At 61.4% G+C, this 57671-nt stretch carries 45 protein-coding genes (1 of these 45 running past the window's edge); 33 read left to right on the top strand and 12 right to left on the bottom strand.

Annotation, left to right across the window (positions count from 1 at the left end; genetic code table 11):
• On the top strand, nucleotides 1–428 hold the end of the coding sequence (locus tag ABAC402_RS37205) for a pitrilysin family protein (RefSeq protein WP_023451007.1). It extends 2473 nt beyond the left edge of the window; 428 of the gene's 2901 nt are visible here — the last part of the coding sequence; its start codon lies off the left edge, out of view; its stop codon occupies nucleotides 426–428.
• On the opposite strand, the gene ABAC402_RS37200 is transcribed toward ABAC402_RS37205, so the two are convergent.
• From ABAC402_RS37200 to ABAC402_RS37190, 3 genes are all read right to left on the bottom strand, one after another.
• Nucleotides 429–815, bottom strand: coding sequence for a type II toxin-antitoxin system VapC family toxin (locus ABAC402_RS37200; protein ID WP_023451006.1), 387 nt, complete (start codon nucleotides 813–815; stop codon nucleotides 429–431).
• On the bottom strand, nucleotides 812–1057 hold the full coding sequence (locus tag ABAC402_RS37195) for a type II toxin-antitoxin system Phd/YefM family antitoxin (protein WP_023451005.1): 246 nt from the start codon (nucleotides 1055–1057) through the stop codon (nucleotides 812–814). The genes ABAC402_RS37200 and ABAC402_RS37195 overlap by 4 nt, the downstream gene beginning before the upstream one ends.
• A gap of 272 nt (nucleotides 1058–1329) precedes the next feature.
• Entirely contained in the window at nucleotides 1330–2178 is an 849-nt protein-coding gene (locus tag ABAC402_RS37190) for a hypothetical protein (protein ID WP_023451004.1), read from the bottom strand.
• Nucleotides 2179–2337: 159 nt separating this feature from the next.
• On the opposite strand from ABAC402_RS37190, the gene ABAC402_RS37185 reads away from it, so the two are divergent.
• The 7 genes from ABAC402_RS37185 to ABAC402_RS37155 all read left to right on the top strand — a co-directional run bounded on the left by ABAC402_RS37185 (nucleotide 2338) and on the right by ABAC402_RS37155 (nucleotide 7617).
• A complete protein-coding gene (locus ABAC402_RS37185) occupies nucleotides 2338–2916 on the top strand; it encodes a PAS domain-containing protein (RefSeq protein WP_023451003.1) in 579 nt (192 codons plus the stop codon).
• 80 nt (nucleotides 2917–2996) lie between these two features.
• Nucleotides 2997–3764, top strand: a complete 768-nt coding sequence (gene ppk2, locus ABAC402_RS37180) for a polyphosphate kinase 2 (RefSeq protein WP_023451002.1) — start codon at nucleotides 2997–2999, stop codon at nucleotides 3762–3764.
• Between the two features lie 463 nt (nucleotides 3765–4227).
• Nucleotides 4228–4827, top strand: a complete 600-nt coding sequence (locus ABAC402_RS37175; protein ID WP_023451001.1) for a hypothetical protein — start codon at nucleotides 4228–4230, stop codon at nucleotides 4825–4827.
• A gap of 43 nt (nucleotides 4828–4870) precedes the next feature.
• Entirely contained in the window at nucleotides 4871–5797 is a 927-nt protein-coding gene (ubiA, locus tag ABAC402_RS37170) for a 4-hydroxybenzoate octaprenyltransferase (RefSeq protein WP_023451000.1), read from the top strand.
• Nucleotides 5794–6618 (top strand): DUF4163 domain-containing protein, encoded by an 825-nt coding sequence (locus tag ABAC402_RS37165; RefSeq protein ID WP_023450999.1) that lies wholly within the window; start codon nucleotides 5794–5796, stop codon nucleotides 6616–6618. Before ubiA ends, ABAC402_RS37165 begins: the two co-directional genes overlap by 4 nt.
• A gap of 16 nt (nucleotides 6619–6634) precedes the next feature.
• On the top strand, nucleotides 6635–7282 hold the full coding sequence (locus ABAC402_RS37160) for a methyltransferase (protein WP_369751413.1): 648 nt from the start codon (nucleotides 6635–6637) through the stop codon (nucleotides 7280–7282).
• Nucleotides 7279–7617 (top strand): VOC family protein, encoded by a 339-nt coding sequence (locus ABAC402_RS37155; RefSeq protein ID WP_023450997.1) that lies wholly within the window; start codon nucleotides 7279–7281, stop codon nucleotides 7615–7617. The genes ABAC402_RS37160 and ABAC402_RS37155 overlap by 4 nt, the downstream gene beginning before the upstream one ends.
• On the opposite strand, the gene ABAC402_RS37150 is transcribed toward ABAC402_RS37155, so the two are convergent.
• Nucleotides 7614–8456, bottom strand: coding sequence for an NAD(P)-dependent oxidoreductase (locus ABAC402_RS37150; protein WP_023450996.1), 843 nt, complete (start codon nucleotides 8454–8456; stop codon nucleotides 7614–7616). The genes ABAC402_RS37155 and ABAC402_RS37150 overlap by 4 nt on opposite strands.
• Before the next feature lie 188 nt (nucleotides 8457–8644).
• Here ABAC402_RS37150 and ABAC402_RS37145 point away from each other — a divergent pair, with 188 nt between their 5' ends.
• From ABAC402_RS37145 to ABAC402_RS37135, 3 genes are all read left to right on the top strand, one after another.
• Nucleotides 8645–8899: a YjhX family toxin gene (locus ABAC402_RS37145; protein ID WP_023450995.1), complete on the top strand. Its 255-nt coding sequence runs from the start codon at nucleotides 8645–8647 to the stop codon at nucleotides 8897–8899.
• A 235-nt stretch (nucleotides 8900–9134) separates the two neighbouring features.
• On the top strand, nucleotides 9135–10670 hold the full coding sequence (locus ABAC402_RS37140; protein WP_023450994.1) for a UbiD family decarboxylase: 1536 nt from the start codon (nucleotides 9135–9137) through the stop codon (nucleotides 10668–10670).
• Nucleotides 10671–11031: 361 nt separating this feature from the next.
• The gene (locus ABAC402_RS37135; protein WP_023450993.1) at nucleotides 11032–12957 is read left to right on the top strand and encodes a rhamnogalacturonan lyase; all 1926 of its coding nucleotides are present in this window, start codon (nucleotides 11032–11034) and stop codon (nucleotides 12955–12957) included.
• 73 nt (nucleotides 12958–13030) lie between these two features.
• Here ABAC402_RS37135 and ABAC402_RS37130 read toward each other — a convergent pair whose 3' ends face one another.
• Entirely contained in the window at nucleotides 13031–15028 is a 1998-nt protein-coding gene (locus ABAC402_RS37130) for a bifunctional diguanylate cyclase/phosphodiesterase (protein WP_031236007.1), read from the bottom strand.
• Nucleotides 15029–15196: 168 nt separating this feature from the next.
• Here ABAC402_RS37130 and ABAC402_RS37125 point away from each other — a divergent pair, with 168 nt between their 5' ends.
• From ABAC402_RS37125 to ABAC402_RS37115, 3 genes are read left to right on the top strand one after another with little or no spacing between them, the layout of a single operon-like run.
• Nucleotides 15197–16582 carry a TldD/PmbA family protein gene (locus ABAC402_RS37125; RefSeq protein WP_023450991.1) on the top strand — a complete coding sequence of 462 codons (1386 nt, stop codon included), beginning with the start codon at nucleotides 15197–15199 and terminating at the stop codon, nucleotides 16580–16582.
• A complete protein-coding gene (locus ABAC402_RS37120; RefSeq protein WP_023450990.1) occupies nucleotides 16582–17379 on the top strand; it encodes a 3'(2'),5'-bisphosphate nucleotidase CysQ in 798 nt (265 codons plus the stop codon). Before ABAC402_RS37125 ends, ABAC402_RS37120 begins: the two co-directional genes overlap by 1 nt.
• 16 nt (nucleotides 17380–17395) lie before the next feature.
• Nucleotides 17396–17626 carry a DUF4170 domain-containing protein gene (locus ABAC402_RS37115; protein ID WP_023450989.1) on the top strand — a complete coding sequence of 77 codons (231 nt, stop codon included), beginning with the start codon at nucleotides 17396–17398 and terminating at the stop codon, nucleotides 17624–17626.
• A gap of 55 nt (nucleotides 17627–17681) precedes the next feature.
• Here the strand turns inward: ABAC402_RS37115 and ABAC402_RS37110 are convergent, their stop codons facing one another.
• Nucleotides 17682–17921: a hypothetical protein gene (locus ABAC402_RS37110; protein WP_023450988.1), complete on the bottom strand. Its 240-nt coding sequence runs from the start codon at nucleotides 17919–17921 to the stop codon at nucleotides 17682–17684.
• Nucleotides 17922–18034: 113 nt separating this feature from the next.
• Nucleotides 18035–19042 (bottom strand): LysR substrate-binding domain-containing protein, encoded by a 1008-nt coding sequence (locus ABAC402_RS0120875; protein ID WP_162148543.1) that lies wholly within the window; start codon nucleotides 19040–19042, stop codon nucleotides 18035–18037.
• A 299-nt stretch (nucleotides 19043–19341) separates the two neighbouring features.
• Between ABAC402_RS0120875 and ABAC402_RS37105 the strand changes: the two genes are divergently transcribed.
• The 5 genes from ABAC402_RS37105 (at nucleotide 19342) to ABAC402_RS0120870 (ending at nucleotide 26790) form a co-directional block, all read left to right on the top strand.
• A complete protein-coding gene (locus tag ABAC402_RS37105) occupies nucleotides 19342–21816 on the top strand; it encodes a TonB-dependent receptor domain-containing protein (protein WP_023450986.1) in 2475 nt (824 codons plus the stop codon).
• Nucleotides 21817–21930: 114 nt separating this feature from the next.
• Nucleotides 21931–23073 carry a TIGR03364 family FAD-dependent oxidoreductase gene (locus ABAC402_RS37100; RefSeq protein WP_023450985.1) on the top strand — a complete coding sequence of 381 codons (1143 nt, stop codon included), beginning with the start codon at nucleotides 21931–21933 and terminating at the stop codon, nucleotides 23071–23073.
• Nucleotides 23057–23884 carry a phosphonoacetaldehyde hydrolase gene (gene phnX / locus ABAC402_RS37095; RefSeq protein ID WP_023450984.1) on the top strand — a complete coding sequence of 276 codons (828 nt, stop codon included), beginning with the start codon at nucleotides 23057–23059 and terminating at the stop codon, nucleotides 23882–23884. Before ABAC402_RS37100 ends, phnX begins: the two co-directional genes overlap by 17 nt.
• 15 nt (nucleotides 23885–23899) lie before the next feature.
• A complete protein-coding gene (locus ABAC402_RS37090; RefSeq protein WP_023450983.1) occupies nucleotides 23900–25171 on the top strand; it encodes a DUF5690 family protein in 1272 nt (423 codons plus the stop codon).
• Nucleotides 25168–26790, top strand: coding sequence for a TauD/TfdA family dioxygenase (locus ABAC402_RS0120870; protein WP_023450982.1), 1623 nt, complete (start codon nucleotides 25168–25170; stop codon nucleotides 26788–26790). Before ABAC402_RS37090 ends, ABAC402_RS0120870 begins: the two co-directional genes overlap by 4 nt.
• Here ABAC402_RS0120870 and ABAC402_RS0120865 read toward each other — a convergent pair whose 3' ends face one another.
• The gene (locus ABAC402_RS0120865) at nucleotides 26791–27480 is read right to left on the bottom strand and encodes a protein tyrosine phosphatase (RefSeq protein WP_155847477.1); all 690 of its coding nucleotides are present in this window, start codon (nucleotides 27478–27480) and stop codon (nucleotides 26791–26793) included. It abuts the gene before it with no gap.
• A gap of 151 nt (nucleotides 27481–27631) precedes the next feature.
• Between ABAC402_RS0120865 and ABAC402_RS37085 the strand changes: the two genes are divergently transcribed.
• The 6 genes from ABAC402_RS37085 (at nucleotide 27632) to ABAC402_RS39885 (ending at nucleotide 35486) form a co-directional block, all read left to right on the top strand.
• Nucleotides 27632–29404, top strand: coding sequence for an ABC transporter ATP-binding protein (locus ABAC402_RS37085; protein WP_023450980.1), 1773 nt, complete (start codon nucleotides 27632–27634; stop codon nucleotides 29402–29404).
• Nucleotides 29401–30111 carry a lysophospholipid acyltransferase family protein gene (locus ABAC402_RS37080; RefSeq protein ID WP_023450979.1) on the top strand — a complete coding sequence of 237 codons (711 nt, stop codon included), beginning with the start codon at nucleotides 29401–29403 and terminating at the stop codon, nucleotides 30109–30111. Before ABAC402_RS37085 ends, ABAC402_RS37080 begins: the two co-directional genes overlap by 4 nt.
• Nucleotides 30108–31391: a 3-deoxy-D-manno-octulosonic acid transferase gene (locus ABAC402_RS37075; protein WP_023450978.1), complete on the top strand. Its 1284-nt coding sequence runs from the start codon at nucleotides 30108–30110 to the stop codon at nucleotides 31389–31391. The genes ABAC402_RS37080 and ABAC402_RS37075 overlap by 4 nt, the downstream gene beginning before the upstream one ends.
• 134 nt (nucleotides 31392–31525) lie before the next feature.
• Entirely contained in the window at nucleotides 31526–32521 is a 996-nt protein-coding gene (gene lpxK, locus ABAC402_RS37070; RefSeq protein ID WP_023450977.1) for a tetraacyldisaccharide 4'-kinase, read from the top strand.
• Nucleotides 32522–32577: 56 nt separating this feature from the next.
• The gene (locus tag ABAC402_RS37065; RefSeq protein ID WP_082180058.1) at nucleotides 32578–33609 is read left to right on the top strand and encodes a glycoside hydrolase family 5 protein; all 1032 of its coding nucleotides are present in this window, start codon (nucleotides 32578–32580) and stop codon (nucleotides 33607–33609) included.
• Between the two features lie 560 nt (nucleotides 33610–34169).
• Entirely contained in the window at nucleotides 34170–35486 is a 1317-nt protein-coding gene (locus ABAC402_RS39885; protein ID WP_155847476.1) for a pilus assembly protein TadG-related protein, read from the top strand.
• A 280-nt stretch (nucleotides 35487–35766) separates the two neighbouring features.
• Here the strand turns inward: ABAC402_RS39885 and ABAC402_RS37060 are convergent, their stop codons facing one another.
• Nucleotides 35767–36063 carry a hypothetical protein gene (locus ABAC402_RS37060; protein WP_155847475.1) on the bottom strand — a complete coding sequence of 99 codons (297 nt, stop codon included), beginning with the start codon at nucleotides 36061–36063 and terminating at the stop codon, nucleotides 35767–35769.
• Nucleotides 36064–36199: 136 nt separating this feature from the next.
• Between ABAC402_RS37060 and ABAC402_RS37055 the strand changes: the two genes are divergently transcribed.
• On the top strand, nucleotides 36200–39691 hold the full coding sequence (locus ABAC402_RS37055; protein WP_162148542.1) for a calcium-binding protein: 3492 nt from the start codon (nucleotides 36200–36202) through the stop codon (nucleotides 39689–39691).
• Nucleotides 39692–39903: 212 nt separating this feature from the next.
• On the opposite strand, the gene ABAC402_RS37050 is transcribed toward ABAC402_RS37055, so the two are convergent.
• Nucleotides 39904–40281 carry a hypothetical protein gene (locus ABAC402_RS37050; RefSeq protein WP_155847473.1) on the bottom strand — a complete coding sequence of 126 codons (378 nt, stop codon included), beginning with the start codon at nucleotides 40279–40281 and terminating at the stop codon, nucleotides 39904–39906.
• A gap of 123 nt (nucleotides 40282–40404) precedes the next feature.
• Nucleotides 40405–40641 carry a hypothetical protein gene (locus ABAC402_RS40360; protein ID WP_155847472.1) on the bottom strand — a complete coding sequence of 79 codons (237 nt, stop codon included), beginning with the start codon at nucleotides 40639–40641 and terminating at the stop codon, nucleotides 40405–40407.
• Nucleotides 40642–41230: 589 nt separating this feature from the next.
• Between ABAC402_RS40360 and glgX the strand changes: the two genes are divergently transcribed.
• From glgX to ABAC402_RS37015, 6 genes are all read left to right on the top strand, one after another.
• The gene (glgX, locus tag ABAC402_RS37040; RefSeq protein WP_082180055.1) at nucleotides 41231–45487 is read left to right on the top strand and encodes a glycogen debranching protein GlgX; all 4257 of its coding nucleotides are present in this window, start codon (nucleotides 41231–41233) and stop codon (nucleotides 45485–45487) included.
• A 265-nt stretch (nucleotides 45488–45752) separates the two neighbouring features.
• Entirely contained in the window at nucleotides 45753–48197 is a 2445-nt protein-coding gene (locus tag ABAC402_RS37035) for a glycogen/starch/alpha-glucan phosphorylase (protein WP_023450970.1), read from the top strand.
• Nucleotides 48194–50365: a 1,4-alpha-glucan branching protein GlgB gene (glgB, locus tag ABAC402_RS37030; protein ID WP_023450969.1), complete on the top strand. Its 2172-nt coding sequence runs from the start codon at nucleotides 48194–48196 to the stop codon at nucleotides 50363–50365. Before ABAC402_RS37035 ends, glgB begins: the two co-directional genes overlap by 4 nt.
• Before the next feature lie 15 nt (nucleotides 50366–50380).
• Nucleotides 50381–51643 carry a glucose-1-phosphate adenylyltransferase gene (gene glgC, locus ABAC402_RS37025; RefSeq protein ID WP_031235993.1) on the top strand — a complete coding sequence of 421 codons (1263 nt, stop codon included), beginning with the start codon at nucleotides 50381–50383 and terminating at the stop codon, nucleotides 51641–51643.
• 1 nt (nucleotide 51644) lies between these two features.
• Nucleotides 51645–53081, top strand: a complete 1437-nt coding sequence (gene glgA / locus ABAC402_RS37020) for a glycogen synthase GlgA (protein ID WP_023450967.1) — start codon at nucleotides 51645–51647, stop codon at nucleotides 53079–53081.
• Nucleotides 53081–54583, top strand: a complete 1503-nt coding sequence (locus tag ABAC402_RS37015; protein ID WP_023450966.1) for a phosphomannomutase/phosphoglucomutase — start codon at nucleotides 53081–53083, stop codon at nucleotides 54581–54583. The genes glgA and ABAC402_RS37015 overlap by 1 nt, the downstream gene beginning before the upstream one ends.
• 473 nt (nucleotides 54584–55056) lie before the next feature.
• Here the strand turns inward: ABAC402_RS37015 and ABAC402_RS37005 are convergent, their stop codons facing one another.
• Nucleotides 55057–56046, bottom strand: a complete 990-nt coding sequence (locus ABAC402_RS37005; RefSeq protein WP_023450964.1) for a glucokinase — start codon at nucleotides 56044–56046, stop codon at nucleotides 55057–55059.
• Nucleotides 56047–56369: 323 nt separating this feature from the next.
• Here ABAC402_RS37005 and ABAC402_RS36995 point away from each other — a divergent pair, with 323 nt between their 5' ends.
• Nucleotides 56370–56711, top strand: a complete 342-nt coding sequence (locus tag ABAC402_RS36995; protein ID WP_023450962.1) for a hypothetical protein — start codon at nucleotides 56370–56372, stop codon at nucleotides 56709–56711.
• Nucleotides 56712–57671: the final 960 nt, after the last annotated feature.

Below are 57671 nucleotides of genomic sequence, written 5' to 3'. Positions count from 1 at the left end.
ACGAGGTCCGCGAGAAACAGGCCCTGGCCTACAGCCCTAACGCCAGCAGCTTCGCCTCAAACGCCTTTACCGGTTACGGCTATGTCAGCATCGCCGCCGAGGTCAAGCCGGAGGATTCCCAACCGTTCGCTGAGGCGCTGAAGACCATCGTCACCGATATCAAGGCCAATCCGATCGGCGAGGACGAACTGTTGCGGGCGCGCAAGCCGGTTCTGGACCGCCTGGAAAACCAGTGGAAGACCAATGGCTACTGGAGCCAGGTCCTGCCCGGCACCATGAGCGATCCGCGGCGGCTGGAGGCCATTCGCAGTCGCCGTAATCAATTGATGACGACCTCGGCGGCGGACCTGCAAAAGCTGGCGGTGACCTATCTCGACCTGAGCAAGATGCTGACCATCCAGGTCAAGCCGGCGGCGAAGGCGCAGTAGTCAAACGAGGTATACGGGGGCCGAGTAGCGCGCAAGCATGGCATCGGCAGTCATCAACGGTATCCCTTCGGCTGCGGCCTGTGCCAGCAGCAGACGGTCGAATGGATCGTTATGATGCCAAGGTAACTCCCCGACGCCGATGGCATGCTCGCCCGAAACCGGTAATTCGACGTAGCCGGCATCCAGCAAGGCGCGGCGGACGACCCTTGCATCGACATTGAAATCTGGCTTTTGCAGACTTGCCTTTATGGCAATTTCCCAAATGTTGACGGCGCTGAAATAAAGCTCGTTGTCCAAATCGGAAATGGCCCGTCGCGCCTCTACGGAGAGCCGCTCCGGCGCTACGGTCACCCAAACTACGAGATGTGTATCGAGCAAAAACTTCATTCTTCGCCGTTGAACATCTTTTCGATGTCGTCTTTTGCAAAGGCGTCGAAGTCGTCAGGAATGTTGTACCGGCCTTGCAACATACCTATTCTCTGCGGTGGCGTGGTATCAGAGACCGTCAATGCCACAACCTTCACCAAGCCCTTGCCGTTCTTGGCGATGATAAAAGGCTCTCCGCCCGCAGCCTCCTCGACCAGACGCGACAAATGGGTTTTGGCTTCGTGAATATTGACAGCTTTCATGGCGCACCTAAACTAAGTCCGCTTAGTTTAGTTTATTTCACACGCGCCTGCAACCCTGATGAAAGTCGGTCGCGAGTTCCGCGCCGGTCAGAGCCTTCAGATTTCAGCGTGCAGGGTGCCGGGTGAAGAGTCCCTGGCCCCGGCAAAAACCCCGCCGGTTGCCCGGCGGGGTTCAAGTTTGTACGCGCTACTTTTTGGTATTGACTTGCGCTACCGCTTCGCTGCCTGAGCGCAGGTTTGACTTGCGCTACCGCTTCGCTGCTTGAGCGCGATTACTGCACAAACCCGCCAACGCCACCGTCGAACACCATATAGCTGGAGGACGAAGCCTCGCGCGCCACAGCGACTTCGCGCTGCTTGGTGATGGTTTCGGTACGAGTCAGGGTCAGGACCTTCACACCGACGCCGAAGCGGCGCAGCAAAGAACGTTCATTACAGTTGCGTTGCGGGGTTTGCGGACGGCAGGTAAGGCGGCCCTCTTCGAACCACAGGGCGTCGCCCTTGCGGCAGTCATTGGATATGCCATGATCGAAGGAGATCTGGCCGTTGAAGTCGGCATAAACCCACTGCAGCTTGGTACCGGCGATGCAGCGGAAGATTTCGCCGCGATATTCGCCGCGGATGTCACGCTCACCGAAAACCTGTGAGGCCGGATGCGGCGCGCCGCGGTCGTCGATGCAGGTCGCGCGGATGACGGTTGTCTTGGTGAAGGTCTGCTGTTCGGTATAGGCTTCCAGACGGGCGGCCGCTGCGCCGGTCTCGACATTCAGACCAACAGCTTGCGGATAACCCGGGGTCTGGGACCAGTTGCCGTAACCGCCGCCGTAATAGGTGCCGCTGCCCGAACCAGAGCCGGAACCCGAAGCGGTGGCCGTGGCCTTCACATTGACATTGACATTGACGTTGGTCTTGCCACCGCCATTGTTACCGCCGTGATGGCCACCACCACCACCGCAGCCGCCACCGCCGCACGGAACATGCGGGGGCTTGGGGTTGTGCGGCGGATGTGCCGGGGGCGGCGGGGCACAGCCGCTGTTGCAGCCGGCAGCGGCTGCACCGGCCATGGCCAGCATGCCGAGACTTACGGCGGCAAAGGCGAAATTTTTGATGACTGCGCGCATAGAACGCTCCTTGTTGGCTTTCTAGCCGTGCAAGCAAGAACCATACCGTTCCAAACTTGCCTTTTTCTTAAAGCTGTCCACAAAAATCCCAGGATTGTCACGGGCACAGGCACGTCAACGGCAGCGAACTTGCGTCGTCGGGGTCACGAGGAGACACGAGTGCCCCATTCCAGCACAATTTCATTCCTGAGCTATTGGCGCGGCCTGCAGACCCGGCCCGACAAGGCCCCGGCGCGTGACCGCTTCGACCCGGCAAAACTGAAAAGTCTTGTGCCGCAAATGATCATGATCTCAACGTCGGATCCCGCCTACCGGTTTCGCCTGTCGGGCAGCTTTCTGGTTGCTGTGCACGGCTATGAACTGAAAGACACCTCCTTCCTCGGCCTGTTCCGTTCGCCGTTCCTGAACACGGTCAGGACGGCGCTGCAGATGAGTCTTCGCCGCGAACAACCGCTCATCCTCACCATTTCAGCCCCGTGGATCACCGACGACACGTCGCAAGCACCGTACCAGAATGAGACAGTGACGGTGGAGATCTGTCTGTGTCCCATGATGAACCGCGACAGCGCGATCGATCGGGTCGTCGGCATCTACCAGACGCTGACGGCAGCCCCCAAAACCACGAACGGCCGGCTGGGCCGCTATACCCTGGTGTCGTCGCGGCTTTATGAACCCAGGCGCATGCTCAAGGCGGCACATCTGCGTCTGGTGTCCGTCGAAGGCCGCCGGATAGCCTGACAATTCGCTAGATTGATTTTTGGTCGCTTGATTTTTTAGCGGAATTATCGGCAGGCTCGACTCTTTTCAGGAGATGCCCAATGTCCGTTTGGAGCGACGAAGAGGCCCTGGCCCGCCAGGAAAAGCTGCAGATCGCCCTGGTCGATACCCAGATCTGGAGCATGAAGACCGGGCACAAGGTCTGCATCCTGTTCGAAGGCCGCGACGCCGCTGGCAAGGACGGCGCCATCAAGCGGATCACCGAGGTCCTGTCGGTGCGCAAGACGCGGGTGATCGCCCTGCCCAAGCCGACCGAGTTCGACCGGGGCGCCTGGTGGTTTCAGCGTTATGTCGGGCAGTTGCCGACAGCCGGGGATTGGGTGCTGTTCAACCGGTCCTGGTACAACCGCGCCGGGGTCGAACGGGTGATGGGCTTCTCCAGGCCCGAAGAGCAGGAGACCTTCATCCATGATGTCCCCGCTTTCGAAAGCATGCTGGTCCGCAGCGGCATAACCCTGATCAAGCTGTGGCTGGATATTTCGCGCGACGAGCAGAAGGAGCGTCTCGATGCGCGGCGGTCCGATCCGCTAAAACGGCTCAAGGTCAGCGAGCTCGACGCCGTCGCCCAGGAAAAATGGGGCGACTATTCCCAGGCGCGCGATGATATGCTCAAGCGGTCGCACCATGAGCACGGGCCGTGGACCTGCGTCGCCACCGACAGCAAGAAGAAGGCGCGCGAGAACATCCTGCGCCATGTTATCACCGAACTGGCCTGTCCCGAACTGTCGGCCAAGGTCGCTGCCCCTGACCCGGACGTCGTGTTCAGCTACGACGCCGTCATCGAAGGCCGCAGAACGCTGGAAAAGTAAGGAAGTGTGTCCACAGATTACACCGATTTCACAGATTTCTAGAGCGCAATTCGATAAAGTGTGACGCCACCGCACGGGCGTCCCCGTTTTCGGATAAATCGCGCGACAAAACAAAAACTTGGAGCGGGGTTTTGATTCCATCAAAACTCATCCCGCTCTAAGGGCGCGCAGCGCCAGTCTTATACCAAGCCTCATAAAGAATGACGCTTGGTATTCGCATTTTTTCAGCTCAAGCGCCGCATGGCTCCTCGCGTAAGCTCGGGCGGGCAGTCGCCCTTGCCAATCCACGATGAGTCAAGGTCATCGTGGATTGGTATTAATCCCTCTGAACTGTGTAATCTGTGGACCACCTTTCGGAAGATTCGGCTTGCGCCGAGATCCGCAAAACCCGCCCACCAGTAACGGAATATTGACTCTATCCGGTCATGATTCGCGCCTGAACAAGAAGTTCTCAGGTGACAGAATGACCGCCACGACGCGAAGCGACGGCAACGAAGAGCCAAGGCCGACCAAACGCGCCAATCTCAAGGTTTGTGGTACCTGCAGCCTGTGCTGCAAGGTCTACGACATCGACGACCTGGGCAAGAAAGCCGGCGAAACCTGCAACCATACCCGCCGCGAAGGTGGCTGCGGCGTCTGGGGTCTCCACCCGCAAATCTGCCAGGATTTCAAATGCCTGTGGCTGAAGCACGACGACATGACGGCGCTGTGGCGGCCGGATCTCTGCGGCTTCGTGCTGCGCGTCGAGCCCAACGGAACCACCCTGGCGGTCGATGTCGACCCTGACCGGCCAGACGCCTGGCGCACGCCCCATTATTACGACCAGCTCAAGATCTGGTCAGAAGTCATGCCGAAGAACGAGGGCCTGGTCGTGGTTTACGTGCCCAACGGCATGTATGTCATCACCCCGATGGAGGACCTGTTCCTCAAGGCGCCCAAGCGCGGCGACATCCTGGAAACCGGCATGGAGAACAGCTTGTTCGGTCTGCGACCCTTTGCCCGGGTCATCCCGGCCCGCGAAATCCGCAAGGACCGCAGCAACCTGATCAAGCGACGGGCATAAAAAGGCCCTCGACAATCCGGCCGGGCGCCGCCATGAAACCGCAATGTCCGACGCCGCCGATCATCTCCCCGATGCCGCCGCCCGCAATTGGGTCGACCGCTATGCGCCCCCTGCCCTGCGCCCTTGGTTGAGGCTTGGCCGGTTCGACCGGCCGATCGGCATCTGGCTGCTCTTCCTGCCCGGCGCCATGGGTCTGGCCTTCGCCACCCAGCGGCTGGAACTGTTCCCCTGGTACAAGCTGTTGCTGTTTGCCCTGGGCGCCGCCCTGATGCGCGCTGCCGGATGTGCCTATAACGATTTTGTTGATCGCGACATCGACGCCCAGGTCGAACGCACGCGTGGCCGGCCCATTCCGTCGGGCCAGATCAAACCGAAACAGGCCCTGCTCTTTGTTGCCGTGAACTCCCTGATCAGCCTCGGTATCCTCCTGCAACTGGGCACCCTGGCCATCATCCTGGGCTTCGTGTCACTGGGCCTGGTCGCCGCCTATCCCTTCATGAAGCGCATCACCTGGTGGCCCCAGGCCTGGTTGGGCATCACCTTCAACTGGGGATTCCCGATGGCGGTGGCTGCCGTCGCCGGCGAAGTTCCGGTGGCCGCCTGGCTCTTTTATGCTGGTCTGATCGCTTGGACCATCGGCTATGACACCATCTATGCCTTGCAGGATATCGAAGACGACGCCTTTGTCGGCGTCAAATCCAGCGCCCGGGCGCTGGGCGGACATGCAAAAACCGGAATTTCGCTCTTTTATGGCCTGGCGGTTGTCCTAACAGCCACAGGGGCGTGGCTCAGTGGTGCACAACCGCTGTTTTTTGTTGGACTTTGCGCGGTGACCGGGCATCTTGGCCTGCAAGTTGTGCAGCTGCGACTCAAGGATAACGACCTGGCCTTGCGCCTGTTCAGATCCAATCGCACGACGGGCCTGTTGTGGGTGGCGAGTCTTGTTTTGGCGCAGGTGGTTTTGCGATGATAACGGTGGCGAAACAGCGTGTATGGGCGACGGTGGCGATTTGCCTCGCCTTGGTTGCCTGCCAGAAGAAGCCGCAGGAGCAGACCAAAAGCGACCGCCCACCAGCCACGGTGGCCCCCCTGGGCTACGCCAAGACCGATGGTGACGCCCAGGTCACCTTGACCCTGCCCGAACCGATCAAACTCTACCCCGAACTGCACACCCAGCTCTACAATGAGGGCGAGGCCGCCCTGAACGCCTTCATGGCCAATGCCAGGGACGACCGCGCCGAACAGAGCGCCGACGGCTTCCCGGTACCCGCCTATTACCGTTCCATCAACTGGAAGATTGCCGCCCAGTCGCCGCGCCTGGTGTCGCTCTATGCCGAGGAGGAGGACTTCCAGGGCGGGGCCCATCCCGGCCATAGCTTCCAGGCCCTGTTGTGGGACAAGTCGAAATCCGAACTGATCCCGACGGGCAGGTTGTTCGTCAACGGCGCCGACATGACCGCGGTCGATGCCTATGCCTGCAAGCAGATCGAGGCCCTTCGCTCCAAGCGCGCCGGTGATCCGGTCAGCCACGCCGATTTCGGCGGCGGCTGCCCGAAGTTCGCCGAGGCCAAGCTGATCCTGATCCCATCAACCGTCAGCGGCAAGGTCGGCGCCGTCGACGCCCTGTTCGCCCCGTCCGAAGTCGGCGCCTATGCCGAAGGGCCTTACGAAATCCGCGTGCCGCAAAACGTGCTGAAGGGCGTGCTGAACCCGGAGTTCGCCGACCAGTTCGCCGGCGATCCGGTCGCCGAGAACGCCCTCCCCGATCCGGACGCCGACCTGGCCCGGTGAGCCAAAAAACGTGAGCATCACCGAAAAGCGGGACTTTATCGCCGCCAGTACCCGCCCCCTGCCGGTCCCCAGTCTGCCACAGATCACCCTGTACCAGGCTGACGAAGTCACGCCGCTGTGGCTGTTGACCGAGGCCGATCTGGTACGCGAGCGTCTGGCCCCGCCGTTCTGGGCCTTTGCCTGGTCCGGCGGTCAGGCCCTGGCGCGCTATGTTTTTGATCGTCCGGAAATCGTGTCTGAGCGCCGGGTGCTGGACCTGGCCTGCGGCTCCGGCCTGGTCGGGATCGCCGCAGCGCTGAACGGCGCCCAGAGCGTGATCTGCAACGATATCGATGCTTACGCCGAAACGGCCGTTGCAATGAATGCCGGGCTCAACGGTGTCGACCTGACCTTTACGGCCGGCAACCTGCTGGACGGCGATGTGCCGGAGGTAGAGGTCGTCCTGGCCGGCGATATCGCCTACGAGAAGCCGATGACGGCGGCCATGCTGACATTTTTGCGCCGCGCCCTGGTGCAAGGCTGCGAGGTCTGGGTCGGCGATCCCCACCGCACCTATTTTCCGGCGGAGGGCTTCGAGCGTTGCGCCCGCTACGACATCGCCACCAACCCTGATATCGAAGACAGCGCAGTCAAACCGGCCAGCGTATGGAGGATGATCCCATGAGACAGCACCACAAGATCGACTATGTCGAGTTCCCCTCGGCAGGCACCGAGGCGGACAAGGCTTTTTACGGCCAGGCGTTCGGCTGGAAGTTCATCGACTACGGCCCGACCTATGCAGGGTTGGATGACGCCGGCCTGGATGGCGGTTTCCAGGCACAAGACAATGCCACCAAGCCGCTGGTCATCTTGTACAGCGACGACCTGGAAGCCTCGCTGGCGGCGGTCGAAGCCGCCGGCGGCACGATTACCGCCCCGATCTTCAGCTTCCCCGGCGGCCATAGATTCCATTTCACTGACCCGTCGGGCAACGAATTGGCAGTATGGTCTGAGGCCTAGAAGTCCGGCTTGAACGTCCCGGGCGCGTAGCCGAAATCCTGCTTAGCCGGCGTATGATCGAACCATAGATCGCAATTCATACGCTGCGCCATGGCGAGATTCTGTTTCAACGCCTGGCCCGGCCGGATCAGATGCAGCACGCCGAACCCGAGACGCCAGACCCATTCCGGTAACGGCACGACGGCCGGTTTTCGGTCGAGCGCGGCGAACACCAGCACCACCATCTCGCGGTAGGTCAGGCTGTCGCCTCCCGACAGGTTATAGCTCTTGCCGTGGGTCGCGTCTGCCGGCAGGACCTGCAGCGCCGCGCGGGCCAGGTCGCGGGCATGGACCGGCTGGCGCAGGCCGCAGGCCGGACCGCATACAGGGAAGAAACCCAGTTTCTCGATCATATTGCGGATACGGCTGACATTGTCGTCGAGGCCTTCGTCATAGATCAGGGTCGGGCGCAGGATGGTTCCGGCCACACCGGTGGCCTTGCAGAAATCGGTAACCGTCTTCTCTCCGGCCAGCAGGCGTTGTACCACCTCGCGTTCCGCCGGCTCGTCGGAAACCTCCTTGGTGAAGACGCTGGTCGAGGAAAAGACCACAAGCCGCCGCATCCCTAGTGACAGCAGGCGTTGGAGAAGTGAGTCACTGACCAGCCACATAGGCGCAGTGATAATCACCTGGCTGAAGGTCTTGTCCGGCCGGAAGTCTTCGGGACGCCCGAGATCGAGATAGACGGTGTTGCCGGCCAGATCCTGGCGCGAAGTGAATATCGCCCCGGGCGCCAGATCGCGCAGGCGCCTGCCGATCAGGGTGCGCGCGCCGATAATCAGAATATCCGTTCTATCCATGTGCCTAGCTAACAGGCATCGGCGCGTCTTGACAAAGGCTTTGTCCGGCGTAGAGAGAAGGCACGCTTTAAGGAATGCCTATGCCGGAGATTGTGCGAAACCACTAAGGTCTCGCAGTTCGAGACCTGACTAACGCCGCGCCGCCTGAGCGCTGCGCGGATTGTTGTGGTTTCAATCCCGGATTTCCCATGAATATCTCCAAGGCAGAACAGCGTGTTCTGCATGTCCTGGCGCAGGGCGGTCATATCCGACCCGAGCGCGACGACGGCCGCCTGGTCGCCGTTACCTGCTTCAACCGCGACGGCTTCGTCCTCAACGATTGTACCCTGAACGTCTTCAAGAAGCTGAAGAACCGTCGCCTGATCGAATCGAAGGATGGATCGCCCTATCGCATCTCCTATGTCGGCCGCATTAGCGTGCGGTCGCAGTTGGATAATCGCTAACCCTTTTTCCCTCTCCCCATTTGCTGGAAGAGGACGAGAGCCGAGCGAAGCGCGGGCGATCGGGTGAGGGGCTTTTCAGCGTCGTTAAGACACGACTTGTTTCGTCCCCTCCTTCCCGCCAACCATGCGACGCGCCGTCCCATTGCCAGACCTGAAAACGCGGCTTATGTGACGACGACCGAATTGCCCCTCACCCCTGCCCTCTCCCCTCTCGAGGGGAGAGGGGGAGAATTCCATGGCCGCCTACAAAAGCCTGCGCGACTTTATCGCCAAACTCGAAGCCGCCGGCGAACTGGTGCGGGTCAAGACCCCCGTCTCGACCCATCTCGAAATGACCGAGATCCAGCTGCGTCTGCTGGCCGAAAAAGGCCCAGCCGTGCTGTTCGAGAACGTTACCCTCCCCGATGGGTCGAAATCCGACATGCCGGTGCTGGTCAACCTGTTTGGCAATGTCAAACGGGTCGCCATGGGCGTGACGCTCGACGGCAGGGAGCGCACACAACCGTCTGACCTGCGCGAAGTTGGCGAACTGCTGGCCTTCCTGCGCCAGCCCCAGCCGCCGCGCGGGCTGAAGGATGCCTGGGACATGCTGCCGCTGGCCAAAACCATCATGGGCATGCGGCCCAAGACGATCAAATCCGCCCCGGTCCAGGAGGTCGTGCTGACCGGCGACCAGATCGATCTGACGACACTACCGGTCCAGGGCTGCTGGCCCGGGGAGCCGGCGCCGCTGATCACCTGGCCGCTGATCGTCACCAAGGGCCCTTCGGAATCGCGCGAAGACGACTACAATCTCGGCATCTACCGCATGCAGGTCCTGGGCAAGGACCGCACCCTCATGCGCTGGCTGGCCCACCGCGGCGGGGCGCAACACCACCGCCGCTGGAAGACCTCCGGTAAATGCGAGCCCCTGCCCGCTGCCGCCGTGCTGGGAGCCGATCCCGGCCTGATCCTGGCCGCCGTGACGCCCGTTCCCGATACGCTGAGCGAATACCAGTTCGCCGGCCTGCTGCGCGGCGAAAAGGCCGAACTGGTCCAGGCGAAAACCGTGCCTCTGCTAGTGCCCGCCCATGCCGAAATCATCCTCGAAGGCCATGTCCTGCTCGACGACTATGAGGACGAAGGCCCCTACGGCGACCATACCGGCTATTACAACAGCGTCGAAAAGTTCCCGGTGTTTCAGGTGACGGCCATCACTCACCGCACGAACCCGATTTATCTGTCGACCTTTACCGGCCGTCCGCCCGACGAGCCTTCGGTGCTGGGCGAAGCGCTGAACGAGGTCTTTATCCCGCTGATCCAGCAGCAGTTTCCGGAAATCGTCGACTTCTGGCTTCCGCCGGAAGGCTGTTCCTACCGGATCGCCGTCATCTCGATGAAGAAGGCCTATCCCGGCCACGCCAAGCGGGTGATGATGGGCGCCTGGTCGTACCTGCGCCAGTTCATGTACACCAAGTGGATCATCGTGGTCGACGACGACATCAATGCCCGCGACTGGAAGGACGTCATGTGGGCGATGTCGACGCGGATGGACCCGGCGCGCGACATTACGGTGGTCGAACACACGCCGATCGACTATCTCGATTTTGCCTCGCCGGAAAGCGGCCTGGGCTCCAAGATCGGCCTTGACGCCACCAACAAGTGGCCACCGGAAACCCACCGCGAATGGGGCGAAAAGCTCTATATGGAGCAGGAGATCATCGACCGGGTGAACGCCAAATGGGCCGAGATGGGCCTGCCCGGCAGTGGTAAGACGATCTGGAAGTCGTAGCCGGCTGCGGTCCGTGGCAACCGTTTCTATCGAAGAGTGTTATCCACAGATAAGCCAGATAAGCCAGATGCACAGCGTCTTAAGCGCCGATTTTTCAGGGTTTTTGATGTATTTCGACGAGCTTTGCTCGTCAATCAAACCTGGTAAAGCTTGGTGCCATGTTTGATGAAATGCGCTGTCCATCTGGCTTATCTGGCTTGTCTGTGGACAAGCCTTTGCGCGGGTTTGGCCAGGCGCCGTTGGATGTCCCGCCTATCGCTTTTGATCGATTTTGAAACCTTTCGCACATATTTGATTTTTATGTGACGGATTTCCCGGTGTAGGCTGTTTAAAACAGGAACACATATCGGGAGGCTGTATCATGTCCGCAAAAAACCTGTTCCGCGCATTGCTGTTGGCAACAACGGCCACGGCCCTGGCCGGCGCCGCATCAGCCGAAACCCTCCGCCAAATGGAAAAGCTCGACCGCGGCGCTATCGCGGTGAAAGGCGAAGCCGGTGTGCTCGTAAGCTGGCGCATGCTGGCCACCGACACCAAAGGCCTGAAGTTCGACATCTGGCGAGACGGCAAGAAGATCAAGAGCGTCTCCGGCGTCAGCAACTGGCTCGATCCCGACGGGGCTCCCGGCTCCAGCTACCAGATCAAGGCAGCCAACCACAAGACAGCTACTTTCAAGCCGTGGGAGAATGGCTGGCTCGACATTCCGCTCGACCTGCCGGCCGGCGGTACTACGCCCGACGGGCAGACCTATGGCTACACCGCCAACGACGCCAGCGTCGGCGACCTCGATGGCGACGGCGACTTTGAGATCATCCTGAAGTGGGAACCGACCAACGCCCAGGACAACAGCCGCGCCGGCTATACCGGTCCGGTGCTGCTGGATGCCTATACCTTGGAAGGCAAGAAGCTGTGGCGCATCGACTTAGGCCCCAACATCCGCGCCGGCGCCCACTATACCCAATTCATGGTCGCCGACTATGACGGCGACGGCAAGGCTGAGTTGATCGTCAAGACCGCCGACGGCAGCAAAGACGCCAACGGCAAGGTCATCGGCGATGCGGCTGCCGACTGGGTGTCGAAAGACGGCGAACTGGAACAGGGCGACCGTACCGGTTCGGTCCAGCGCGACGGCAAACTGATGGCCCAGTTCGTTGGACGCATTCTGTCCGGCCCGGAATTTTTGAGCGTCTTCAACGGCAAGGGCAAGGTCGTCGATACCGTGCCCTACTGGCCGACCCGCGTGCCGGAAGGCGATACCGCCACGCCGGAGCGCCAAAAGGAGATCTGGGGCGACGGCTACGGCAATCGTTCGGAACGTTACCTCGCCGGCGTCGCCTGGCTGGATGGGCACCTGCCTTCGGCTGTGATGGCGCGCGGCTATTACGGCCGTAGCACCCTGGCCGCTTACGACTATCGCAACGGCAAGCTGACCCCGCGCTGGACCTTCGATTCGACGGCGCCCGGCGTGCCGGAAGGTTTCAGCGGCCAGGGCAACCACCAACTCAGCATCGCCGATGTCGACGCCGACGGCCGCGACGAAATCATCTATGGCTCGATGGCGCTGGACGACACTGGCCAGCCGCTGTGGACGGCCAAGCTGTTCCACGGCGACGCTCTGCATGTCGGCGACCTAGATCCGGAACACCCCGGCCTGGAAAGGTTCGGTGTTCACGAATCCCCCCGCGCCAACGGCGGCATCGGTTCGGCCATGGTGGATGCGAAGACCGGCGCGGTCCTGTGGACGACTCCGACCGACAAGGATACCGGCCGCGGCATCGCCATCGACGTCGACCCGCGCTATCCGGGTTCGGAAGCCTGGGCGTCCAACGGCGGCCAGATGTACAGCGCCAAGGGCCAGGTCATTTCGGAAAGACGCCCACGCCAGCAGAATTTCGCCGTGTGGTGGGACGGCGATCTGTTGCGCGAAATCCTGGACGGCAACACCGTCTCCAAGTGGGACTGGACCGCCCAGGACACCAAGCCGCTGCTGGTCGCGACGGGGTTCACCTCAAATAACGGCACCAAGGCAACGCCCGCCCTGTCGGGCGATATCCTCGGCGACTGGCGCGAAGAGGTGGTGCTCCGCGGTGAGGACAACAAGAGCTTACGCATCTTCTCGACGGCGATTCCGACTGAGTACGGCTTGGTCACACTGATGCAGGACGCGCAGTACCGTGCTGCCATTGCCTGGCAGAACACGGCCTACAACCAGCCGCCGCACCCGGGCTTCCACCTGGGCGAAGGCATGAAGACGCCGGCCAGGGCGAAAATTACGACAGGGAACTGAACCGTCCGGCCTTGCGTACAGCGCAATCTGATAAAGTGTGTGGCACCCGCACGGGCGCTCCCGCTTAATGCCCTCAACTCGCCAGAGCGATGCGCGCCCTTTGCCCGGCGAGATACCCCGCCACTTCATCGGCCGGCATCGGTTTGCTAAAGACGTAACCCTGGACATAGCGCGTCCCGACCTCCCGCAGACTCAGAAGTTCGGCCTCGGTCTCAACACCCTCGACCACGCAATCCAGGTTCAGGTTATGGCACAGATCAACAATGGTCTTGATGATCTTCAACGTCGTACCGTGCTTGACCAGTTGCACCACGAAACAGCGGTCGATCTTGATCTTGTCGACTGGCAGACGGTGCAGGTAACCTAGGCTGGAATAGCCTGACCCAAAGTCGTCAATGGCGATCCGCGATCCGAGGCGTTTGAGTTGCTCCAGAGCTTCGCAGGCCTGGTTGAAGTCGGTGAGCATGGCGGTCTCGGTGATCTCGAATTCGATGCGGCGGGGATCGACTCCGCTTCTGGCCACGGTGTCGCGGATATTGGCGATCGCCGTCGCCGAGCGGATATCGCGCGCCGACAGGTTAAACGAGGCGCGCATGTCTTCCGGCCACTCGGCCATATGTTTCAGCGCCTTGGTCAGCAGGATCTGCGTAATCCGGGTAATCAGGCCCGACCGTTCCGCCGCCTTGATGAAGATATCCGGCCGCACGGCGCCCAGACGCGCGCTTTCCCACCGGGCGAGGGCTTCGAAGCTGACCGTGCGGTTCTCGATAATATCGACCTGGGGCTGGAAGACGATCGACAGTTCGGCGTCGAGATCGCTCCCGCGCAGGGTCTGGTCGACCACGCTGAAGTCGCGCATCTCGGCTTCGTGGCTTTCGGTGAAGATCACCGGTGCCCCACGCAGGTTCTGCTTGGCGTAATAGAGTGCGTAGTCGGCCCGTTCGAGAAGCTGCGAGGCTGACACTGACGTGTCGTCGCAGTGCACGAAGCCGACAGAGCCCGAGATGTTGGCGTTGACGCCTGACAGGTGATAGGTCTGGCGCAGGGCATCGCACAGCTGAGCTCCAAAGCCCTTCAAAGCGTCATCTGAGCGCGCTCCCGCGAGGATGATGGCGAATTCGTCACCACCCATACGCGCCGGAAAACCCGTAATGCCACAGGTCTGGCGCAAGCGCTCGCCAACCTCGATCAGCAGGTGATCACCGACGCTGTGGCCGTAGAGGTCGTTGATCGCCTTGAAGCCGTCCAGATCGATCAGGCCCAGGTCGAACGGAACCTTGCGCGCCTTCAGAACGGCAATATTGCGCTCCAACTCACGGAAGAAACTGCGACGGTTGGGCAGGCCGGTCAGGACATCGCAATCGGCCAGCATCTGGGCTTCCTCGCGCAGGCGGTCGGCAACAACGCGCGCCCGCACCGCCCGGTAGAGGGTCAGGCGCACCACGCTGCCCATGCCCAGGGCCATGGCAAGGCCACCAACCGAGGCCCAAATATAGGCGTCCATGACTTCGGGCATCTTGACCATGCCCACGGTCGTCATGGCGGCAAAGCACGCCAGGCTGGAGATGAAAAGGACGCGGAAGGACGAACCCGAAATGGCGAACATAATGAACAGAAACAGAAAATTACTCATCTGGCTCTGGTCGACGTGCACCAGTTGGAAGGCCACCGGATTGGCGATCATCAACAGATTGACAACGGCGCTGCCGATCTCGGGCAGCCGTGGATCGTCGCGGTGGCGCAGGCTGAGCCGCTGAAGGACAATCGCCGCAACGGCCGTGACCGCGGCGGTCGTTGCCAGGATGACCATATCCAGCCCGATTTCACGGAACAGACGCGAGACGCATAGATAGCTGAAAAAGAGGCCGGCGATCAGCAGGTAGCGCCGCGTAATCTGGGCCATGGCCACCGCTTCGTCACGCCGCGTTACCCCCATCTCCTCACCGGACCAGGCGTCGCGGCAGGGCGTTTCCCCCGACACGGCATACCAAAGACGCAACAGGGGCTCGCTGACATGGGCGGGTCGCGCCGCGTAACGAAAGAGGGTCTGGGGCAGCACGGGATCAGACATGGACTTTTCGTGGCCTTTGGCAAGATGTTCTGATTTCACGACATGGACGCAAAATAACATTGTCGTCTGAACATTTCGCTAAACGGACGGGCGCGCTGCTGCTGGGGTCACGCATTCGTCACACACGAGACTTGCGCCCATAGCGGGGGAAGGCCTATATCCTTTGTCATGTTGCAAACGCGAAACGACGCCGAGTCCGGCACTCTGAACCAACCGCTCGAACGCCTGCACGGTGTGATCAATGCTGCCCGCAAGGCTGGCGCCGACGCCGCCGAAGCGGTCTTCGCCGTGTCACGCGCTCTCAGCGTCGGTGTACGCAAGGGCGAGATCGAAACCGTCGAGCGCGACGAAACCGCCGACCTGGGGCTGCGAGTCTTCGTCGGCCGCAAACTGGCCGTGGTGTCGGTATCTGAGTTTTCCGAGGCCACCCTGGCCCGGACGGTCGAGCGTGGGATCGCCATGGCGAAACTGGCGCCGGACGATCCCTATGCCTCGCTGGCAGACCCCGCGCGCCTCTATCGCCCAATCAACAGGGCAATGGTCGACCTTCAGGTCTGCGACAACACAGTCCTGTCGCCGGAAAACCTGAAGCAGCGGGCCCTGGATATTGAATCGGCCGGCCTGGCCGTGTCGCCGGCACTGCAAAGCGACGCCGCCAGTGCCGGCTATGCCCAGAATCACTGGACCCTGCTGACCTCGGAGGGTTTCGAGGGCTCGCATGACACGTCGCTGTTCTTCCAGTCAGGCCGGTTCATTGCTACCGACGCCGACGGCAACATGGAACGTGACGGCGAAGGCCGCTCGACGCGCTACGCCCTCGACCTGCCCGATGTTACTGACATCGGGCGCACCGGCGCTGAACGCGCCCTGGCAGCGCTCGGGGCGCGCAAGGTCGAGACCCAGAAGGTCGCCGTCTTATTCGACCGCCGCGTCGCAAAATCGCTCATTAGCCAGTTCCTTGGCGCCATTTCAGGCTCCTCGGTCGCTCGCGGCTCCAGCTTCCTGAAAACAAAGCTTGGCCAGGCCGTCTTTGCCCCGCACGTCCAGATCACAGACAACCCGTTCCGCATGCGCGGCCTGGGCTCCTGCCTGTTCGACGACGAGGGTGTCGCCACCCGCCACCTCGACCTGGTCAAGGACGGCGTCCTGACGACCTGGCTGCTCAACACCGCTTCGGCCAGGCAACTTGGCCTGGCCTCTACCGGACACGCCTCGCGCTCGCTGGCCGGTTCGGCCGGCGTGTCGACGCACAATGTTGTGCTTGCCGCCGGTCCCGCCTCACCGCAGGACCTGATGCGCGATGCTGTAAAAGGCGTTGTGGTGACCTCAATGTTCGGCCCGTCGGTCAATTCCGACACCGGCGACTGGTCGGCCGGGGCTTCGGGCTTCTGGTTCGACAACGGCGAGATTCAGTACCCGGTCAATGAAATCACCGTCGCCGGCAACCTGATCGACATGTATGCCCGCCTGGTCCCGGCCAGCGATCTTGAGATCCGTGGCACGATCGACGCGCCCGGCATCCTGATCGACGGTCTGAGTGTAGGGGGCAAGTGATGGCCACGGCGGTGCAGGCCTCGGATCTCGACCTGATCGTCGACAAGGTGCGTCGCGCCGGCGCCCTGGCCCAGCACCTCAAGGCCCACGGCCTGATTACCAGCTATAAGGCCGATGGCTCGATCGTCACCAATGCCGATACCGAGGTCAATCTGTGGCTCAAGGAAGCGCTGGAAGAGGCGCGTCCCGACTATGGCTGGCAGAGCGAGGAATCGCCCGACGACACCCGGCGTCTGGGGACGAAACGAACCTTTGTGCTGGATCCGATCGACGGCACCATGGGCCTCAGCAAGGGCAGCCCGTTCTGGACGATTGCCCTGGCCGTGGTCGAGGACGGCAAGCCGGTCGCTGCCGTTGTCTACGCGCCCGATGCGGGTGAGATGTTCAGCGCCGCTGTTGGCCGTGGCGCCCGACTCAATGATGCGCCGATCCATGTCACCGACCGCACGGCGCTGGACGATGCCGAGGTTCTGGGCGACTCACGCCTGTTCGGCAAGGACATCTGGCCGATCCCGTGGCCGCGCCTCAGCGTCCACTCGCGCCCGTCGGTCGCCTACCGCATGGCCTGCGTTGCCTGCGGCCGCGCCGACTTTACCATTGCCCTGACCCCCAAACGCGACTGGGACGTGGCGGCGGCGACCCTGATTGCCCAGGAGGCCGGCGCAACCGTGACCGACCATTTGGGAAATCCTTACGAATTCAATGCTATCGACAGCCTGAAACCCAGCCTGATCTGTTCCGGCCCGGCCCTGTTTCCGGAAATCATCCGGCGCTGCGCCCATCTCAGCGCCCTGTAACCTTTAAGAGACGACTATGGCGACCAAACAACTTCTTCATCTGGTGATCGGCGGCGAGCTGACCGACCTGACCGGCACCACCTTCAAGGATCTGACCAGGATCGAATTCGTCGGCGCCTACGCCAGCAACGCCGAGGCGGTCAAGGCCTGGCGTACCAAGGCCCAGGCCACGGTCGACAACGCCTTGATGCGCTACTTTGTGATTCACGCGCACAAGCTGATCGATCCGGACGCCAAGAGCGAATAGCAGAAAAGGCCGGGATCGCTTCCGGCCTTTCTCCTTCCGTCTTCGCGCGACGTTATCAGTTGACGGCCTTCTCGACATTGCGCTCGACATTTTCAGCCGGCGACTGGTCACCCAGCTTGTCGGCGGCAGTGTCGACGCCCTGCGGCAGCGCCTGAACCGCGTCACCCACACGCTCGGAACCCGAGCGGTTATCCTGCATGAGATAGACGGCGCCAATGGCCAATATGGCGATGATAACGATGGCGAGCACGATGGTCAGGGTGTTATTGCCGGAAGATTGGCTGGAAGTTGCCATGGAGAGGTCTCCTTTTTGGATATCAGGAGATTAAGGCAAAGCCTGCAAGGGCGTGATCGGGGATGGGGCGCGCAAACATAAGCTATGTGTCAGGGACGGCCGCCGTTCTTCCCTCAGCGAGGGTCGTCCGTAAAGACGCGCCTTGCTTCAAACGAGATTGCCGGTTCGATGGAATGAGCCGTCGCCACCACACCGGCAAGGGACGATGCCGTAACATTCCCCTGACCGTCCGGCCCTATCTCCGTGGCCTTCCAGGCGCGAACCAGATCAGCAGCCCGACGCATCAGGGCCTGGGTCCGTTTTTCGGACGGAAAGAGCAGATAGATGGCGACAGCCGGTATCGGCAGAGCGCTGCGGATCGGGCGGTAGACAATGCGCGTATCCGGCGGACATTCCAGCGAGAAGAAGAAGCTCACGCCCATGCCCAGCGCAATCCCCTCGCGAATGGTTTCGCGCGTGTTCATCTCCTGCTGGTCAGCCGGAATGACACCTTGATCCAGCAGCATGCGTTCAAGAGCCTGTCGCGTGCGTGACGAGCTTTCGCGCAGCAGCAAGGTTTCACCTGCCAGATCGCCGATATCGAAATACTCCGCCGACGCCAACGGATGATCGCGCGGCAGGGCTGCCATCAGGCTATCCTCCATGACCGGCACATAGTGGAATTGGGCATGAACAGGTGGGTTCATTACGATCGCCATGTCCGTCTGGCCCAGTCTCAGATTTTCAAAGGTATCGCGGGCGTTTTCGATGCGCAGGGTCAGGTTGAGGCGATGATAAACCTGCTTCAGGTCGTGGGCCAGGCGCGCCGCCAACGGCGGCGTATCCGAGCCGATACGCAGATAGATCTGGTCTGAGTCCACATCTTCGCCCAACGCTTGGTCGATCTCGTCCAGACCGGCGAAGACCCGCTGAACCTGCATCAACAGCGCTTCGCCGCGCGAGGTCAGCTTGAGCGGCGGCGTGCGCCCGGTGAACAGCGTCACCTTGTGCCGGCTCTCGAACGCTTTCAGCTGCTTGGATAGTGTCGATTGCGACACATTCATCCGGCGTGCGGCCTGATTGATGCTCCCGTCCAGGGCGATGGCATAAAAGGTTCGCAGGTGAAGAATATTGACGCGCAAACCCAAACCTCCCGAAAAGCCGCTTTAGATACGTCTTGTCCGCTTCGAACGCGAATACTTGAACGATCAAGGAATTTTTCATGACGAAAGCGAAAATATTCCATGAATTTTCTGTGAATTATTTGCGAATTCTTGCGAAGTGCGACTCATCTGCGGCTCATCTGCGACTCTGGCGGCACAGTTGCCCTATGCCTCGCGGCCATGGCCCCTATGCCCAGAATGAAATTGTGGCAAGTCTCGTCGTGACCGATACAGCCGCCACCGGCCGAAGCTGCGGCCATTTCTGAAGGGGATAAGTCATGAAATTCTTGATGTCGGGCGTCGCCCTCGCGGCCATGGCCTTTGCGGTCGGTGCACACGCCCAGGACACGGTTCAAAATGCGGACGCCGCCAGCGAAGAAACCACCGTCGTCGTCACCGGCCGCCCGCTGGCGCGCAGCAACACGGTCGTCAAGCGTCAGACCATCGAAAAGATGTCAGGCGCCCAGAACATCGTCGATGCCATCAAGCTGGCGCCGGGCGTGTCGATCCGCGGCGCCGACGCCACCAATTCTGACCCGTGGAGCTACGGCATCAACATCCGCGGCTTCGACGTCAACCTGCGTTCGTCCAAGATCGGCCAGACCATTGACGACATGCCGGGCTACAACGCCTCCTACTATCTGGGCGGCGCCCCGGCGCAGAAGTATCTGATGAACGAAAACGTCTCATCAATCGTCATCAACCAGGGTTCGGCTGGCGTGTCCTCCGCCTCGTCGTCGGCGCTGGGCGGCACCTTGTCCTACTATACGCGTGAACCCGCTGCGGAAGCCGGCGGCCAGGTCGCCGTGACGCTCGGCGACAACAACCTGAAGCGCTACGCCGCCGTCTACGATTTCGGCACCTTCTTCGGCAATACGCGCGCCTATGCCGGCCTGGTCAGCCTCAAGGCCTGCCGCTGGGCCTATGGTTGCTCGGACGGCAGCCGCATCGACCAAACCCATGGCGAGATCAAGTTTGTCACCGAGTTCAGCGAAACGCTCAGCCTGACCGGCTTTGTCTCCTATGACGACGCCATCGACGATCCGATCGTCGAAGCCTCGCGCAGCCTGCTCGATAACACCACAGCACCTGACGGGTCAGTGCCTTCGCTGCTGCCCGCCCGTCCCCACAACGGCAACGATCCTAATCAGAACTGGGCCGCCGGCTGGGGCGCCCAGCGCGAGAACACCTTCGGCTACCTCAAGCTGACCTGGCGTCCGACCGCCGATATGACGGTCGAGTTCGCCCCGTACAGCCACCATCAGGAGGGCATGGGCTACTTCGTGCCGCCATATCAGCAAATCGCCGTCGACAACACGGACACCAGCCGTCGTCAACGCACCCAGGCCGGTGGCCTGGCGGCCAATTCGTCGCGCTACCGCGCCTACTATGGTGTCGCTCTGGGCGGCCGCCAGCGCGCCGTTATCCCCGGTCTCGACTATTACGACACCGACGGTACCCTGGTCGCCTCCGGCCAGTGCTATGCCTCCGGCACCGCCTATGTCAGCAACGGCGTCGCTTCCTTTGCCGGCCTGAACAACGCTGCCTGCGTGCCGCTGCAAACCTTCCGTACCAGCCTTTACGGCCACGATCGCACCGGCTTCACCTCCAGGGTCGCCTTCGATCTCGGCAACCATGAGATCGAGGCTGGCCTGTGGTACGAGCATCTCGACCGTGACTTCGGCCGCGCCTGGCGCCAGATCATCGACGTCACCACCGGTTCTGCCGCCTACTATGTCGATCCACAACTGGTCGACTTCCAGCAACATTTCCAGACCAACGAACAGAAGCTGTACATCCAGGACAAGATGACGTTCGGCGATCTGGTCGTCACGGCCGGTGTCCAGGCTTTCTCCACCGAAATCGAGGCGGAAAAGGAAACCTGGGACGCCCAGGGCAAGCCGGCGGCGCCGCTGAAGACCAGCTATGACGAAACGTCCGACCTGCTCTTCACCCTGGGTGCCGTCTACAACGTCAGCCCGCGCGCCCAGGTCTTCGGCACCTTCGCCCAGAACTACGGCGCGGTCGGCGACTGGGCACTGGAAAAGACAGGAACCGACACGACCAAGCTCAAGGCTTCGGTGGCGACCAATTATGAACTGGGCCTGCGCTATCGCGGCCAGCGCCTCGCCGCAGGCGTGACGACCTATTTCGTCAGCTATGAAAATGCCATCACCTTCCGGACGGCCGACTTCTTCACCCCGCCCCCGGGTGAAACCGGCATCAACTACACCGCCGGCACTACAGGTTCCTACATCAATACCGGCAAGGGTATCGAATCCAAGGGCGTCGAGGCCAACCTGGCCTTCCGCGCCACCGACTCGCTCAACGTCACGGCGGGCCTGACCCTGAACGACTCGACCTATCTCGAGACCTTCATCGGCGGAACAGCCAATGCCGGCGCCGACAAGACGATCAACGCCGGCAACGAAGTGCCGATGGCCGCCAAGACCATCTTCAACCTGGCGCTGGACTACCGCAAGGGCCCGCTGACCGCCAGCCTGAGCGCCAACTACCAGGACAAGATGGCAGGTGACGCGCTTAACACCGAAGCCCTCTACCTGCCGGCGCGCACCGTGGTCGACCTGTCGGCCGCCTACGTCATCCCGAACGCCGAGAACATCAAGATCCAGTTCAACGTCAATAACCTGTTCGACGAAGCCTATATCGGCGGCTCGCTGGACGAGTTCTCGCAGCGGTACATGCGCGGCGCGCCACGCACCACCTCGGTCACCCTGCGCGCCACTTTCTAGAGCAAAGCGCATTGACATGGTGATAAGAAGCCATCCGGCCACCCCGCCGGATGGCTTCTCTCCTCTTTTTGACATCACGCTAAAAACTGCCCAAACCCCACCCAAAAAGCGACAATGACGGCTCACCTTCTGAACTCCACCCATTATGACCTCGCCATTGTCGGCGGCGGCGTCCTCGGCCTGGCGCACGCCTGGCTGGCCCGGCGCAGCGGCCTGCGTGTCGTGCTGGTCGAGCGCCACCCCCAGGCCCTGGGCGCTTCGGTCCGCAATTTCGGCCTGATCACGGTCAGCGGCCAGCAGCGCGGCGCCTACCACGCCTTGTCCCTGCGCTCACGCGACCTGTGGCGCGACCTGCTGACCCGACTGAACCTGGTCGTCCAGCACGACGGCCTTTTCGTCGCCGTCCGCCGGCCCGAAGCCATCGACGTGCTCGAAGCCTTCCTGGCGACGGAAATGGGAACCGGCTGCCGGTTGCTGCGGCCGCAAGACACCAGCCTGGCCTTCGCGCCCGAAGTCTCCGGCGTCCTGTACTCACCGCACGAACTCCGCATCGATTCGCGCCAGATCATTCCGGCCTTGACCACCGCCCTCCAAAACCAGGGAGTCGACATTATCCCGGGTTGCCAGGCGCTTGCCGCCGGCGACGGCGAACTGGTAACAACCCTTGGCCGGCTGCGCGCCCGCCAGATCGTAGTGTGCCAGGGCGACGCGCTCAGCGGCCTGTTCAGCGAGCGCCTGGCCCAGTATCAGGTTACGCGTTGCAAGCTTCAGATGCTGCGGCTGGCAGCGCCGGGCTTCACCCTCCCCTCAGCGGTCATGTCCGATCTCGGCCTGGTCCGTTATCTTGGCTATGCCGAACTGCCGCAGGCCGAAGCGTTGCGCCGCCGCCTGATGGCGGAACAACCGGCGCACCTGGCCGAAGGCGTCCATCTGATCGTCGTACAGAACGGTGACGGCAGCCTGACCGTGGGCGACAGTCACGTCTATGGCGACGCCCCGACCCCCTTTGGCCGCGATGAGGTTGACGCACTTATCCTGGACGAGTTCCGGCACGTGCTGGGCGCGCCGCCGCCGGTCGTCGAACGCTGGATCGGCACCTATGCGTCATCCGACCGCCAACTCTATGTTGTCGACCAGCCCGCCGACGATATCCGCAGTGTCGTCGTCACCAGCGGCACCGGCGCGACCACCTCACTGGCCATTGCTGAACAAACCCTCACAAGCCTGGGAGTGGACCTCCATGACATCGCCGCTTAAAGCCTTTATCTTCGACTGGGCCGGCACCATGGTCGACTTTGGCAGCCGCGCGCCGGTCTGCGCCCTCCAGGGCGCGTTCAGCGACGACGGCCTGACCCTGAGCGAAGCCGAAGCCCGGGCAGATATGGGCATGGCCAAGCGCGCCCACATCGCCGCCATCCTCAGCCGCGAACCGATGCGCACCACCTTTGTCTCGGTCCATGGCCACGCGCCTCAGGACGACGATATCGACCGCCTGTTCCACCTGGTCGAACCCAGGATGGTGGCGGAGGCCGCGCGCTTCACCCAACTGATCCCCGGTGCCACCGATCTCGTTGACATCTTGCGCGGGCGGGGCGTTCGCATCGCCTCCGGCACCGGCTACAGCCGGTCGATGATGAGCGCTATCCTGGCGGCGGCGGCGGAACAGGGGTACGCCCCCGAGGTGGTCGTCTGCGCCGGCGAAACCCTGTACGGGCGCCCATCGCCACTGATGACGTGGAAAGCCCTGGTGGATCTCGGCATCTGGCCGGCGCGCGCCTGCGTCAAGGTCGACGACGCCGAGGTCGGCATGGCCGAAGGCCGCGAAGCCGGCGTCTGGACCGTTGGTGTCGCCGCGAGTGGCAATGGTGTTGGCCTGAGCCTCGAGGACTTTATGGCCCTGGCCGACCCCGCCGAACGGGTCAGGCCGGCGGCGGAGGCGCTGGCGACGGCCGGCGCCGACTATGTCGTCAACAGCGTGGCCGATATTGCTGGCCTGCTGCCCGAACTTGAGGCGCGCATCGCCGCCGGCGAAAGTCCCGGCGGCAGCCCCTGCCGCATCCGAATCTGATCAAGGAGCCAGGCCATGCCCCGGACCTCTCCCCTGACCCGCTGGCTGAGCCAGGCGCCTCCGGCGATCTTCACCCTCTACGGCGGGCTGATGGCGTTCGGCGCCTATTTCGCCATGTACGCCTTTCGCAAGCCCTTCACCGCCGCCAGCTTCACCGAGGTCGCGGGCTTTGTCGTCGACTACAAGATCGCCCTGGTGATCGCCCAGGTCTTCGGCTACGCGCTCAGCAAGGTGATCGGCATCCGCTTCGTGTCGGAACTGCCGGGCCGGTGGCGGGCAGCCGCCATTCTGGTCCTGATCGCCATAGCTGAACTGGCCCTGGTCGGTTTCGCGACCGTACCGGCGCCCTACAATATCGCCATGCTCTTCCTCAACGGCCTGCCGCTCGGCATGATCTGGGGGCTGGTGTTCGGTTTCCTCGAAGGCCGCCGCACCTCCGAAGTCCTGGGCGCTATTCTGTGCGCCAGCTTTATCGTCGCGTCGGGCGTCGTCAAGTCGGTCGGGGTCTGGCTGATGGCGCAAAATTTTGCCACCGAATTCACCATGCCGGCGGTCACAGGCGCGGTTTTCGCCCCCCTGCTGGTGTTATGCGTCTACGGCCTGACCCAACTTCCGCCACCCACCGCCGCCGACATTGCGGCACGGGTCGAACGCGCCCCCATGGATAAGGCGGCGCGCCAGCGGCTGTTCGCTGCCTATGCGCCGGGATTGCTTGCCCTCATCGCCCTTTATGTCATGCTGACCGCCCTGCGCGACCTGCGCGACAATTTCGCCGCCGAAATCTGGCAAGGCGTCGGCCTGGGCGGCCAGCCGGCCCTGTTCAGCCTGACCGAGATCCCGATTGCCTTTGTCGTCCTGGCGGCCATGGCCGCGCTGGCTGTCGTTCGCGATAACCGCACGGCCATCATGGCCAATCTTGGTCTGATCGGGCTGGGCCTGGTCGTTACGGCGACGTCCAGCCTGGCCTTTCACTTCGGCGCGATCGGCCCGGTTCTGTGGATGATCCTGCTGGGCGCCGGGCTATACCTCGCCTATACGCCCTATAACGGCCTGATGTTCGATCGCCTGGTCGCCGCGACCGGACGCGTCGGCACGGCCGGCTTCCTGATCTATGTCGCCGATTCCAGCGGTTATCTCGGCTCGGTCGCCCTGCTGCTGGTCAAGAATTTCAGCGGCCTGGACCTGCCCTGGGTCGGCTTCATGACGGCCGCCGCCGTCGTCAGCGGCGTCGTCGGCCTGTTTCTGCTCGCCTATGCCGGACGTTACTTTTTCCGCCGTTTCTCATGACCGGCGACCTAAGCTTTACGGCCGACCGCCTTACCGTCATGACGGCGTCAGGTCAGGTCACCCTGGACGCTACAACCCTCTATGACGCCGCACCCTGCCGCTTCGATCCCGTCAGCGGCCAACGCCTTCTTCCGGGCGGTGCCGGCCTCGAACAGCCCGCCCTCACCGCCGCCGACTTCGGCGATGACGGCCTGTGGCTGGTCTTCAACGGCGAAGAGCGCCTGCTTTTTAGCTACGAAGCGCTCGAAGCCCTGGCCTTCGATCCGCCGGCTGCCACGCCGGTTCCCTGGGATCGACGGCACGCTGAAACCCTCATGCCTGTGCCCTACGGGGCTTTCCTGACTGATGACGGCGCCTTGCGCCAGGCCCTCCTTCAGGTGGCCGTCCATGGTTTCGTGCGCCTGGCCGGAGCGCCCGCCCGCGCCGGCGAAATCGAAACCGCCGTCGCCCGCTTCGGTCATATCCGCGAAACCAATTACGGCCGCCTCTTCGATGTCAGGACCAGGCCCTCAGCCGACAATCTGGCCGACACGGCCCTCGCCCTGGAGGTCCACAGCGACAATCCCTACCGCGAGCCTCCGCCAGGCCTGCAAATCCTCCATGCCGTCCAGGCTTCGGCGGCCGGGGGCCAATCGCTGCTCGTCGACGGCCTGGCAGCGGCGGCACGCCTGCGCCGGTCCGATCCGGCGGCTTACAACCTCTTGACTCAGGTCGTCGTGCGCTTTCGCTGGTCAAACCGTGACCACGACCATCGGGCGGAGGCGCCTATTCTGACGTGCGATGCGGACGGCGCGCCGGTAACGATAAGGTACAATCCGCGCGCCTGTCTTGGCCCCGTCGGCGATGCTGCGACACAGCGCGCCTGGCGACAGGCCAATCGGGCGTTTGCCGCCTGCGTCAACGCGCCGGATCTCACCCTGCGCTTCAACTTGGCGCAGGGCGACATGGTGATCATGGACAACAGCCGGGTGCTGCATGGCCGCGACGCCTTCCCTGGCGAGACCGGTGAGCGCTGGCTTCAGGGCGCCTATGCCGACCGCGACGGGCTGATGTCACGCTTGCGCGTACTGACCCGCCGCCACGCCGAGCGGGTTGTGGACGATGTCGCGGCGCTTTTTGACTCGCCGGCCTGCGATCAGACCTATGGCGAAGCCCTGAGCCTGCGCGATCACCTGCTGCAGACAGCCCAGTCCGTGCGCCAGAATGGCGGATCACCCAGCCTGATCGCTGCCGCCCTGCTGCACGATCTCGGTTGGCTCGAAACGCAAGGCGCCCATGAAAAAAGCGGCGCCGAGCTTCTGCAGCCATTCTTTGGCGCTGCCGTGAGCGAACCGGTAAGGCTTCACGTCTTAGCCAAGCGTTGGCTGGTCACAACCTCGCCCGAATATCTCGAATTGTTGTCGCCAGCTTCCATAGCAACGCTTCGGCAACAGGGTGGGACGCTGACCGAAGACGGGTGTCGCGACTTCGAGGCCGAGCCATGGTTTGACGACGCCGTCTTCCTCCGCCGCGCGGAAGATGAGTCCAAGATACCCGGTGCCGCCTGCCTGAACTTCGCCGCCCACCGTCCGCTCTTATTGCGCCTGGCGGCCCGGCACAGCCTCCTTGCCGAGGCATAGTTATTCCCGGCGTAGCAATTTCTCGGTTATCAGCGTCCCCCACCACGAGGCGGTGAAATTGGCCTTGATCGCCACCGGATCGTAGTCCGGCGACTGGGTCCAGTCATAAAAGCCGATGCTTTTCGGGGCCACGTCGCGCAGATAGACCTCAAACAGATGGTCCAGCACCCCCGTCATGCCTGACTTCATGTGCAGGTACTTGAACGACAACTGCTGCGCCGCCACTTCGATCGGTTGGTTGAGATGGAAATGGCAGTACAGTACGCTCATCATCCCGGCCCGGTCGGCGCCGGACTTGCAATGCAGCAGGGCCGGATACTGGATGCGCCCGAACAGAGCTTTGGCGTCGTGGAATTCCTGTTTCGTCGGGAGTGACCGCGAGGTCAGCCCGAAATCCTCCAGGATCAGGCCCAGCTTGTCGCAAGCGTGCTTTTCCAAATAGTAGAAGGAGCCCTTGCCGCCGCGCAGATTGATGACGGTCTTGACGCCCTTCTTTTTCCACTGCGCCAGTTGGAATGGCCACGGCTGGTTGGTGCGCACCATGTCCGGCCCGATCCAGTGGGCATTGGTAAAGCCCAGACGCAGGTAAGCGTGGTCCGCCCACAGGAAATGCATACGCGTCCAGAAGCGGTTCCACACCGTGTCGGTCGCAAACGGTTTGGCGTGAATTTTCTTGGGGAACAGCTTCAAAAACGTGGGTCCGGTTAACACATAAAGACGCGACAGGCCTTGGGGAATGCCTATATAACGGCGCGGAGACAATTTGCCAGAGCCAAACTTACCATTGCCAACTATGCCGCCAGCCCCCGTTCCCGCCGCCGAAATGAGCCAGAGTGCGCTCATGACCCGGGTATGGACCCAGTATCTCGCGCCGCACAAGGCCCGTCTGGGCTTCGCCGTCGTCTGCGCCGCCATTGTCGCCGCCATGACCGTGGTGATGACGAAATGGCTGGAACCCTCGGTCAATTTGCTCTTCGGTATCCCGGAAGGGACCGGGAACCTGCCCGCCTTTATCCTGGCCCAGCCCCTGTTCTGGGTGCCCGCCGTCATCGCCGCCGCCGCCCTGGTCCGCTTCGTCGCCCAGCGCGGCCTGACAACCACGCTGAACCTGGTCGGCAACGGCCTGGTCGGCAATATCCAGGCTCAGCTGTTCTCGCGTCTGGTCCATGCCGATCTCGGCCGGCTCCAAAAGACGCATTCAGGGCAATATCTGTCGTCCGTTCTCTATGACGCCGACCTGGTGCGCGAAGCGGCCTCCACCGGCCTGGTCAACTATATCCAGGCCGCCCTGATCGTGGCGGGCAGCCTCTACGCCATGTTCACCCTCGACTGGCCGATGACCCTGGCCGTCCTGCTCGCCGGGCCGGTGATCGGCGCCGTCATGTCGCGCTATCTCAAGCAAACGCGCAAGGCCGCCCAGGGCGCCATGGACGAGACCTCGTCGCTGTCGACCGCCATCATGGAAAGCCTGGATGGCATTCGCATCGTCAAGGTCGCTAACCAGGAAGCCTTCGAAGAAAACCGCGTCCGGACGGTCATCGACCGCCGCCAGGGCCACCTGGTCAAGGGTGCCAATGCCCGCTCCATGGCGGCGCCGGCAACCGAAGTCCTGACCGGCTTCCTTCTGGCCGGCCTCATCGCCTATGTCGGCTGGCGCGCCCAAGCGGGCGCCATGACCGCCGGCAGCTTCTTCGCCTTCCTGGTCGCCCTGTTGACCGCTGGCCAGGGCCTGCGGCAACTGGCCGGTTTGCAGGGCACGATCAGCGTCGGCATCACCGCTGCACGCCGGCTGTTTGCCGCCCTCGATATCGAGCCCGAAATCAACGACAAGGCCGGCATGGCCGACTTGCCGCGCGACTTCCAGACCATAACCTTCGACGCGGCAGGGTTCGCCTACGGCGACACGCCCGTGCTGCGCGACATCAGCTTTACAGCCTGGGCCGGGGCCAGCGTCGCCCTGGTCGGGCCGTCGGGCTCGGGTAAATCGACCCTGCTCAACCTGCTGCCGCGCTTTTTCGACCTGAGTGACGGCGATATCCGCTTCGACGGCCTCAGCCATCGTGACCTGTCGCTGACAAGCTTGCGCAGCCGCATTGCCCTGGTTACCCAGGATCCCTTCCTGTTCGATGACACCATTCGTGCCAATATTGCCTATGGCAATGGCAACCCCAGCGACGACGATATCCGCCGCGCCGCCCGCGACGCCGCCGCCGACGACTTCATCGAAGCCCTGCCCGACGGCTATGACACCCGCGCGGGTGAAGCCGGCTCACGCCTGTCGGGCGGCCAGAAGCAGCGCATCGCCATTGCCCGGGCCTTCCTGAAAGATGCGCCCCTGTTGTTGCTCGACGAGGCCACTTCGGCGCTCGACACCCAGTCCGAGGTCAAGGTCCAGGAGGCCCTGGAGCGCTTGATGAAGGGCCGGACGACCTTTGTCGTCGCCCATCGCCTGTCGACCGTGCGCCACGCCGATCAGATTCTGGTGCTGGACAAGGGCGAGATCGTCGAGCGCGGCACGCACGAAGCCCTGGTGAAGGCCGGTGGCCTCTATGCCGAACTGGCTGCCCATCAGTTCAGCGACACCCCGGCCCCCGAAACGGTGACCGCATCATGATCGACAAGAAACAAGTGACACAAAAGCTCTGGCTGCGCAGCCTGATCGCCGATGTGCTGATCGCCTATCTGCGTTTTTGCTATGCCACGACCAAATGGCAGGTCGAGGGCGATACCGAGATCAAACAGGTCTGGGCCTCAAAGCAGCCGGTGGTGCTGATGTTCTGGCACGAGCGCCTGCACCTGGGCCATGCCAGCTGGCCGACGGTCGACGCCCAGCCAGTGGCCGTCCTCAGCTCGCAATCCAAGTTCGGCGACGTCATTGCCAAGGTCAATACCGCCTTCGGCCGCCACTCAATCCGCGGTTCCAAGGCCAAGAAGTCCGACCCGTCCAAGAACAAGGGCGGCGCCCAGGCGTTTCGTGACCTGCTGCGCTGGCTCAAGAGCGGCAACTGCGCCGCCACCACCCCCGATGGCCCGCGCGGTCCACGCCGGGTGATGACCGAAGGCTCGCTGAAGATGTCGCAGGTGACCGGCGCTGTCATGGTGTGTCTCGGCCAATCCACCAGGAACCAGATCCGGCTCGACACCTGGGACCGGATGCGCATCCCCCTGCCCTTCTCACGCGGCGCCATGGTGTGGAAGGTGCTGCCGGCCATCCCTGCCGACATTGACGCCGACGCCTTTGAACGCCTGCGTCTCGACATCGAGAGCGAACTGAGTGCGGTCACCGACCGCGCCGACTCCCTGGTGGGCGCGTCGGCATGACGGTCCCGCTCAAGCTGTACCGGCACCTGATGGGGATCATGCATGGCTTCGCACCCGGCCTGCTCAAAAAACGCGCGGCCAGGGGCAAGGAAGACCCGCAACGCCTGACCGAGCGGCTGGGCCGGGCTGGCATGGCACGGCCGGATGGCCCGCTGGTCTGGTTCCATGGCGTCAGCGTCGGCGAAAGCGTGTCGGCCCTGCCGGTTATCACCCGTTTGCTGGCGGCGCGCCCCGACATCCAGGTCCTGGTGACGACAGCCACCACTACCTCAGCCGAAATCCTGGCAAATCGTCTCCCCGCCGGGGTGATCCATCACTTTGTCCCGATCGATACCCCCCAGGCCGTGACCGCCTTTCTCGACCACTGGCGCCCAAGTCTGGCCGTCTTCATCGAAAGCGATATCTGGCCGACATTATTGAGCGGGCTGTCGGCGCGGTCGATTGCCCACGCCCTGCTGAGTGCCCGCATCACCGAAAAAACCTTCCGCGGCTGGCAGGCCTTTCCGAAAACCATGAAGCGTCTGTTGTCCGGTTACAGCCTGGTCATGGCCCAGGACGGCCCCAGCGAAGACCGCCTGACGCGCATGGGCGCTACCGTCGGTGCCCGCGCCAATCTCAAGACCCTGGGCGAGGCCCTGCCGGTCAACGCAGCGACCCTGGCCGATATGCGGTCGGTCTTCGGCACGCGCCGGGTGATTGTCGCCGCCAGCACCCATTACGGTGAAGACTCGCTTATTTCCAAAATATTGGAACCGTATATCCGCGAAGGCGATCTGCTGGTCCTGGTGCCACGCCACCCGATCAAGGCTGGCGAGATCCAGCTCGACATCGAATCTTTGGGCCTGAGCGTCGCCCGACGCGCCCTCAAAGATCCGGTGACCGGGACCACCCAGGTTTACCTGGCTGATACCCTGGGCGAACTGGGCCTGTGGTTCAGCCTCGCCGATATCGTGGTGATGGGCGGCAGTTTCCTGACCGGTATCGGCGGCCACAACCCTTTGGAAGCCGCGCGCCTGGGCAAGAGCGTGATCACCGGCCCGGACATCAGCAACTGGGACGGCATTTTTGGCGATCTGATCGACGCCGGCGCGGCCTTCCGGGTCCAGGGCGTCCAGGAACTGGGCTTTATGGTCGGGCAACTGCGCGACCATCCGGAAGCGATCACCGCCGCCGACCAGGCCGCGCTCGACATCAGCCGCCGCGAAGCCGGCACCCTGGACACTGTCTGGCAGGCGCTGGAACCGCTACTTCCCGCTGACGTTAAGGGGAACCGCGAATGAACGCGAATGAACGCGAATATTCGCCGCCGAAGGCGGCCCTTAAGAGGGCATACTTTGCGATAAGTCGAAGTTTTATTCGCGTTCATTCGCGTTCATTCGCGGTTCCAAACCTTTTTCTCGGCCGAACCTGACGCATGGCGATCAAAACCCCCGACTGGTGGTACCGCAAAAACGCCCAGGGCGCGCCATGGTGGCGCCCGGCGCTATGGCCGCTGTCGCGCCTGTGGCTGGCGGTCAATGCCAGCAAAGCCTCAAACGCCAAACCCTACCGCTCGTCGCTCAAAGTCATCAGCATCGGCAATGTCACGCTCGGCGGTTCCGGCAAAACGCCCGTCGCCGACGAGATCCTGCGCCGGCTCAACACGGCCGTCGGCCTGTCGCGCGGCCATGGCGGCAGCCTCCCCGGGCCCGTCCTGGTCAACCCGCAAACCCATGACGCAGCCCAGGTCGGGGACGAGCCCCTGATGCTGGCGCAACGCCACACCTTCTGGATTGCCCGCGACCGTGCCGCAGCCCTGCGCGCCATCGAAGCCACCGACGCCACCACCGTCGTGGTCGACGATGCCCATCAAAACCTGACCATAGCCAAGGATGTTCATATCCTGGTGGTCGATGGCGACACGCGCGATGGCGCCTGGCCGTTCGGCGACGGCGGCATCTGCCCCTACGGCCCCCTGCGCGAGCCCCTGGCCCAGGGCCTGGCTCGCGCCGACCTGGTCGTCCTGTGGATGCCGGACGATTTCATACCCGCGCCCGACCTGCTGGCCCTGTTCGCGGACAAACCCGTCTTCGTCGCCCGCCTGACGGCGCAAAAACCGGCGATCGACGGCCCGCTCCTCGCCTTTGCCGGCATCGCCAAACCGTGGAAGTTCGAGGCGACCCTGCGCAATCTGGGCTGCGACCTTGCCGGAATGACGGCCTTCGGCGACCACGAGCCCTTCAGCGACGGCCAACTGGAGGCCTTGCAATCCGAAGCTTCGCGGTTGAACGCCCGACTGATCACCACAGAGAAGGATTGGATTCGGCTTAGTCCGTCCTGGCGGGATCAGGTCACCTACCTTCCCATCCGAGCCGGCTTCGAAGACGAATCCGGTTTTGCCGCCGTTGTAACACAACACCTGAGCGCTTGAATTCCTGATCTTGAGCCGATAGGCTTGCGGCAAAATGATAGTGTCGGGAGATGATTATGTTGCGTTTGATATTGGCCGCATTGATGGTGCTGGGCCTGTTGGCGGGCCCCGCCACGGCAGGCAGTTTCACACCCATCTCCGCCGAAGATCAGACCACCCGGATGGGCCGCGGCGTCAACATCATTGGCTACGATCCCTACTGGCAGGACGGCGGTAAAGGCAATTACGAAGACCGCCACTTCAAGGCCATCAAGGACGCCGGCTTCTCCACCGTCCGCGTCGTGCTGTTCACCTTCCCGCACATGGACGCCCAGAACCAGATCAGCGAAACCTGGCTCAAGAAACTCGACTGGGTCGTCGACACCGCGTTGAAACACGACCTCAACGTCATCCTCGACGAACATGATTTTACCGACTGCTCCAGGGACGCCGCCGTCTGCGAAACCAAGCTGACCGCCGTATGGCGCCAGATCGCCCCGCGCTACCAGGACCGCTCAAACCGCGTAATCTTCGAGATTCTCAACGAACCGCACGACAAGCTGGACGCCGCCACCTGGAACGCCCTGTTCCCGAAGGTACTCGCGGTCATTCGCGCCACCAACCCGCAGCGCAATGTCATCCTGGGCGGCACGCAATGGAACTCGCGCAACACCCTCAAGGACCTGAAGCTGCCGGACAATGACCTCCACCTGATCGCGACCTTCCACTACTACGATCCTTTCAACTTCACCCACCAGGGCGCGTCGTGGGCGCCACCGGAAATCACCGCTTTGAAAGGCCTGACCTGGGGTAGTGACGCCCAGCGGGCCCAGATCGACGCCGATTTCGACGCGGTCAAGGCCTGGTCGGACGCCAACAAGCGCCCGATCCTGCTGGGCGAGTTCGGCGCCTATGACAAGGCGCCCCTGGAAAGCCGTATCGTCTGGACGGACGCCGTCACCCGCGCCGCCGAGAAACGCGGCTTTGCCTGGACCTACTGGCAGTTTTCGAGCGACTTCATCGTCTGGGATTTCGCAAACGACGATTGGAATCGCCCCATCCTCGGCGCGCTCATTCCCGACTCGCCGGCCCTGTCGGGCAAGCCTTAATCTCATCCGGCCATTTCAACCGTCCGGGCCAGCACAGCGATGAACCCATCCAGCGGCGGCAGAAGCGTCTGATCGTCGCCAATAACGTCATGGACGGCGCATGCCAGGTTTAAAACCTCGGGCAGGCCCTACATCGCGCCTATTCCCATATGGAGAAACGCCCAGTGACGATAAATGACTCCGGCTGCTTTTCCAGACCCTTTTCGACCTTCGACATAGACCGTCCTTTGCAACCAGTCCCAAGACCCGTCCCAGGACTACACAGAAGACTGCAGGTAACGAAGAGTCAAATGCCGTCGCAAGGCGGGCCCAGCCGTAGGGTTACCGAATTTTTACCTTTAAGTTGGAAAGTCGGCAGGCGTTGTAAGTAATCGTCCAGCCTCACCTGTTCAGTACGAGTTTTGCAGGGTGTTTAGATAATTGAGATAGCCGCCCGATGTGTCTTCAGGTCGTTCCCCCTGAATCAACTTCGCAAGCTTTTTATAAGAAGTAGGCGCGAAGATGGCTATTTTTTGCGCGGAGAGCGCCTATCCCTTGATTTTTCTACAAGGAGTTAATTATTGGATAGAGAAACAGACGTATTCAAGATGTCGTCAAAACGAATAATGTCGATTTGGCATTTCGTCAAAAGTACATCCGCTAGCTCCGCGATTATATACGCACTAAGCGCACCTATTGTAATTGCTGCCGTCGGGGTTGCTATAGACTTATCTAACTCTCTGAACCGAAAATTTGATATACAGCAAGCGCTGGATGCAGCGGTTCTGGCTGCTGCGGGAAATACTGGTACAGATGCGGCTAAGCTTGGCGCCGCAAAGTCGAGTTTTTCTTCCAATACCAAAGTAGCAAAATACAAAATCGCGTCACCGACCTTTACACATGATGCGTCAAACATGCGCGTGGATGGAAGCGTAATAATTGAGCCATCAAGCTTCTTTTTATCCCTTCTCGACATCAAAGAAAACGATATAAATGTGGAATCGTCGGCAGCCTATTTCGACGTTCCCGTGATCCCTTGCATCCTAGCTCTTGATCCTTTATCTGCTAGCTCACTTACACTCAACAATAAAAGAGGCCCGCTATTGTATAGTGGTCCTGGATTTTCCGCTACCAAATGTAGCGTTCACGTTAATTCAAGTTCCGCTCTTGCTATAAAAGTGAAGGAAAGTTCCGGCTATGCCTTTCAACGAGTTTGCAATTTTGGGGGCGTAACAGGGCTGTCGGCCACGTTGACCCCTGCTCCAGACGCCAAATGCAAAGAGAGAGTGCCTGATCCATTTGTAGATAAGAAATTTCCTCTAGTATCTGGCATTTGTACTACGCCTTCTTTCGTCTCCTCTGGCGGCGAATTGAAAGCCAAACCAGGTAGATACTGCAAAGGATTTAGCGTCAGTTCCTCTATGCGCTTAAAGCTAGAACCGGGCGTATACTTTGTGGAGGGGGGTGGAGTTTCATTGACCTCCTCGGCTGGAATAGACGCGCAAGGCGTTACAATTATTATGCAGCCGGGTGCCGGTCCTGTATCTATATTGTCGGCTGGTTTAATGACATTGACAGCGCCAACTAATGGAGAAACAGAAAATTTTCTGCTAATCGATAGGTCAGGCTCTCGCAATAGTCACGTAATAAAATCAAGTTTAAGAGACGGATCGAAGAGTAACGTAGACGGGATAATATATGCTCCGCAGGACGACGTTTTAATGTGGTGGGAACGAGTGGGTACTGGTTCTGGAGAGCAACCCCTCTATTGGAAAAATTTCGGTATTGTCGCAAACAAGATAGACCTTCACGGCTATAATCAGATATTTGTAGAGCCAAATAAGTATGCCAAAAGCAGCGGGGCAGCGTCCGCTCGCGGAGCGCGACTTATTCAGTAGTACTTGTATTGTGAGAGCTTCGCGTAACGGCTCATCACTCGCATCGGCTCAATTTTCGGTATTTTTTTGGCGCTCCGCCTGGCCCATACCGAATCTCCATAAATCAACCCAAGCAAGGTCGCCTGTTGTACTTGATTATGGAACCCGCCCCCTCAAAGGGGTCACACTCGATTACGGCGCCGGTATCGAACCCTATCGGCCGCCAATGTCTACCTCGAATTACGGTGACAGCCTATTAAGTGCAGAATTTCCAACAACCACAACACTGTCCGACACGCCTTCACGCGCCCCCCTCGTCACCGCTCGGTGCCTCATGGCGCCCGCGCGTGTCATCGTCAAATTCCCCAGGCGGCGGTGTCTGGTCAGGTTGGATGTACTTAACAACCGGGATCGAACAGGGTTCATCCACCGCCGCGGCGCGGCGCTTCGATGACCCCGCCCACGTCCGCAATATGGCTTTTGCCGCCCCCAGCCGCACGCGCTCCGAGCCATAGTCCATCAGACGCGCCAAAGCCTTCACCGCCCGCGCGCCATAATCCGGCTCGGACGTCGGCCGTTTAGCACCAGACCGGGACATCGGCAGCGCCTCTGGTGCCATGCTTCGCTTGCCTGTCGATTTGGCCAGCCATCGCGTTCGCGCCGACCGCGTCCGCTGCATATGCGTCTCCTCATTGAAACCCGAAAGGCTCAGCTTGTTCGCCTGGGCGGTCAGGGTGTCCGCGGTTTTTATGGACGCTTTACTAATTGCAGAATTAATTTCTGACGTAGACTATGGCGATCACAAAGAGATTGCGGAACGTGCGGGCTTGGTTACGATAGGGGCCAGAAATCAGGGGGAGTACATGGTCAAACCATCCGGCACTAAAAATGGAAAATCAGCAATCGCTGTGTTGCTGGAAGCCGTTGCGCCCCTGTCGCCTGTGGATGAAAGCCAGTCGCAAGCCGTTTTCAACCTGCGACAAGCCGTCTACACCGGTGGGCCAGGCGACGACACCTATGTCGGAGGAACTGAGAGCGACGATCTTAGCGGTGAAGACGGCAATGATAGCCTCTCCGGAGGTGACGGCAGAGATAGCCTCAGCGGCGGAGCCGGTGCCGATACCCTGCTGGGAGAGGCTGGTCAGGATGAAATTTATGGCGGTGCCGGGAATGATTCTCTCAATGGCGGATATGGTGCCGACTATGTCTACGCTGGTGATGGTGATGATGTAATCGGCGAAATCACAGGCTACGCTTGGGGTGGAGCCGGAAACGATTCCATTTCCGGGGGACATTTCTGGCAATATTACGACGGCGAAGCCGGCAACGATTCGATAAGTGGCGGTTCGGGAAACGGTACCCTCATCGGTGGTGAAGGGGATGACTTTGTTTCCGGCGGAACCGCCAACGATTTCCTGATGGGCGGCGCCGGCAACGACACACTTTATGGCCAAGGCGGTAATGCCGATATTGTCAGCTATGCCGATGCTGCAAGCGGAGTCACTGTCAATCTGTCAAATTCCCTGGCTCAGAATACGGTTGGCTCCGGAACGGACATTGTTTTCCAGATCGAACAGATTATCGGGTCAGCCTTCGGTGATTCCCTCAGCGGCAGCAGTGCAGCCAACCGGTTCGACGGGGGACTGGGCAATGACACACTCACCGGTCGGAAAGGTAATGACAGCTACGTCGTCGACAGCGCGGGTGACGTTGTCATCGAGGTGGCAGATGGCGGCGGCGACCTGGTCGAATCAGCCATAAGCTTCATCCTGACACCACACTTGGAGCACCTGTTACTCACCGGAGATTCCGATCTGGAGGCCACGGGCAATAGCGCAAACAACAACCTTACGGGAAACGCTGGCGACAACCGACTGATCGGGCTTGACGGAAATGACCGGCTCGATGGTGCTGGCGGCGCTGATACCCTGACAGGCGGCCTCGGTGATGACACTTACGTGTACGATGTCGCCGATGACGTGCTGATCGAGCTTCCCGGAGAGGGAAAGGATACGGTGATTGTGTCCTACAGCCATGTCCTTGAAGACGCTTTCGAAGGCTTGACGCTTTCGGGAGTGGCCAACTTAGACGGCTCAGGGAACGCGTTGAACAACAGTCTGGACGGTAATTCAGGTGCCAATAAACTGTCCGGTGAGGATGGAAACGACATCATTTTCGGACGAGATGGGAATGATACGCTCCACGGGGGCAGCGGCAATGATACGCTTTACGGCGATTATGTAAGCTCATTATCAAACCTTGGCGGGTCTGATGTTATCTATGGTGATGACGGCGACGACTCCGTGTTCGGCGGCAAATTCGACACGGTCTATGGCGGTCAAGGCAATGACTTCGTTTTCGCGGGCGGTAACCTTTATGGGGAAGACGGAAACGACCGGCTGACTTCGTTCGGTTCGAGCTCCGGAGTCCCGTTTTTCCCCACCTATACCTATGTGTCGGGTGGCGAAGGCAACGACACCCTCAGTGTCGAGTTCTATGTCAACGATGGCAGTGTAATTCTAGATGGCAATGCTGGCGCCGACATGCTGACGGGCGGCGGTGGCGGTGACCAGATGCTTGGGGGTGCCGGTGACGACTCTATCGTGGGCAACGACGGGGCTGATTGGCTGACGGGAGGTGCAGGCGACGATATCATCGATGCCGGATTTGGCAATGATTCCGTCGAAGGTGGCGATGGCCACGATGCAATGGCGGGCGGTGCCGGCAATGACAGCTTCACAGTCGAGTCGCTTGGTGATCAGGTCGTGGAGAGTGCAGGACGCGGGACGGACCAGATCTCGTCCAATATCAGCCTAACGCTGTTCGCAAACGTTGAAAACTTGATCCTGCTGGGAAGCGAAGATCTGAACGGCGGCGGTAACAACCTTGGCAACGCCATTAAAGGTAATGACGGAGATAATCTTATCGACGGTAGCGGTGGCAGCGACACGCTTACTGGTCGGCTCGGTGATGACACCTACGTCGTTGACGCTACTGGAGACAAAATCATCGAAGCCGAGGAAGCAGGATATGATGTGGTCCGTGCTTCTGTCAGCTTTAGCTTGACCGCCTATGTTGAAAATCTGGAGCTAACTGGCACGGCGGCCATCAGCGGGACTGGCAACGTCCATAACAACGGCCTGCGCGGGAACTCCGCAGGCAATGTTCTGGACGGTGGCGCTGGTACCGACACCCTTATCGGCGGGGTTGGCGATGATACCTATCATATCGACTCGTCAGGTGATCTTGTCATAGAACTGGCCGGGGAAGGGCGGGATCTGGTTTACGCTTCGATAAGCTATTCGCTGGCCAACCGCGTTGTCGAAGACCTGTTTCTGACGGGATCTGCAGACATTGATGCGACAGGCAACACCCTCGGAAACCGTTTGACAGGTAACTCGGGCCATAATCTCCTGGCGGCGGGGGGGGGCAAAGACGTACTTTCAGGTGGGGCTGGCGCAGACACTCTGGCAGGGGGCGCCGGCGATGACACTTACTCTGTCGATGATGCCGACGATGTGGTCGTGGAAGTCGCCGGCGAAGGCCATGATCATGTCCTTTCGGATGTAAATTTTGAGCTGACTGGACTCCAAGTTGAAGTCCTGACTCTCGGCGGCAGCGACTCCATAGACGGTAGCGGAAACAGTCTCGCCAACCTGTTGACAGGTAATGGCAATAGCAACCATTTGATGGGGTGGGCCGGCCATGATCGCCTGGACGGCGGGCAGGGTGCAGACCGGTTAATGGGCGGGACAGGTAATGATACCTATGTTGTCGACCTACCCGAAGATCAAATTGTGGAAGACGCAGGAGGCGGGCGTGATCTGGTTGAATCTTCCATAAGCTTCCTTCTGGGTGGCTTTGTCGAGGATCTGACTCTCACGGGTACTGCTAGTATTGACGCGACGGGCAACGGTATCGGGAACGTAATTGTTGGAAATAATGGCAACAACGTGTTGAATGGCGGGGGTGGGTGGGATCGATTGACGGGAGGTCTTGGTGCGGACCTGTTTCTGTTCGCTAAAGCCAGTGGACGGGATATCATCGTCGATTTCAACGCTGAGCAGAACGACAAGATCGACATTCATGCTTATACTAACGGCGTATCTGAAGGAAGCTGGGTCGTTCAGGCGGGAGGTGACGTGGTAATCAATCTGGGTAGGGGGCACAGAATCACTGTGTTGGACGCTGATAGGATCGATATTCTTGATCACATCGTATGGTGATCCCGAACTAAAACCTACCCCGCGCAGCCTTCACTTGCCGGAACGTCCACCGATTTCAGCAGTTTTCGTGTTGCACTTGATTATGCCCCCCCCCTCAACTAAACAAATAGGTCAGACTCGATTACGGCGCCGGTATCGAACCCTATCGGCCGCCGATGTCTAGGATGCGATGACAGCCTATGCCAACAACCCCAACCTTGTCCGACACGCCTTCACGAGCCACCCTCGTCAACGCTCGGGGCCTGACACCGCCCCCACGTGTCATCGTCAAATTCCCCAGGCGGCGGTGTCTGGCCAGGTTGGATGTACTTAACAACCGGGATCGTACAGGGTTCATCCACTACCGCGGCGCGGCGCTTCGATGCCCCCGCCCACGTCCGCAATATGGCTTTTGCCGCCCCCAGCCGCACGCGCTCCGAGCCATAGTCCATCAGACGCGCCAAAGCCTTCATTGCCCGCACGCCATACTCCGGCTCAGAGGTCGGCCGTTTCGCACCCGACCGCGACATCGGCAGCGCCTCTGGTGCCATGCTTCGCTTGCCTGTCGATTTGGCCAGCCATCGCGTTCGCGCCGGCCGTGTCCGCAGCATATCCGTCCCCTCATTGAAACCCGAATGGCTCAGCTTATTCGCCTGAGCGGTCAGGGTGTCCGGCGCGCGCCCGCACGACCGGTCCTGCCTACGTCGTCTTGTCCACCAAAAGGCGCTTGCCGCTCAGACGGAGCCATAACCGAGTTGCAAAATAGCTTTCGCCGCCGCTACCCGCACCGGCTCAGAACCGTGCTTCATCAGACGGACCAGAACGTCCACGGCGCGCGCGCCATAGTCCGGAGCCGGTGCCGGCAGCCTGGCACCGTACCGCGAACTCGGCAAGCCCTCCGCCGCCTCGCCGCCCGTCCGCGCGGACCTGGCGACCAGCCAGATTCGTACCCGCTTCTTGCGCTGTATCATTGTCCAATCGCCCCTCTCAAAATGAAAAGGGGCGGCCTTATCTAATTCGACCGGAACATCAAGGCGGTCAGAACAAAAACTTCGCGTCTTCGCGCCTTCGCGTGAGACTTTTCCTGCCTCACCGGCTGAGACCGCCATGACAAGAGAATTTCACGCGAAGGCGCGAAGACGCGAAGAAGAAACCGGGGCGCCTGGAGCGCATCCCAAGACGTGTAACGCACCGCTCGGGCGTTCCCGCTGTTGGATTAAGATGGGCGTAAAAACAAAAGCTTAGAGTGAGATGGCGACACCACCTAAAGTCATCCCGCTCTAAAGCGCGCGCCACGCGATATCTGTCCGACAGAACCCGCGCCAGGCTCGGTACAACGGCACCCCTGACAATTGCCCCTCAACTGCCCCCCAAAACTGGCCCCAAAAACTAACCCCTGCTGAACCGGATGTCGCTCGGATCAAAGACCCAACCGGCAGGACTTTCGGGTCACGCTTGGTGGATTATGTTTCAGTCATGCGCGGGTAAACCGCACTTACCCGGCATGACAATATGGTGTAGGCGTCGTCCAGGCGACGGACAGAGCGACAGGCGGTGCACGTGACAGTAAGCGAAGGATCACCCGAGCCGTTGGGCGTCCGCTTGAGCGCGGCCGGGGTCAATGTCGCGGTCTTCTCAGCCCACGCCAGCCATATCGAAATCTGCTTTTTTGACGACCTCGATGGTGAACACCGCATAACCTTGCCAGGGCGAACCGGCTCCGTGTTTCACGGTCACATCTCAGGGATCACGGCCGGCACACGCTACGGTTTACGGGCCCACGGCCCGTTTGTTCCCAGGTCCGGCCATCGTTTCAATGCCAACAAGCTGCTGCTGGATCCGTTTGCCCTGCAACTCGATCGCGCTATCGTGCCCCACCCGTCGCTCTTCGGCTATCGTGGTGACGATCCGCAAGACGGGAACAGTTTCGACGATCGCGACAGCGCGGTCTTCATGGCCAAGGCCGTTGTCGTCAAGCCGGAACTCGCCACCACGACCGATTTTCGCGTCCCCGCTGCCGATACCGTCATCTACGAACTGCACGTTCGCGGCTTTACCAAAGCCATGCCTGACGTGCCCGAAGACCTGCGCGGCACGTTTGCCGGCCTGGCCCATCCGGCAGCGATCGGCCATCTGAAGGCCCTGGGCGTGACCTCGGTTGAATTGTTGCCGACGGCGGCGTGGTCAGACGAACCGCATTTGACCCGCCTGGCCTTAAGTAACTACTGGGGCTACAATTCCGTTGGCTTTTTTGCGCCCGATCCGCGCCTGGCGCCCGGTGGCTGGTCCGAAGTCGCGGCCGCCGTTGCCGCCCTCGCCCACGCCGGCATCGAAACCATTCTTGATGTTGTATATAATCACAGCGGCGAGGGCGACAGGCTGGGGCCGACCCTCAGTTTGCGCGGGCTTGACAATGCCAGCTACTATCGCCTGCAACCCGATGATCCATCAGACTATGTCAATGATGCCGGCACCGGCAATGTCCTGGCGCTCGACCGCGCACCGGGTATTCGGCTGGTCATGGACTCCCTGCGGGCCTGGCGGCTTTATGGCGGCGTCGCCGGCTTTCGTTTCGATCTGGCGACGGTGCTTGGCCGCCGCGATGACGGCTTTGATGCCACGGCCCCTCTCCTCACCGCCATCGCCCAGGATCCCGTCTTGCGCGAATTGAAACTGATCGCCGAACCGTGGGACTGCGGGCCGGGTGGTTACCAGTTGGGCGCCTTTCCCCCGGGATGGATCGAATGGAACGACCGCTTCCGCAAGAGCGTGCGCGGCTTCTGGCGCGGTGACGACGTGTCGCTGGGCGAACTGGCGCGGCGCCTATGCGGCTCCGAGGATGTTTTCCAGGGGCGACGACCTTCACGCAGCCTCAATTTTATCACGGCCCACGACGGCTTCACGCTGGCCGATCTCGTCAGCTACGACCGCAAACACAACGAAGCCAACGGAGAAGATAACCGTGATGGCAGCGATGATAACTCGTCGTGGAACCACGGCGTCGAAGGCCCGTCATCTGACCCTGCCGTCCTGGCGGCCCGCGCCCGGGAGCAGCGCAATCTGCTGGCGACCCTTTTGCTGGCCCGCGGCACCCCGATGCTGTCCATGGGCGCCGAGTTCGGTCAAACTCAGCACGGCAATAACAATGCCTACGCCCAGGACAATGCCCTGAGCTGGCTGGACTGGTCACACGTCGATAAAAATCTACTAGCTTTCTGCACGCGACTCCTGGCGATCCGCCGATCGCACCCGGCCCTGACGACCGACCGTTTTCTGACCGGGGAAGCCGCAGGCCTGTATCCCGACGTTCAGTGGTTTACGGCAGACCAACACGCGCTGTCGCCGCAGGCTTGGGACGACGGCCAGGGCCAAACCCTGGTCATGGTGCTGACGCATGAGCGCAATCCGATAGAGTGGGTGCACCCCACGGGCGTCCCCGTTTTCGGGAAAATTGCGCGGCAAAACAACCCCTTGGAGCGGGGCGTTGAGTCCGGCAAAACACACCCCGATCCAGGCCCCGATCCAGGTTATGATCGCGTCCTTGTCGCCATCCATCGCGGTCTGGAAAGCCTGGACGTCGTCATGCCGCAACCCCGAGATGGCCACGCCTGGCACATACTGGCCGATACCGCCGATGACCACCGCAGCGGCCGCGCCCTGGGGGCCCTCACCATCGCCGCGCGTTCGGTTGTCGTGCTCACTGAAGTCCCACATCCGGCCGCCAAAAAGCATGGCGTCGACCAAAAGGCCCTGACCCGATTGGCCGACGCCGCCGGCATCGAGCGCGACTGGTGGAGCCTGGACGGCCAGCGCACGGAGGTCTCGCCGGAAACCCAGATCCACCTTCTGACAGCCATGGGCTTGCCGTGCGACAGCACGCACCAGGCGCTTGAATCGCTCTACCATTTGGCCGAGGACCATGATCGACGGCCCCTGCCCTACGCCCTGGTGGCGGCAGAAAACCAGACATTGGTGCTTTGCGTCACAACGCCCTCCGAAGCCGCCCCCCTGTCGACCTGGCTGGATATCACCGGAGACAGCGGCACACATCATCGCGTGCGTGTCGTCAGTGGCGACGCAGAGGTAACCGTCGGTCGCGACGGTCGCCGGGCACGCGCCTGTAAAGTCGTCTTGCCCGCACTGGCGCCGGGTCGCTATTCCATCCGGCGCGACGACCAGCCCGACCTGGCCTGCGCCGTAACCATCACGCCGAAAACCGGCTTCGCACCCGCTCTCGTCGAGAACGGCGGCCTCGCCTTCGGCCTCACATCGCAGATTTACAGCCTGACACGCGCCGGCGATCAGGGAATTGGCGATTTTACCACGCTGGGGCGAATGGCCAGCGCGGCAGGACGCGCCGGCGCGGCCATGCTGGCCATCAACCCGCTCCACGCCCTGTTTGAACACGACCGCGACCGCGCCAGCCCCTATTATCCCTCAGATCGCCGATTTCTCGACCCCATCTATCTCGATGTCCCGGGCGTGCCCCCCGGCGACCCGCAACGCGCCGTGATCGACTATCCTGGCGTCTGGGCGCAGAAATCGAGCACCCTCGAAGCCCTGTTTATCCGCGATTGCGCCAACCGGGACTTCCTCGACTTTGTCGCCAATGAAGGCCCGGCCCTGCAGGCCTTTGCCACCTTCCAGGCCCTGAGCGATGCCATGCCAGGCCTGCCCTGGCAGCGGTGGTCGTCGCCCATGCCAGTCCCCGATCCGCAGCGCGTCCTGTATCACCAGTTTTTGCAATGGTTATGCGAGGCCGCCTTTGCCGGCGCGGCCCGTGACGCCGCCAACCTGCCGATGGGTCTTTGCCGCGATCTCGCTGTCGGATCGGCGCCCGACGGCGCGGAAATCTGGGCCATGGGCGCCATGATCGCCGCCGGCGTGTCCATTGGTGCCCCGCCCGACGCCTTTAGTCCGTCAGGCCAGGTCTGGGGTCTGCCACCGTACATTCCCCTGAAACTGACAGCCGACGGTTATCGCGGCCTGGGTGATCTGTATCGCGCCAATATGCGTCACGCTGGCGCCCTGCGCGTTGACCATGCCATGGGCCTGACGCGGCAGTTCTGGGTGCCGGACGGCGCCGATGGCAGCGCGGGCGCCTATGTCCGCTTCCCGTTTGCAGACATTTTGGGCCAGCTCAAACTGGAGAGCCAGCGCGCGCGATGCCTGATCATCGGCGAGGATCTCGGCACGGTGCCCGACGGCTTCCGCGAAACCCTGGCCGCCGCCAAGGTGCTAAGCTATCGCGTCCTGCCGTTTGAGCGCAGCGACGCCGGGTTCAAGCCACCGGCCGACTACCCGTCCCTTAGCTTCGCCTGCGTCTCGACCCACGACCTGCCCCCTCTGGAGGGCTGGTGGCAGGGCGTTGACATCTCGGAACGCGCCAGCCTTGGCTTTTTCAGCCCGCGCGACGCCGAGCAGGCCCGAGCCGACCGCGAGCACGAAAAAACTGCCTTGCTAAACGCCCTCGCCGACGCCAGCCTGATGGATGCCAGCCTGATGGATGAACTTGCTGCCTCTGAAGCCCTTGGGACAGACCTGGCCGTTGCAATCCACGCCTATATTGCCCGCACGCCGGCTGTTTTGGCCATGCTCCAGGTTGAAGACCTGGCCGGCGAAGTCAGCGCCGTGAACCTGCCCGGCACAAATTTCGAGCGGCCAAACTGGCGGCGCTGCCTCGGCCCTGCTGTCGACGATCTGTTGGACGGCGACCGCGCCCAGGCCATACTTGCCACCGTCCGCCGTCTGCGCCCGCAAGACAAAACACTTGATTGTGCAGTGCAACAATGCAATACCGACCCGCGAAATTCTTGACCCGTCGCGGGTTGGCAAACGCGATGGCGTACGTTTCTTGAGCGCCCGGGCTTGTGCGAGGCGCCATCGGGGCCGCCCGTGCGGCGGCGTTTGAGCAATAATCTCAGCCCGCGATAACCTTGACTCATCGCGGGTTGGCAAGCGCGACTGCGCGTCCGAGCTTTTGCGAGGAGCCACGCGGCGTTTGAGCTGAAAAAGTGCTTAACCCAAGCGTCATCCTTTATGACGCCTGGGACAAGCTAATGCCGACTTGCAGAGGTGACCCATGTCCGTATCCAAAGGCCCGCTCGAAATCGCGCTCGAAGCCGAAGCCCCGATCGATCTTGCCGACCGCATTATTGACGCGCTGCGCTACCGCATCGGCAAGGATCGCCAGGCGGCAAGACCCCACGACTGGCTGGCCGCCACAGTTCTTACAGTGCGCGACCGTGTCATCGACAAGTGGATGGCATCGACACGCAATGCCCACGCCTCCGGCGCCAAGCGCGTGTATTACTTGTCGCTCGAATTCCTCATCGGCCGCCTGCTGCGCGATGCCCTGTCGAATCTGGGCGTCATGGAGGAGGTCCGTGCGGCTCTGTCCTCGCTCGACGTCGATCTCGAAATCATCCGCGAGATTGAACCCGACGCCGCCCTCGGCAATGGCGGCCTGGGCCGTCTCGCAGCCTGTTTTATGGAAAGCCTCGCCTCACTTGATTTGCCAGCTTACGGCTACGGCATTCGCTACGTCAACGGCATGTTCCGCCAGCGCATCGACGACGGCTGGCAGGTCGAACTGCCAGAAACCTGGCTGGAATACGGCAATCCGTGGGAGTTCGAACGCCGCGAAAGCGCCTATCATGTTGGCTTCGGTGGCGAGGTCATCGCCGATGAGGCCGCCCTTGCGAAATGGGTTCCCGGCGAGCAGGTCATTGCCATGGCGGTCGATACACCGGTCGTCGGCTATGGCGGCAAGCGCGTCAACACGTTGCGCCTCTGGAATGCCCATGCGATCGATCCGATCCGTCTCGACGCTTTCAATGCCGGCGATCACATCGGCGCCCTGGCCGGCAAAAACCGCGCCGAGAGCCTGACGCGCGTCCTGTATCCCGCCGATTCGTCGTCAGCCGGCCAGGAACTACGCCTGCGCCAGGAATACTTCTTTTCGTCGGCTTCGCTACAGGACATCCTGCGCCGCCATATCCAGTATTTCGGCGATATCCGAACCCTGCCGGACAAGGCCGCGATTCAACTCAACGACACCCACCCGGCCGTATCGGTCGCCGAAATGATGCGCCTGCTGATCGACGTTCACAACCTGGGCTTCGAAGAGGCGTGGAAGATCACCGTGGCCACGTTTGGTTACACCAACCACACCCTGCTGCCCGAAGCGCTGGAAAGCTGGCCCCTGGCTCTGTTCGAACGCCTGCTGCCGCGCCATACCCAGCTCATCTACGCCATCAACGCCAACGTCCTGAAGGCGGCGCGCAAGGTCCGTCCCGACGATGACGCCTTTGTTGCCGCCATCTCGCTGATCGACGAGCGTGGCGACCGCCGCGTCCGCATGGCCAACCTGGCCTTTGCCGGGTCCCACAGCGTCAATGGCGTCGCGGCCCTGCATACCCAGTTGATGAAGGAAACGGTTTTCGCCGACCTCAACACGCTCTACCCCAACCGTATCAACAACAAAACCAACGGCATCACCCCGCGGCGCTGGCTGCAGCAGTGCAATCCACGCCTGACCTCCCTGATCAGGGAAGCCATCGGTGACAGCTTCCTCGCCAGGGCGGAAAACCTGACGGACCTTGACGCCTTTGCCAGCGACGCGGCCTTTCAAGAGAAGTTTGCCGCCGTCAAGCGTCACAACAAGGTCGACCTGAGCGAATACCTGCGCCGCACGCTTGGCATTAAAACCGACCCCGACGCCATGTTCGACGTCCAGATCAAGCGTATTCACGAATACAAGCGCCAATTGCTCAACATCCTCGAGACCGTGGCACTCTACAATCAGATACGCCTCCATCCCGAGCGCGACTGGACGCCCCGGGTCAAGATCTTTGCCGGCAAGGCCGCGTCCAGCTATCACCGCGCCAAGCAGATCATCAAGCTGGCCAACGACGTTGCCCGCCGCATTAATGCCGATCCGGCGGTTGGAAGCCTGCTCAAGGTTGCCTTCATTCCGAACTACAATGTCTCGCTGGCCGAGCTGATCGTACCGGCCGCTGACCTGTCCGAACAGATCTCGACGGCGGGTCTCGAAGCGTCCGGCACGGGCAATATGAAGTTCGCGCTCAACGGCGCCCTGACGATCGGCACGCTGGACGGCGCCAATATCGAAATCCGCGACCGCGTCGGCGACGACAATATCTTCATCTTCGGCATGACGGCCGACCAGGTCGCTGCCCGCCGCGCCGAAGGCTACGATCCGGCCGCCGCCATCAACGCCTCACCCGAACTGGCCCAGGCACTGGCCAATATCGGCTCAGGCGTCTTCGCCCCCGATGATCCGGCACGTTACACCGACCTCGTCCACGATCTTTTCCATTCCGACTGGTTCATGGTGGCCGCCGATTTTGACGCCTATGAGAGAACCCAGCGCCGAATCGACAAGGTCTTTCAACATTCCGCGATCTGGACGGAAAAGGCTGTTCATAATACTGCCAATATGGGATGGTTTTCGTCAGACCGCACCATACAACAATATGCGGCTGATATCTGGGGAATGATTTGACGCTAAGCCGCAGCGAGATTGACGCGCTGATCGCCGGAAATTACGACGACCCCTTCCGCTTGCTGGGCCTTCACAGCCTTGCGGAGCACCTTGTTGCGCGTGTCATTGTACCCGGCGCGCAGACGCTGGAAGCGTTTACAGCCGACGGCACGTCACTGGGTTTTCTGACGCGCCTCGACGACCGCGGTTTTTTCGAAGGCCCGGTGCAGCTGCGCTGCGTGCAGCCCATGACCTACCGGGCGCAGGGCGGTGGGGCGGAATGGTTGACGACCGATCCCTATAGTTTCGGCCCGGTTCTTGGTCCGGTTGACGACTATCTGATGAATGAGGGTAATCACCGCCGCCTCTTCGACAGCATGGGCGCCCACCTGATCGAGCACCAGGGCGTCAGCGGCATGCATTTCGCCGTCTGGGCGCCCAATGCCAAACGCGTATCCGTCGTCGGCGATTTCAACGATTGGGACGGCCGCCGGCACGTTATGCGCCGACGCAACGATACCGGCGTCTGGGAAATCTTTCTGCCCCATATCGGCGAAGGCCGCCTCTACAAGTTTGAAATCGTCGGCGCCGATGGCAATCTCCTGCCACAAAAGGCGGATCCCCTGGCCTTCCGTTCGCAGTTCCGCCCGGCCACCGCCTCGGTGACAACCCGGCCCTGCGACCATGACTGGGGCGATGCCGAGCACACAGCCTACTGGTCGAAGGCCGATCCGCGTATCCAGCCGATCAGCCTGTACGAAGTCCATGCCGGATCGTGGCAAAAGCCGTATGAGGAGGGTTTCTACAGCTGGGATGAGCTGGCCGCGCGTCTTATCCCCTATGTCGTCGACATGGGCTTCACGCACATCGAATTCATGCCGGTAAGCGAGCATCCGCTCGATGCCAGCTGGGGCTATCAGACCATTGGCCTGTTTGCCCCAAGTGCCCGTTTCGGCGAGCCCGAAGGCTTTGCCCGCTTCGTCGACGGCGCCCATCGCGCCGGCCTGGGTGTCCTGCTGGACTGGGTGCCGGCCCATTTCCCGGCCGACGCCTACGGCCTGGCGCGCTTTGACGGAACCTGCCTCTACGAACACGAGGACCCGAGGCTGGGATACCACCCGGACTGGACGACCTATATCTACAATTTCGGCCGCCGCGAGGTCCAGGCCTTCCTCGTCAACAACGCCCTGTACTGGGCCAGTCATTACCACGTTGACGGCCTGAGGGTCGACGCCGTCGCCTCCATGCTCTACCGCGACTATTCGCGCAAGGAAGGCGAATGGATCCCCAATGCCGACGGCGGCCGCGAAAACTGGGAAGCCGTCGAATTCCTGCGCCGCTTTAATGCAGAACTGAACGCCGCCCATCCTGGTGTCTTTACCGTTGCCGAAGAGTCAACCTCGTGGCCGGGCGTGTCGCACCCCGTCGCCGACAAGGGTCTGGGGTTCGATTTCAAGTGGAACATGGGGTTCATGAACGACACCCTGCGTTACATGGCGCGCGACCCTATCTATCGCAGCCACCATTATAACGAGATCACCTTTGGCCTGACCTACGCCTTCAGTGAAAATTTCGTCCTGCCGATCAGTCACGACGAAGTCGTCCACGGCAAGGGCACACTGCTCACCAAAATGCCGGGCGACGACTGGCAGAAATTCGCCAATCTGCGCGCCTATTACGGTCTGATGTGGGGCTATCCCGGCAAGAAGCTGTTGTTCATGGGTCAGGAATTCGCCCAGCGCCGCGAATGGAGCGAGGCGCGCAGCCTGGACTGGGAGTTGCTCGACGCCCCGGCGCACGCCGGCGTGCGCCGGCTGGTCCGTGACCTCAACATCGCCTATCGCACCAAAAAAGCCTTGCACGAGCGCGACTGCCGCAGCGACGGCTTCGATTGGGCCGTTGTCGATGACGCCCCCAACAGCGTCTTCGCCTGGGTGCGCTGGAGTGACGATGGCCGGCCGGTGGCGGTCGCCGTCAATATGAGCGGAGTCATGCTGAGCGGTTACCGGCTGCCCCTGCCGTTCGACGGTGTCTGGCGCGAAATCATCAATACCGATTCCGAGATCTACGGCGGCAGTGGCGGCGGTAACATGGGTCAGGCCAGGGCGACAGACGGCGCAGCCTTGATCACCCTGCCGGCCCTGTCGACACTGATGTTTGAATACGACCCGGGAAACCCGGGCGGATAAAAGGGAGAGAGCAATATGTTACCCGTGAATTCGAGGCCCCTGGCCCGCGATACAATGGCCTATGTCCTGGCCGGTGGCCGCGGCAGCCGCCTTAATGAATTGACCGATATCCGCGCCAAGCCGGCGGTCTACTTCGGCGGCAAGTCGCGCATTATCGACTTTGCCCTGTCGAACGCGCTCAATTCCGGCATCCGCCGTATCGGCGTAGCCACCCAGTACAAGGCCCACAGCCTCATCCGCCACCTGCAGAAGGCCTGGAATTTTTTCCGCCAGGAACGCAATGAAAGCTTCGACATCCTGCCGGCGTCGCAGCGCGTTTCGGAGACGCAATGGTATGACGGGACAGCCGACGCCGTCTTCCAGAATATCGACATCATCGAAAGCTATGCGCCGGAATACATGTTGATCCTGGCCGGCGATCATATTTACAAGATGGATTATGAGCAGATGCTGCGCCAGCATGCCGACAGCGGCGCTGACGTTACCATTGCCTGCATGGAAGTCCCGCGGCTCAGCGCTTCGGGCTTCGGCTGCATGGCCGTCGATACGACAGGCACCATCACCGCCTTTGTCGAAAAGCCGGCCGATCCCCCTGCCATGCCGGGCAAGCCCGACATAGCCCTGGTCTCCATGGGCGTCTATGTCTTCAAGACAAAGTTCCTGATCGAGGAACTCAAGCGTGACGCGGTGGCGCCCAGTTCCAGCCGCGACTTTGGTAAAGACATTATCCCGCACCTCGTCACCCACGGCAAGGCGGTCGCCCATCAGTTCAGTCATTCGTGCGTCCGCTCCGAAAGCGAGACCGAGGCCTACTGGCGCGACGTCGGCACGGTCGATGCCTATTGGGAGGCCAATATGGACCTGACCCAGCCAACGCCGCACTTCGATCTTTACGATCGCAACTGGCCGATCTGGACCTACCAGGAGATCACCCCGCCAGCCAAGTTCGTCCACGACCTGGACGGCCGCCGCGGTCACGCCCTGTCGTCCCTGGTATCGGGCGGATGCATTATCTCCGGGGCCGCCGTCCACAGCAGCCTGATCTTTACCAATGTCCACATCCATTCCTACAGCGACCTCAACCAGGCCGTCATCCTGCCGGGTTCCGTCATCGGCCAGAACGTCCGGCTAAGCCGTGTCGTTGTCGATCGCGGCGTTGTTATCCCCAACGGCCTTGTCGTCGGCGAAGACCCGGAACTGGATGCAGCGCGTTTCCGACGCACCAACAATGGCATTTGCCTGATCACCCAGACGATGATCGACGGACTGAAGGCCTGATATGCGCGTCCTCTCGGTCGCCTCGGAGGCCTATCCGATCATCAAGACGGGGGGGCTGGCCGACGTGGCAGGCGCCCTGCCCGCCGCGCTGGCGCCGCACGGCGCCACGCTCACCACCCTCCTGCCAGGCTATCCGTCGGTCGTTCAGAGCCTGGGTGCCGGTGAGGTTATCCACACCTACAAGAGCCTGCTCGGCGTCAAGGCCAGGCTGGTCCGCCACAGCGATGCGGTCATCGACCTGATCGTCCTCGACGCCCCGGCCCTGTTCGCGCGCGAGGGCGGCCCCTATAGCGACCCCACCGGCAGCGAATGGCCGGACAACTGGCAAAGATTCGCCGCCCTGGGCCGCGCCGCCGCCGACCTGGCCGGCGGCCTCGTACCCTCGCTCGATTTTGACCTCGTCCATGCCCATGACTGGCAGGCAGCCACGGCGCCCGTCTATCTGCGTCACGGTAATGCCAAGGCACAAAAGACGCCCAGCATCCTGACCATCCACAACCTGGCCTTCCAGGGGCGGTACGGGCCTGAGATCTTCAAGGGCCTCGACCTGCCGCAAGCCGCCTTCCATATCGACGGTATCGAGTACTACGGCGGCGTCGGTTTCCTGAAGGGCGGACTGCAATGCGCCACCGCCATAACCACGGTCAGCCCCAGTTACGCCCAGGAAATCCGCCTGGCGGAATTCGGCATGGGCCTGGAAGGCATGATCAATGCCCGCGCCGCCAGTGTCCGCGGTATCGTCAACGGTATCGACACGCAGGTGTGGAACCCGGCGACCGACCGGCATCTCAACAGCCACTACAGCGCCGGCAAGCTCGGCGACCGCGCCGGCAACCGCGCAGCCTTGAAAAGCCTTTTTGGCCTGACAGCGTCGCGGGGGCCGCTGTTCTGCGTCGTCAGCCGCCTGACCTGGCAAAAAGGCATCGACATCCTGGTCGACCTCTTCGATGACATCGTCGCCATGGGGGGGCAACTGGCTATTCTGGGCGCCGGTGACGCCGCCCTTGAAGCTGCGACCGTCGCCGCCAGCGGCCGCCATTCCGGTCATATCGGCGTTCGCATCGGCTATGACGAAGCCCTGTCGCACCTGCTGCAAGGCGGTAGCGATGCCATCATCGTACCCTCGCGCTTCGAACCCTGCGGCCTGACCCAGCTCTACGGACTGCGCTACGGTTGCATCCCGGTCGTGGCACGCACGGGTGGCCTGGCCGACACGGTGATCGATGCCAATGAAGCCGCCCTCTGCGCCGGCGTCGCCACGGGTTTCCAGTTCGACGAAGTCACCCACGACAGTCTTCGTCACGCACTGCGCCGCGCCGTCACCACTTTCAACCAGCGCAAGGATTGGAAATCGCTGCAGAAAAACGCCATGAAAGCTGACTTTTCCTGGGCTCGCAGCGGCCTGCGCTACGCCCAACTCTATAAGGAACTTCTCTGATGTCCCTCCTTCCCAAGACCGGCGTCAAGCCAAACTCCTTTGACTACGAAACCTGCGCGGTCGTGGCGCCCACCGGCTTTCGCGAATATGATGCGCGCTGGCTGTTCGGCAATGACCTCAACTATCTCGGCGTTCAGGCGCTCGGCCTGGGACTGGGCACCTATATCCACGAACGCGGCGTCGCACCGCGCGTCGTCGTCGGCCACGACTTTCGCGCCTACTCGATCAATATCAAGAACGCCCTGATGCTCGGACTTATGCAGGCCGGTTGCGAGGTCCTCGACATCGGCCTGGCCCTGTCACCGATCGCCTATTTTGCCCAGTTCGACCTCGACGCCCCGTGCGTCGCCATGGTCACGGCCTCGCACAATGAAAACGGCTGGACCGGCGTCAAGATGGGTTGCCAGGCGCCGCTGACGTTCGGCCCGGAGGAAATCGGCCGCCTGAAGGAGATCGTCCTTGGCGGCGACGGCATCGAGCGCCCGGGCGGCTCGGTCAGGATGATCGAGGGTGTACAGCAGCGCTATATGGACGACATTTCCTCCAAGGTGCACATCAAGCGGCCGCTCAAGGTCATCTGCGCCTGCGGCAATGGCACGGCCGGTGCCTTCGCCCCCCAGACCCTGCGCGCCATGGGGGTCGAGGTCATCGAAATGGATTGCGATCTCGACAACACCTTTCCAAAGTACAATCCCAATCCCGAAGACCACCACATGCTGTCCGAAATGGCCAAGGTGGTCAAATCGACCGGCGCCGATCTGGCGCTGGGCTTCGATGGCGACGGCGATCGCTGCGGCGTCGTTGACGACAAGGGTGACGAAATTTTTGCCGACAAGATCGGGCTGATGCTGGCGCGCGACCTGTCAGAGCAATATCAGGACGCCACCTTCGTCGTCGACGTCAAGTCTACGGGCCTCTATGCCACCGACGCAGTGCTGAAAAAGAACGGAGCGACAACCGTCTACTGGAAGACCGGCCACAGCTATATCAAACGCAAGACGGCAGAACTGAACGCACTCGCCGGCTTCGAAAAGTCCGGCCATTTCTTCTTCAATGCGCCGCTCGGCCGCGGCTACGATGATGGCCTCGTCGCTGCCTCGTGGATTCTGGCCATGCTCGACCGCAATCCGTCCCAGACCCTATCGGACCTGAAAAACGCCCTGCCCGTCGCCTATACGTCGCTGACCATGAGCCCGCATTGCGCCGACGAGCTAAAGTACGAGGTGCTGGAGCGCATCGTCAAGGCCTATGAGGACCTTGGCAAGGCCGGCGGTTCGATCCTCGGCCGCAAGATCAGGGACGTCATCACCGTCAACGGCGCCCGCGTCCATCTCGAAGATGGATCCTGGGTCCTGGTGCGCGCCTCATCCAACAAGCCGGAACTGGTTGTCGTCGTCGAGTCCCTGCGCTCCGAAGACGACATGCGCGATCTTTTCCGCAAGGAGGTCAAGCCGCGCCTGGAAACGTACCCGGAAATCGGTTCCTATAATCAGGAAATATAGCGACCGCCCGGATTTAGAGCGCAATCCGACAAAACATAAACTTAGATTGGGATTTTGAGCCCATCAAACCACATCCCGCCCTGGATAGGGAGGAGAAGACGGTAGGATGTTAAGCTACGTCTCCTCCCCATGTCTTCAATGGGGAGGTGGCGAGCAAGTGAGCCCCCCCTTTGGCGCGAAACGCGTCGAGACGGAGGGGTCCTCTATGGGAGGATGTCCTTCTTTATGAGGCTTGGTATTGGATTGGGATTTTGAGCCCCTCAAACCACATCCCGCCCTGGATAGGGAGGAGAAGACGGTAGGATTTTAAGCTACTTCTCCTCCCCATGTCTTCCATGGGGAGGTGGCGAGCAAGTGAGCCCCCCCTTTGGGGCGAAACGCGTCGAGACGGAGGGGTCCTCTTTGGGAGGATGTCCTTCTTCATGAGGCTTGGTATTGGATTGGGATTTTGAGTCCATCAAACCACATCCCGCCTAGGCAAGAATCGCCTGCTCGGTGAGGGCTTCGGCGGCGCCGAGAAGGGCTGGATAAGGATGGATGATGATCCGGCTTGGGATGGCCGCCACGATGTGGGCCATGGGCGCCTTGGCTTCCATCCGCGCGCGGAAGCGCTCGGCGTCGATCAGGTGCATCAGCCGGGGTGCGATTCCGCCGGCGATATAGACGCCTGATGTCGCGCCATGGGCCAGCGCAATTTCACCACAGGTAGACGCCAGGATATCGAGGAAGGTTTCGACCGTGGCCCGGCATTGCGGCCCGCCACGGCTGTCGAGCTGGGTAATTTGCGCCGGTGTCAGGTCAGCGGCCGTTTCCCCGTGAATGGCGCATATGGCCCGATAGAGATTGACGATGCCCTGTCCGGACAGAATCATTTCCAGGGTGGCGCGACCCAGCTTGCGTTGCAGGAAGCCGCGGATTTCGGCCTCGAAATCGTTCACCGGGGCGAAGGAAATGTGGCCGGTCTCGGTCGACAGACAGTAGGGTCCCGCCGGCCCGCCGACCAGGACCGAAGCCCCGAAGCCGGTTCCGGGGCCGAACACCGACCATGCCTCGCCGAAACCCCTGGTCACCGGGCCGATGGCGCGGGTATGCTCATCCGTCAGATAGGGCAGACAATAGGCCAGGGCGGCATAGTCGTTGATCAGCCTGACCTTGGGCGCCCGGGTCACATCGGCGAGGTCACGCTCGGTAATCAGCCAGTCGAGATTGGTAAACTTTATGGCGCCGTCCTTGACGGGGCCAGCGACCGCGACGACGGCGAAATCCAGCTTGGGCAGGCCGCCAACATGGCGCCCATAGGCGTCGACAGCATCATGAAAATCTTTGACACCCGAGCATTCGATGGTGAGGTAATGGTCGAGTTCGACATCATGTCCGGTGCGCGTGGCTATGGCAAATCGCGCATTCGTACCGCCGATATCCCCAACCAGCCCCGTCAACCGCCGTGGGGAGCTGCTCAGCATGTCTTTGACCTCCCATACTTTTTTATAAGGGCAAGCTACGCCATCGCCTTACGGACGTCAAAAGAAATGCGGCTGACTTTGCATGAAAAAGGGTTCCCGCCAGCCTGTCCAAACCTGCCCGATACTGACAGTATCGTTCGAAAGGCGTGTCGTCGGCGGCGTAACCTTGAGCGACAAAGGCGAGAGCGCAATTTATCCGAAAAATGTGTCACACTTTATCGAATTGGGCCCTGGCCGCAAGACCCCGCTTTATGATCCGGCGCAAAGCACCCTTCGTACATCACGTTAAAAGTGGGTCACGTTTCTCATAATGGGGTAGGTTTGTGCTGCTGGTTTCTCTTGCGCTCAACATCATGGTCCTCGTTCCGGTTCTCGGAGTTCTGGCCGCTAACGGTCGGGCGGCAGAGTACGCTTGGGGCTCCGATACGGCGGCACGGAGAATCCTGGCCGCAATCTATGCAGCGATATTGTTCGCGAGCGTAACTCTGCTCGCCGGTCATCTTCTCAAGTACGACGTCCTGGCGTGGGCTCAGGCGCTTCTTGCCATCCAGGTCGTCTACAAGGTTCTGACGGCCCCGTTTGTTGGCCTGCGCAACCCCGTCGTGCTTTCAAACCTTGGCATCGCCATTGTTCACGCAACGACCTTGGTCGTCACAGCGGGTTGAGTTTGGCAGAGCTCGTGCCGCTGAAAGGTCACCTCGGACTGAATCATCGCTACGGGTCCTAACAGATGGCTGAGAGACGGCTGCACGACCGAGATTGATAAGGTCGTGGGCCAGGCCAAGGGCACCGGCGGCCAACAGGCTTCTCCACCGGCATGGGAATCGAGTCTGCCCCCTTTGTGCCGCGCAAGCGTAGGGGTAGTTATGAGGATGCTATTTGAAACCTTTACGGGGCGTCGGGTCCGGTATTTAGAAAGAATCTTGACCACGAACCCCACGAACAGACACGAACTTTAGGCGGTGCTGGAAACCCCCGCGCAGCGGCAACTCATGCAAAGTGGATCCACAGATTACACAGATTAGAGGGATTAAGGCGGATTGCGCTGTCCTGGCGGTGATAACCTTCAACATGCGGGACGCGCATCGATTTATGACAGGAAAGGCCGCTTCGCGGCGTCAGGACGACCCGAAAGTTCGTGCCTGTTCGTGGGGTTCGTGGTGAAAAATTCTTATGATCGCAGCGGCACGCAAAGTCGATGCGTGAACTGACACCCGCACTTCAATTGCGGCAAAATCGGCTCAAAAGGCGTTTGCCACATCGCCCAACAAAGAGACAGCCGTCGAGCCGCAAGCCTATGATGTCGGGTTTCGCGCAAAGGTCCAGGAAACCCTGGCGATGTGCGGCCGCCCCTTTCGAATGAAGAGGTCGAAGCCCATCTTGCTGCGCGCCGGGTGGCCCCTCTCCACCAATCTAACGACCGAGGGCAAGGTGGACTGGTGGTGTTACGCTCACCTTGCCGATAAATGACTCTGCCCCCTTTCTGTTCTTCGCGTTTTAATACCTATCAACGAAAAGATTGACACATCGACAGTAGGTAGACCCCTCCGCCTCGACGCGCTTCGCCCTTTGGGCGCGCTTGCTCGGCACCTCCCCATTTGAAATGGGGAGGAGAAGAAACCATA

The sequence above is a fragment of the Asticcacaulis sp. AC402 genome (assembly GCF_000495835.1).
Lineage (GTDB): Bacteria > Pseudomonadota > Alphaproteobacteria > Caulobacterales > Caulobacteraceae > Asticcacaulis.
This window is presented reverse-complemented; position numbering and strand designations above follow the sequence as displayed.

Bases quoted from the DNA above. Each gene is read 5' to 3' on its own strand.
- ABAC402_RS37200 (WP_023451006.1), bottom strand. From the start codon at position 815: ATGAAGTTTTTGCTCGATACACATCTCGTAGTTTGGGTGACCGTAGCG.
- ABAC402_RS37195 (WP_023451005.1), bottom strand. From the start codon at position 1,057: ATGAAAGCTGTCAATATTCACGAAGCCAAAACCCATTTGTCGCGTCTG.
- ABAC402_RS37190 (WP_023451004.1), bottom strand. From the start codon at position 2,178: ATGCGCGCAGTCATCAAAAATTTCGCCTTTGCCGCCGTAAGTCTCGGC.
- ppk2 (WP_023451002.1), top strand. From the start codon at position 2,997: ATGTCCGTTTGGAGCGACGAAGAGGCCCTGGCCCGCCAGGAAAAGCTG.
- ABAC402_RS37175 (WP_023451001.1), top strand. From the start codon at position 4,228: ATGACCGCCACGACGCGAAGCGACGGCAACGAAGAGCCAAGGCCGACC.
- ubiA (WP_023451000.1), top strand. From the start codon at position 4,871: ATGTCCGACGCCGCCGATCATCTCCCCGATGCCGCCGCCCGCAATTGG.
- ABAC402_RS37165 (WP_023450999.1), top strand. From the start codon at position 5,794: ATGATAACGGTGGCGAAACAGCGTGTATGGGCGACGGTGGCGATTTGC.
- ABAC402_RS37155 (WP_023450997.1), top strand. From the start codon at position 7,279: ATGAGACAGCACCACAAGATCGACTATGTCGAGTTCCCCTCGGCAGGC.
- ABAC402_RS37150 (WP_023450996.1), bottom strand. From the start codon at position 8,456: ATGGATAGAACGGATATTCTGATTATCGGCGCGCGCACCCTGATCGGC.
- ABAC402_RS37145 (WP_023450995.1), top strand. From the start codon at position 8,645: ATGAATATCTCCAAGGCAGAACAGCGTGTTCTGCATGTCCTGGCGCAG.
- ABAC402_RS37140 (WP_023450994.1), top strand. From the start codon at position 9,135: ATGGCCGCCTACAAAAGCCTGCGCGACTTTATCGCCAAACTCGAAGCC.
- ABAC402_RS37135 (WP_023450993.1), top strand. From the start codon at position 11,032: ATGTCCGCAAAAAACCTGTTCCGCGCATTGCTGTTGGCAACAACGGCC.
- ABAC402_RS37130 (WP_031236007.1), bottom strand. From the start codon at position 15,028: ATGTCTGATCCCGTGCTGCCCCAGACCCTCTTTCGTTACGCGGCGCGA.
- ABAC402_RS37125 (WP_023450991.1), top strand. From the start codon at position 15,197: ATGTTGCAAACGCGAAACGACGCCGAGTCCGGCACTCTGAACCAACCG.
- ABAC402_RS37120 (WP_023450990.1), top strand. From the start codon at position 16,582: ATGGCCACGGCGGTGCAGGCCTCGGATCTCGACCTGATCGTCGACAAG.
- ABAC402_RS37115 (WP_023450989.1), top strand. From the start codon at position 17,396: ATGGCGACCAAACAACTTCTTCATCTGGTGATCGGCGGCGAGCTGACC.
- ABAC402_RS37110 (WP_023450988.1), bottom strand. From the start codon at position 17,921: ATGGCAACTTCCAGCCAATCTTCCGGCAATAACACCCTGACCATCGTG.
- ABAC402_RS37105 (WP_023450986.1), top strand. From the start codon at position 19,342: ATGAAATTCTTGATGTCGGGCGTCGCCCTCGCGGCCATGGCCTTTGCG.
- ABAC402_RS37100 (WP_023450985.1), top strand. From the start codon at position 21,931: ATGACGGCTCACCTTCTGAACTCCACCCATTATGACCTCGCCATTGTC.
- phnX (WP_023450984.1), top strand. From the start codon at position 23,057: ATGACATCGCCGCTTAAAGCCTTTATCTTCGACTGGGCCGGCACCATG.
- ABAC402_RS37090 (WP_023450983.1), top strand. From the start codon at position 23,900: ATGCCCCGGACCTCTCCCCTGACCCGCTGGCTGAGCCAGGCGCCTCCG.
- ABAC402_RS0120870 (WP_023450982.1), top strand. From the start codon at position 25,168: ATGACCGGCGACCTAAGCTTTACGGCCGACCGCCTTACCGTCATGACG.
- ABAC402_RS37085 (WP_023450980.1), top strand. From the start codon at position 27,632: ATGACCCGGGTATGGACCCAGTATCTCGCGCCGCACAAGGCCCGTCTG.
- ABAC402_RS37080 (WP_023450979.1), top strand. From the start codon at position 29,401: ATGATCGACAAGAAACAAGTGACACAAAAGCTCTGGCTGCGCAGCCTG.
- ABAC402_RS37075 (WP_023450978.1), top strand. From the start codon at position 30,108: ATGACGGTCCCGCTCAAGCTGTACCGGCACCTGATGGGGATCATGCAT.
- lpxK (WP_023450977.1), top strand. From the start codon at position 31,526: ATGGCGATCAAAACCCCCGACTGGTGGTACCGCAAAAACGCCCAGGGC.
- ABAC402_RS37065 (WP_082180058.1), top strand. From the start codon at position 32,578: ATGTTGCGTTTGATATTGGCCGCATTGATGGTGCTGGGCCTGTTGGCG.
- ABAC402_RS37060 (WP_155847475.1), bottom strand. From the start codon at position 36,063: ATGTCCCGGTCTGGTGCTAAACGGCCGACGTCCGAGCCGGATTATGGC.
- ABAC402_RS37050 (WP_155847473.1), bottom strand. From the start codon at position 40,281: ATGCTGCGGACACGGCCGGCGCGAACGCGATGGCTGGCCAAATCGACA.
- ABAC402_RS40360 (WP_155847472.1), bottom strand. From the start codon at position 40,641: ATGATACAGCGCAAGAAGCGGGTACGAATCTGGCTGGTCGCCAGGTCC.
- ABAC402_RS37035 (WP_023450970.1), top strand. From the start codon at position 45,753: ATGTCCGTATCCAAAGGCCCGCTCGAAATCGCGCTCGAAGCCGAAGCC.
- glgC (WP_031235993.1), top strand. From the start codon at position 50,381: ATGTTACCCGTGAATTCGAGGCCCCTGGCCCGCGATACAATGGCCTAT.
- glgA (WP_023450967.1), top strand. From the start codon at position 51,645: ATGCGCGTCCTCTCGGTCGCCTCGGAGGCCTATCCGATCATCAAGACG.
- ABAC402_RS37015 (WP_023450966.1), top strand. From the start codon at position 53,081: ATGTCCCTCCTTCCCAAGACCGGCGTCAAGCCAAACTCCTTTGACTAC.
- ABAC402_RS37005 (WP_023450964.1), bottom strand. From the start codon at position 56,046: ATGCTGAGCAGCTCCCCACGGCGGTTGACGGGGCTGGTTGGGGATATC.